The following is a 55472-nucleotide window of genomic DNA, read 5'->3' as shown; positions in this document are numbered from 1 at the left end:
GTAACTTCTTCGGATAGGGCGGCTGACCTGTGAAGCTGGATTCGATGTACCAGGACGTCATCCTGGACCACTACAAGCACCCGCACGGCCGGGGCTTGCGGGACGGCGACGCCGAGGTGCACCACGTCAACCCGACCTGCGGCGACGAGATCACCCTCCGCGTGAAGTACGACGGGGAGCGCATCGCGGACGTGTCGTACGAGGGCCAGGGCTGCTCCATCAGCCAGGCCTCGGCCTCCGTCCTCAACGAGCTGCTCGTCGGCAAGGAGCTGGCCGAGGCGCAGAAGATCCAGGGCACGTTCCTGGAGCTGATGCAGTCCAAGGGCCAGATCGAGCCGGACGACGCGATGGAGGAGATCCTGGAGGACGCGGTCGCGTTCGCCGGTGTCTCGAAGTACCCGGCCCGGGTGAAGTGCGCGCTGCTCAGTTGGATGGCGTGGAAGGACGCGACGGCCCAGGCGCTGGGTTCCGACGCGGAGAGGAAGTCGGCATGACCGAGAACGCCGAGGCCACGATGAAGCCGGCCTCCGAGGAAGAGATCCGCGAGGCGCTGTACGACGTCGTCGACCCCGAGCTGGGCATCGACGTCGTCAACCTCGGCCTGATCTACGGCATCCACATCGACGACTCCAACGTCGTCACGCTGGACATGACCCTGACGTCGGCGGCCTGTCCGCTGACCGACGTGATCGAGGACCAGGCGAAGGCCGCCACCGACGGCATCGCCAGCGAGCTGAAGATCAACTGGGTCTGGATGCCGCCGTGGGGTCCGGACAAGATCACGGACGACGGCCGCGAGCAGCTCCGCGCGCTCGGCTTCAACGTCTGAGTCGATGGCTGACACGAAGAGGCCCCCGGTGATCACCGGGGGCCTCTTCGTGTCAGACTGACGGCCATGGCCGTCCGCATGTACCACCTCGTCGTCGACTCGCACGACCTGCCCGCGCAGGCCCGCTTCTGGGCCGAGGTGCTGGACTGGCGGATCCTCTACGAGGACGAGCACGAGATCGTCATCGGAGCCGACGAGCGCGCGCTGCCGGGCATGTGCTTCCTGCGCGTGCCCGAGAAGAAGACCGGCAAGAACCGTCTGCACATCGACCTGACGCCCGACGACCGGGACGCCGAGGTCGCCCGGATCATCGAGCTCGGGGCGACCCGGGTGGACGTGGGGCAGGGCGAGGACGCGACCTGGGTGGTCCTCGCCGATCCGGAGGGCAACGAGTTCTGCGTGCTCCGGCCCAAGGCCACGCTCATCGACTGAACGGCGGTCCCGCCGCGGCTGCCGTCTCGGCCAGCACCGGGGCCAGGTTCTCCTTGCGGATGCGCTGGTCGACGTAGAGGAGGCCGGAGACGAGCGGCACGAAGGGGGCCGCGACCGCCTGGACGAGGAGCTGGGCGATCGTGAGGACGAAGAACACGCCCCCGAAGGCGGCGACGATCTCGCTCGGCGTGGGGTTCTCGCCGAAGTTCACCGTGGACAGCGGGAACGAGCCCAGCTGGGCGAGGACCTGCTGGAGCACGCCGCTGACGGTGCCCACCATCAGGCCGGCACCGATCGTGCAGCCGAAGACCCGCCACCAGGAGCCCTTCACCAGGGCCGCGGAGCGGCGCAGGGAGGTCACCGGGCCCTGGCCCTCGATGACGGCGACGGTCGGGGCGAGGCTGAACCTGACCACGATCCACAGCGCCAGCGGCAGCAGCGCGAGGGCGCCGAGGAAGAAGATCAGGCCGACGACCGCCAGGCCCGGGCCTTCGTCGGCGGAGCCGCCGTCGGAGGCGGCGATGCCCGTGATGACGCCTGCCATCAGCAGGGCGAAGCCGACGAGGAAGAGCAGCATCGGGACGACGGTGGCCGCCATCGTCAGGAAGACCGAGCCGATCACCGCGCCGAGCCGGGACCAGGCGCGTCGCCAGGCGGCGCCGAAGGTGAGCGGGCGGCCGAGCACCGCTTCCTGGACCACGGCGGGGACCGCAGCGGAGACCAGTCCGCCGCAGACGACGTAGGCGGCCATGACGAGCAGCCAGACGGAGGCGAAGGCCACGATCAGCGGCTGGATGTCGGCGAACTCCGGATCCTGGCCGGAAGGGAGGTCGGCCAGACGCCGGATGTCCTCCCCGACCGCGGCCCAGGCGACGAGGAGTGCCGCGCCGGCGAGCACGGCGACGGCGGTGTAGGCGGCCACGGCGACGCCGATCAAGGGCTTCCAGTAGCGCCCGTACGTGGTGAAGGCGCCGGTCAGGATCTCGCTGAAGCTCAGTGGTGCCAGGGGTATCACGCCGGGTCTCGGCGGAGGTGGCGGGGGAGCGTAGCCGTATCCGTACGGCCCCGAAGGGTATGTCATGTGCATACCGTAACGGCAGGCGTTGCGTACGGGTGTACACATGCATGCGTACACTCGTACACATGGGATACGGACTGCTCGCGGGGGCCATAGCGGCCGAGATCGTCGCCACCACGTCCATGAAGTACAGCGAGGGCTTCTCCAGGCTCGTCCCCTCGCTGATCACCGGCGCCGGCTACGTCCTCGCCTTCGCCCTGCTCGCCCAGGCGCTCAAGACCCTCCAGGTCGGCACCGCCTACGCGATCTGGTCCGGGGTCGGCACCGCCGCCGTCGCGGCCATCGGCGCCCTCTTCCTGGGCGAGTCCATGAACCTCGCCAAGATCGGCGGCATCGTGCTGATCATCGCCGGGGTCGCGGTCCTCAACCTCGGGGGCGCGCACTGATGGCGCGGCCCCGCCGGTACGACCCCGACCGGCGCGAGCGCATCGTCGACGCCGCCCTCCGGGTCGTCGGGCGGGACGGGATCGCCGGGCTCAGCCACCGCACCGTGGCCGCCGAGGCCGACGTACCGCTCGGCTCCACCACGTACCACTTCGGCTCCCTCGACGAACTCCTCGTCGCCGCCCTGCGCCGCGCCAACGCCACCTTCGGGCAGGCGCTGCGCGAGAGCCCCGAGCTCGCCGGCCCGGACGCCGACCTCGCCGCCGCGCTCGCCCGGATCATGGGCCGGTGGCTGGACGAGGACCGCGGCGAGGTGGAGCTGGCGTACGAGCTGTACCTCGCCGCCCTGCGCCGCCCCGCCCTGCGTCCGGTCGCCGAAGAGTGGGCCGGCGAGGTCCGCGCGGCCCTCGCCGGCCGCACCGACCTCGCCACCGCCCGCGGGCTCGTGGCGATGATGGACGGCCTCTGCCTCATGTACCTCCTCGGCGGCCACCGCTACCAGGAGGGATACGCGCGCGCCATGCTCGCGCGGGTCCTCGACGAAGGCTCCGAAGCGCCGGTCGTCCCCTTGTCGGAACCGCCGACGGCGCCGACCGACACCTGAGACCGGTTGGCCCCTGCGGGGGCCCGACCGTTAGGTTTTCCGTCATGACCACTGCTCCTCGCACCACCGGCGCCGTCGCCGCCGGCCTCGCCACCATCGCCGGCGACGGCACCGTTCTCGACACCTGGTTCCCCGCTCCCGAGCTGACCGACGCCCCCGGCCCCGCCGGCACCCAGCGCCTGAGCGTCGACGAGGCCGTCAACGCCCTCGGCGAGGGCGCCGCCAAGGCCCTCGGCGTGGACGCCCGCCGCGGTGTCGAGGTGGTCGCCGTCCGCACCGTCATCGGCTCGCTCTTCGACAAGCCGCTCGACGCCCACGACGCCTACCTGCGGCTGCACCTGCTCAGCCACCGCCTGGTCAAGCCGCACGGCCAGAGCCTGGACGGCGTCTTCGGCCTGCTCGCGAACGTCGCCTGGACCTCGCTCGGCCCGGTCGCCGTCGACGACATCGAGAAGGTGCGCCTCAACGCCCGCGCCGAGGGCCTGCACCTCCAGGTCACCTCGATCGACAAGTTCCCCCGCATGACCGACTACGTCGTGCCCGCCGGCGTCCGCATCGCCGACGCCGACCGCGTCCGCCTCGGCGCCCACCTCGCGGCCGGCACCACCGTCATGCACGAGGGCTTCGTCAACTTCAACGCCGGCACCCTCGGCACCTCGATGGTCGAGGGCCGCATCTCCGCCGGCGTCGTCGTCGGCGACGGCTCCGACATCGGCGGCGGCGCCTCCACCATGGGCACCCTGTCCGGCGGCGGAAACGTGATCATCTCCATCGGCGAGCGCTGCCTGATCGGCGCCGAGGCGGGCGTCGGCATCGCGCTCGGCGACGAGTGCGTCGTCGAGGCCGGCCTCTACGTCACCGCCGGCACCCGGGTCACCATGCCCGACGGCGAGGTCGTCAAGGCCCGAGACCTCTCCGGCGCCTCGAACATCCTCTTCCGCCGCAACTCGGTCACCGGTGCCGTCGAGGCCCGCCCGAACAACGCGGTCTGGGGCGGCCTCAACGAGATCCTGCACAGCCACAACTGATCCGCGTGAGCTGCCGACGGCCCGCCGCCCCGTGACGGGACGGCGGGCCGTCGGGCGTCTCTGGCATGATCACCCCTGCGCGGCAGGAGGTCGTCCAGAAGGAAACAGCACATGAGTGAACAGCGTGTCGCCCTCGTCACCGGCTCCTCCTCCGGCATCGGGGCCGCCGTAGCGCGCCGCCTCGCGGCCGCCGGCTACCGGGTCGTCGTCAACTCCGCCCGCTCCGTCGAGGCCGGCGAGGAGCTCGCCGCGGAACTGCCCGGCGCCCACTACCTCCAGGCCGACGTCTCCGACGAGGCGCAGGCGGCCCGGCTCGTCGAGCGGACCGTCGCCCACTTCGGCCGCCTCGACCTGCTCGTCAACAGCGCGGGCACCACCCGCTTCATCCCGCACGACGACTTCGCGGCCGCCTCGCCCGACGTGTGGCGGCTCCTGTACGACGTCAACGTCATCGGCGTCTGGCAGACCGTCACCGCCGCCGTCCCTCACCTGCGCGAGACCCGCGGCGCCGTCGTGAACATCTCCTCGCAGGCCGGCGTCCGGCCCGGCGGCAGCTCCATCCCGTACGCCGTGACCAAGGCCGCCGTCAACCACATGACCAGGCTGCTCGCCAAGACCCTCGGGCCCGACGTGCGGGTCAACGCGGTCGCCCCCGGACTCATCGACACCCCGTGGTTCGACGGGGTCGAGGGCGCCGACGCCGCCAAGGAGCACGTGGCGTCGGTCGTGCCACTGCGAAGGGTGGGCCGCCCGGAGGACATCGCCGAGGCCGTCCACGACCTGGCGAACGCCGCGTACATCACGGGCGAGGTGCTGCTCGTGGACGGCGGCGGGCACCTGTTGGGCTGAGCGGGGCCGAACGGGAGGCCCCGGGCGAGGGCGCCCCGGGCGACGGGCGGCCGGCGCGGTCAGGGCGACCCGGAGGGCACCCGGGGTCTCAGAGACTCAGCTTGAAGCCGTCGTGGCTCCGGGCGAAGCCCAGGGACGCGTAGAAGCGGTGCGCGTCGGTCCGGCTCTTGTTGCTGGTCAGCTGGACGAGCGCGCAGCCACGGGCGCGGGCCCGCGCCACCGCGCGCTCCATCAGCTCGCGGCCGAGCCCGCCGCCGCGCCGGTCGGCCCTGATCCGGACCGCCTCGATCAGTGCCCGTTCGGCGCCGCCCTTGCCGAGGCCCGGGATGTACGTGGCCTGGAGGCAGCCGATGACCTGCTCGCCGCCGTCCGTGTCGTCGGCGAGCACCAGCACCTCGTTGCGCGCGTCGGCCTCGATGTCCGCGAAGGCCCGCGCGTAGGCGGGGGTCACGGTCACCGAGGCCGGGTCGACCACCCGCTCCTCGTCGGCGAGGAGCGCGAGGACGGCGGGCAGGTCGGCACGGGTGGCGGGACGAAGGATCACGGCCGCAGTCTCGCACACCCGTGCGCGCCCGTGATCACGGGCGGAAGCGCAGCACCTGCGGGTCGTGGTCGCTGTTCTGGTCCGCGAACTCCGCGTTGATGTGCACGCTGTCGTACTCGAAGTGGTGCACGCCGGGGCTGGTCAGGATCTGGTCGAGGACCTGGCTGTTGCCCTGGTAGACGTACGAGTAGCGCTCGCCGAGCGGCAGCGACGTGACCGCCGGGAACAGCGCGCCGCCGTCGGTCAGCGCCTGCGTGGTGCCGGAGAACTCGAAGTCGTTGATGTCGCCGAGGACCAGGACGTCGGCCTGCTTGTCGAGGGCGATGACGTCCTTGACGAAGGCGTTCACGGCCTGGGCCTGGAGCAGGCGCTTGGCCTCGGAGGAACGGTTCGGCGGCTGGTGGTGCGAGACGATCGACTCGTCGCCGCCCTTGGAGCCGAAGTGGTTGGCGACCACGAGGACCGTACGGCCGCGGAAGACGAACTCGCCCGCGAGCGGCTTGCGGCTGTTCTCCCAGGCGGTGTTCGCCGGGTCGATGCGGCCGGGGGAGACCGTCAGGTGGGCGTTGCCCTTGGTGCCGGTGACCGTGGTCGCGGTGGTCGCGTCGCCGCCCGGCCGGTCCACGAAGGAGACCCGCTCGGGGTTGAAGAGGAAGACCTGACGGATGTTGCCGCCGGGCTCGCCGCCGTCCTTGTTGTTCTCCGGGTCGACCGAGCGCCACTCGTACGCCGGGCCGCCGGCCGCGGTGATCGCCGTCGTGAACTTCTTCAGCGTCTCGCCGGCCGTGACGGTGCCGTCGTTCTTGGCGCCGTTGTCGTCCTGGATCTCCTCCAGGGCGACGATGTCGGGCGAGGCCAGGTTCTCGACGACCGCCTTGGCGAGCGCGTCGAACTTCTCCTGCGGGTCGGTCGGGTCGAGGTTCTCCACGTTGTAGGTGGCGACCGCGAGCTCGTTCTTGTGCTGCCGGTCCGTCACCTCGCGCTCCAGGCCGAGGCCGACGTGCCGGCCCAGCGTGCGCGCGACCAGGGTGTAGCCGCCGAACTGGTTGAAGTCCAGCGGGCCCTCGGTGGTGCCGACCAGGTAGTCGCCGACGTCGGCCTTCGGGAAGGGCTGCTGGGCGATCGGCGCCAGCTGCTGGATCTGGAGGCGGCCGGTGTTCTGCGCGTCGTACGACCCGTAGACCGTGCCGCCGCGGGTGTTGTCGTTCTCGAACGGCTTCACCGTCACCCACAGCTCGGAGTACGGGTCGGTCGCGCCGACCACCCGCGAGGAGCCGATGCGGACGTTGGTGCCCTCCAGGGACTCGTAGTAGTCCAGGGCGTAGGTCTCCGGGGCCAGGGTGAGACCGTTGATCGAGCCACCGGCCGCCGGGTCGCCCGCGGGAGCGTACGCGTCCGGGACGGAGCCGGCCCAGACGGTGACCGGGGCCGGGACCGCGTTGCCCTTGGAGACCACGGTGACGACCGGCTTGGAGAGCTGCGTCAGCGACTGGTTGCCGGAGTTCAGACCGCCCGGGACGTACTCGGTGACCGTGCCGTTGACGCTCACCGCGTCGCCGACGGCGACGGTCGGGACGGAGCTGGTGAAGACGAAGATGCCCTCACTGGTGGCCGCGTTGTCATCGGCCTGCGGGTCCTGGATCCAGAAGCCGCGCGAGCCGTAGGTGCGCACGCCGGTGACGATGCCCGTCACACCGGTGACCTGCTTGCCGACCAGCGGCGAGACGCGGGTGGTGCCCTGGATGTCGTGGATCCGGACGGGGGCCGCGGCGGCGGTCGCCTCGTCGGCGGAGGCGGCGGAGCCGCCGAGCAGACCGGCGGCGAGGGCGGCGGTGACGACGGTGGCGACGGCGGCCGATCTCGGTATGGAGGAAGACATCAAGGAGCTCCGTGGGGGCTTGGACGAACGATCGAAGGATCTACGCGCGTCAATTTCGTTGCACAGCGGCGCACTTGTCAAGGGCGGAAGGGGGGTGCCGAACGGTGATTCATCTCCCTGTCGGCTGGGGTTGGCCGAAGTGTCTCCCCCGATGGGGTGAACAACCCCCCGGCGGAACGGTTCACCGCGCCGATCGCTCTGACCGTTCCGCCTCTCAGCGGGACGGGCGTCGCGGCAGCCGTCTCCTGCCGGATCCGGACCGCGCGGGACCTCGACCGCGCCGGGACCGCGGTCGAGGAACCCGGACTTCGCCGAGGCCAGGGCGGTCGGCGGGCGGCGGTCGCCGGCAGACCATGGGCCGGGGCCGGGGCCGGGGCAGGGGCAGCGCAGGGGCTGGGGCCGGGGCCGGGGGCGGACGGCGATTCCGCCGAACCGTGTGCGGGATTCCCACGGCCCGCTTCCGGGAGCGACTGCGCGGCGTGGCCCGCGGCGCGGGCCCGGTCGTCGTCGCCGTGGACCCCGCCTACGCTTCCCCTCCGGCCGGAACCACCGTCACCCGGCATCGCGGTGCCGCGGTGCCGCGGTGGCGATCGGCGGGCACGCCCTCGGGTACCGGGCACGCCGTCGGCCCTGTGCGACCCCCCGCACCAGCGGACGCCCCCGCACCGCACCAGCGGACGGTGGAGCGGAGAGCTGCCGGGGCCCCGGACTTCGCTCGCCCCGAGGTCACGCGGGACCACGGTTCCACCTGGGACGGCGAGCACGCCCGACCCGGGCGGCGGACTCGACCGCGCCGCAGTGACCGGCTCGTGCTGTTCCCCCGCCCTCGAGGCGGGCGGAGGGCCACCGGAACACGAATCCCGTTCGCGGGGGCCGGCCGACCGCGCCCGACCGACGAGAGGAACCGTGTACGAAGGCTGACGCCTCCGTGAACCGCCGGACCGTCCCCCGATTGCGTCTACGCTGAAGGCCTTCGAAGCACACCCGTAGCCCCGTCGAGGAGAACACCCCAGATGGCACCGGACCGTCCGACCCTTCCCCCCGTTCGGCTGCGCGCGGACGCGGAACTGGCGCGGGACGCCCTGGCCGCCCCCCTCCTCACCCGTGCCGTGCGGCTCGCCCGTTGGGCCGGCCCCGAGACGCGGGTGGGCGCCGGCGGCGAACTCGTCGACGAGCAGCTGCCCGCCGCCGCCGAGGCGCTCGGCCTGGCCGCCGACGAGGACGGCGAGGTGTACGCGAGCGAGGCCTGGCGCCTGGCCGTCGACACCGGCCTGGTCGACGTCGAGGACGGCGCGAGCGACGACGAGCCCGGCCGGGCCACGACCGGCGAGAACCTCGCGCTGCTCACCGGCGGCTCGCCCCAGGACGTCCTCGGCATCTGGCTCGACGGCTTCGACGCGGTCTTCTCCGACGCCGCCGCGCCGTACTTCGACGACCTCGACGCGATCGTCGGCGCGGACGGCGAGATCGACTTCGAGGCCCTCGGCTGGGACCCGGAGGGCGAGGCCGAGTTCCTGGAGGGCATCCTCGGCAACCTCTACCTGCTGACCGTCAGCGAGGGCGGCGCCGGCGAAGGGCCCGTGCCGCTGCCCGCGCTCGCCGCGTCCATGGTGGTCCCCGACGACATGAACGAGCCCACCGACGACGTCCTGGAGCAGGTCTCCGACGCGATGATGCGGCTCGACGAGCAGTTCCGGATCCTGGAGTCCATCGGGCTCGTCGCGTACCAGCCGGTCGACGAGGCCCTGATGGCCGAGGAGGGCGAGGAGCCCGCGCCGCCCGTGGACGACGAGGACGTCACCCGTTACGGCATGGTCCGGCTCACCCCCCTCGGCCTGTACGGCGTCCGCGCCCGGATGCTGGAGGCCGGCCTCGTCGTGCCCGCCGTCGGTGAACTCGCCGACAAGGGCGCCGACGTGCTCCTCGACGGCATCGCCGGCTATCCGCAGGACGCGGCCCGGGCCGAGACCACCGGTTGGCTCGCCGGCCGGGACGCCCTCGGCGCCGCCCGCGAGCTCCTCGCCGCCGCGCGGGGCACCGACCCCGGCGCCCCGCTGCGACGGCTGCACGCCCAGCAGGCCCTGTCGCTCGTCGGCGCCGAGGCCGAGCCGGCCGTACGCGAGGTCCTGGACGACGCCGAGCTGGGCGGCCTCGCCCGGGTCTGGCTCGCCGAGCGCGGCGCGGCCGACGTGCCCGCCCCGCCGGAGTCGATGATCTTCTGGTTGGCCGTCGACACGATCGCCGCCCATCTGGACGCCGACGGGGACCTGGCGGAACTCCAGGACCTCATCGAGGGCCTGACAGGTCGCCACGGCGGCTTCTTCGAGGCGGCGTGGCGCGTCGAGCACCCCGCGACGGCGGACGTCCTGGAGGCCATGGGCCGCCTGCACCGCGACAAGCCCTCGGCGAAGGAGGCCCGGAAGGCCGCCTTCAAGGCGAGGTCGCGGCGCGGCTGAGCCGGGTCGGACGAGGGGCGGGAGGCGCCGCCCGGTCGGACGAGGGACAGGAGGCGCCGCCCGGTCGGACGAGGGGCGGGAGGCGTCGGCCGTACGCGGAGGAGGGCAGGGTGGTGAGGCGCCCGCCGTCCCCTCACGTCCGCAGGTACGAGGCTCCGTTCATGTCCAGGACCGTCCCCGAGGCCCACTCGGCCTCGGGCGAGGCCAGCCACAGGACCGCCGCGGCGATCTCCTCGGGGCCGGCCACCCGCCCGAAGGGGCTCTGGGCGCGGATGGCCTCGCCCTCCGGGCCGGTCAGGCGCGGCGCGACACGTTCGGTGGCGAAGAAGCCCGGGGCGACCGAGGCCACCCCGATGCCGTGCGGGGCGAGGGAGACCGCCAGGGACTGGCCGAGCGCGTGCACGGCCGCTTTCGTGGCACCGTAGGCGGGGTGGTCGGGCTCGCCGCGGAAGGCGCCCCGGGAACCGATGTTGACGATCCGGCCGCCGGTACCGGCCCCGATCATCGCGCGGGCCGCCTGGTGGCTCAGGTAGGCCGTGCCCAGCAGGTTCACGGAGACGTGGCGCTGCCACAGCGCCACCCATTCCTCGTACGGCGTGGTGGCCGGCGGATGCGGCAGGTTGACGGCCGCGTTGTTGACCAGCACGTCGATGCCGCCGAGCGCCTCGGCCGCCGCGTCGGCGATCCGCGCCGCGTCCGCGGGATCCGATACGTCGCCGGAGACCAGGGTGTGGCCGGTGCCGTCGAGGGAGGCGAGGGTCTCACGGGCCTCCTCGGCGCGCGAGCCGTAATGGACGGCCACGCGGTCGCCGGCGGCCGCGAAGGCCCGGGCCACCGCGCGGCCCAGACCGCGCGACGCACCGCTGACGAGGACGCGCCGTCCGGGGGTCGGCAGGTTCATGAGGGATCGCCTTTCTGTTCAATCGCCGTTTATACGGGGGCGCGACCGTGTGCCGCGACACCGGGTGACGACAGGGAGAAGACCGTCATGTCCCTCAACCGCAGAGAGTTCACGAAGCAGTCCGCCGCCGCGGGCGCCGCGCTCGCCCTCACGGGCGCCGTCGGCACGCTCGCCACCGCCCCGCAGGCGCTGGCGGCGGAGGACCACGAGGACGCGCACGGGCACGGTCACGGCCACCGCCTCGGCTACGGCGAGCTGGTCGCCGACCCGGACGGCCTCCTCGCGCTGCCGGAGGGCTTCACGTACCGCGTCATCACCCACAGCGGCGTCACCCGCCTGGAGTCGGGCGAGTTCACGCCCTCCCACCACGACGGCACCGCGACCTTCGCCGGCCCGCGTGGCACCACCTACCTGGTGAACAACCACGAGCTCAAGGGCCCCCGCAAGAACTGGCCCCACCCCGTCCCGCTCACCGAGGGCCTGGTCTACGACCCGGCGGCCTCCGGCGGCTGCACGGTCGTCGAGGTGCACCGCGACGGCACCGTCGCCGAGTGGGTCGGCATCGCCGGCACCTCCACCAACTGCGCGGGCGGCCGCACCCCCTGGGGCACCTGGCTCACCTGCGAGGAGACCGAGGACCTGGCCGGCAAGAACGGCATGACCAAGGACCACGGCTACGTCTTCGAGGTCGACCCGCACGACCGGCGTGCCAACCGGGGCCCGAAGCCGGTCAAGGCCTTCGGCCGGTACGCCCACGAGGCCGTCGTCATCGACCCCAAGCGCGGCCACGCCTACCTCACCGAGGACGCCTCCGGCCCCAACGGCCTCTTCTTCCGCTGGGTGCCGCCGATGGGCTTCGAGCACGGCCGCGGCCGGCTGGCCACGCTGGCCGACGACGCCGGTGTGCTCCAGGCCCCCCGGTGCTTCGACTCCGCCGGGCAGTTCGTCGACGACCTCTCCCGCGCGACGAGGATCGGCACCGTCTACGGCGTGGACTGGGTCGACGTGCCCGACCGCGACGCCCGCACGCTGCCCGTCCGCAAGCAGTTCGCCGCGGGCGAGATCACCCGGGCCCGCAAGCTCGAGGGCATGTGGTGGGCCGACGGCGGCGCCTACATCGTCTCCTCGTACGCCCGTGAGGAGAGCCCCGGCACCCCGCACGACGGTCAGGTCTGGTTCTACGACCCGCGTCGCCGGACCCTCACCCTGCAGGTCCTGCTCGGCGTGAACGCCGCGCCGGACCAGGACGGCGCGTACGACGGGCCGGACAACATCACCGTCTCCCCGTACGGCGGGCTCGTCATCGCCGAGGACGGCGAGGGCGTCCAGCACCTCTTCGGTGCGACCGAGAGCGGCCGCACCTACCCGATCGCCCGCAACGACCTGAACGACAGCGAGTTCACCGGTGTGGTCTTCTCGCCGGACGGCGACACCCTGTTCGCCAACATCCAGGACCCGGGCATCATGCTCGCGATCACCGGCCCCTGGCGCCGGCAGCCCCGCCGCTGAACCCTGGTGTCGTCCGTGAACTGACACCGGACATGTCAGTTCACGGACTGCGCGGGCCCTCAGAGGGCCTGGGCGGCGGGCTTCACCATGCCCCGGACGGTCCGGGACTTCACGAACTCGCCCATCGCCGTCATCTCCCACTCGCCGGAGAACTGCTTGATGAGCTTCGCCATCATCACGCCCGTCTGCGGCTCCGCCGTGGTCAGGTCGAAGCGGACCAGCTCCTCTCCGCTGGCCGCGTCGATGAGGCGGCAGTACGCCTTGGCGACCTCGGTGAACTTCTGGCCGGAGAAGGAGTTCACGGTGAAGACCAGGCCGGTGGTGTCGGCGGGCAGCCGGCCCAGGTCGACCACGATGACCTCGTCGTCGCCCGCGCCCTCGCCGGTCAGGTTGTCGCCGGAGTGCTTGATCGCGCCGTTCAGGATGGACAGCTTGCCGAAGTAGCAGCTGTCGATGTGGTTGCGCTGGGGGCCGTAGGCGATGACGGAGGCGTCGAGGTCGATGTCCTTGCCGCGGTAGGCCGGCTCCCAGCCGAGGCCCATCTTGACCTGGGAGAGCAGCGGGCGGCCGCCCTTGACCAGCGAGACGGTCTGGTTCTTCTGGAGGCTGACCCGGCCCTTGTCCAGGTTGATCTTCCCGGTGCCGGCCGGCGGCGCCGCGGGAGCGGCGGGCGGTGCGGGCGGGGCGGACGGCGTGACGGGGGCCGCCACCGGGGCCGGCGGGGCGGCCGCGGCCGGCGTGGGCGCCGCGGTCGGCTCCTCGTCCACGCTCACGCCGAAGTCGGTCGCGATCCCGGCGAGCCCGTTCGCGTACCCTTGGCCGACCGCGCGGGCCTTCCACGCGCCGTTGCGGAGATAGATCTCCATGACCACGAGCGCCGTCTCGGTGCCGAGCTGCGGCGGGGTGAAGGTGGCGAGCACGCTGCCGTCGTCGGCGTTGCGCAGGGTGGCGGTGGGCTCGATGCCCTGGAAGGTCTGGCCCGCGGCGTCCGGGCTCGCGGTCACCACGATCTTGTCGATGCCCGCCGGGACGGCGGTGGTGTCCACCAGGATGGCGTCGGGCGCCGCGCCGCCGCCGGACCGGTAGGTGACACCGGGGCCCGCGGGCTGGTTGTAGAAGATGAAGTCGTCGTCGGAGCGCACCTTGCCGTTGGCGCCGAGCAGCAGGCCCGAGACGTCGAGCCGCACCGGGGCGGCGACGTCCACCGCCACACGCGCGGCGGTGAGAGGGATGTTCGAGCCGGGGGTCATAGCGGTCATGCCCGGGGTAACGAACGGCGCACCTTTGCCGTTCCCTTACCTTCCTCCGGTTCGGCCACTCCGGTTACGCGGGTGGTCGCGGGCGGTCCGCTCGTTGCCGAACCTGTACGCGCCCGTCCAGCGGGCCATGACCAGCTGCGGGTCCCCGGCGGCGACCTCAGCCAGGAACTTCTCCGCGCGGCCGCCGCGCAGGGTGGCGGCGGCGCGGCCGTGGTGGGTGACGACGACGGTGCCGTCCGTGCGCCGTGTGTACAGGAATCCCCGAGGCTGTGGCATGACGGGCATCCTGCCGTTCCCGGTCACGTCCGTCATATGAATATTCTTTCGGATCGTGGGTGGGAGCTCTTTCCGGACGCGGGACGTGGACGAGGCGCGCGAGGAGATCGACGCGCGTTATTACGCCAACTTCATGGACGTGATCGAGAGGGGGGAACGTCCCTTCGCCGCGCGCTTCGACACGGTCGGCCTCGGGCCGCTGATGATCGGCGACCTCAGCTGCGGCGCGGACGTGCGGATGCGCTTCGGCGAGCTGGGCGCGTTCCACATCAACGCGCCCATGAGCGGGACCATGGAGCTGCGCCAGGGCGGCGGGGACCGGCTGCTCGCCACTTCGCGGGAGGCGGTGCTGCTCGACCCGGCCGGGGACACCAGTCTCGACCGCTGGAGCGGGGACTGCCGCGCGCTCTCGGTCAAGATCGACGCGGCGGCGCTCCGGCAGCGCCTGGAGCAGCTGCTCGGCCGCGCGCCGGAGCGCGGGCTCAGCCTCGGCCCCCGTCTGGACATCACCCGCGGTCCGGGCCTGGGCTGGGTGAGCTTCGCCCGGCAGGTGGCGGCCGGGGCGCTCGCGGGGGACGGCTTCGCCACCCACGAGCTGGTGGCGCGCCCGCTCCAGGAGGCGCTGCTCAACGGGCTGCTCCTGGCGGCCGAGCACCCCTGGCGGGACGAGCTGGCGCATCCGCGCGGACCGGTCAGGCCGGCGCCGGTCAAGCGGGCGATGGACGCGGTGCGGGCGCGCCCCGAGCACCCGCACACGAGCAGCGAGCTCGCCGCCCTCGCCCGGGTGAGCGTGCGCCGGCTGCAGGAGTCGTTCCGCGAGCACGTGGGCATGTCCCCGATGGCGTACGTGCGCGAGGTGCGGCTGGAGCGGGTCCACGAGGAGCTGCGGGCGGGCGACCCGGACGGGCTGAGCGTCGGGGACGTGGCCTGGCGCTGGGGGTTCACCCACCCGGGCCGGTTCGCGGCGCAGTACCGGGCCCGCTTCGGCGAGCCGCCGTCGCGCACCCTGCGGGGGTGACCGTGGGGAGCGGGCGGGGCCGTGCCGTCCGGGTGCCTCCGGTGGTGTGGACCCGTCGCGTTTTGCGGACAGGCGTCGCGTTCCGCGGCTCGCGGCGATCTTGACCCAAACGTATGGTCGAGTCGTCCGCGAGCGTCATGCGTCGCACGCGTCGACCCGGGCCCCGGCCGGCTCCCCCGCATTGTCCGGCCGGGCCTGTGCTTTTCCGGTGCCCGCTCCCGGGCCGGAGCGTCCGGGACCGCCGTGCGCGTGCCCGACCGTCCGCGATCAGTGCGGCCAGCGCGGCGGGTCCACGCAGAAGTGCCCGCCCAGGTGGACGTCGTCGGCGCTGCCGGGCGCCGGCAGTCCCTGCTCGGCGATGATCCGCTCGGCGTACGGCTCGGAGTCGTCCTCGGGTTCGTAGCCGAGCGCCCGCGCCGTGGAGAGGTCCCACCACTCGCGGGTGTTGGCGGAGGACCCGTGGACGACGGTGTGGCCGACCTCGGGCGCGGTGAGCGCCGCGTGCAGCAGCCGGGCGCAGTCGGCCGGGCTCAGCCACAGGGCGAGCATCCGCACCGAGGTGGGCTCGGGGAAGCAGGAGCCGATCCGCACGGAGACGGTCTCGACGCCGTGCCGGTCCCAGTAGAACTGCGCCAGGTCCTCGCCGAAGGCCTTGGAGAGGCCGTAGAACGTGTCGGGGCGGTGCGGGGTGTCGACGGGGATCGGGGGCCGGCCGGGGCGGGGGCGGGGGGTGAAGCCGACGGCGTGGTTGCTGGAGGCGAAGACGACGCGGGGCACGCCCTCCTCGCGCACGGCCTCGTAGAGGTGCTGCAGGCCGGTGATGTTGGCGGCCACGATCCGGTCGAACCCGGCCTCCAGGGAGATCCCGGCGAGGTGGATCACGGCGTCGACGCCGCGCACGGCCTCCCGCAGCGCGTCGCGGTCGGCGAGGTCGGCGACGATCGCGTCCGGCGCGCCGGGGACGGGGGCCATGTCGAGCGGGCGGAGCGCGTAGCCGTAGGCGGGCAGCAGCTTGCGCATCAGTGTCCCGACGCCGCCGGCGGCGCCGGTGAGCAGGACGGTGCGGGGTGCGGGATTCAAGGAGGCATCTCCGTCCGTAGACCGGATTCACACACATGGATGCGGCGGCACGCTAGGTACTGCTCCAGTCGGCGTCAAGAACGCGCGCCACAAAGGGACTTCGCTTCTTGACCGGTCCTTCCGTGCTGCCCTAGCGTGATGCTGTTCAAGAATATGGACAGTAGTCAGAATCTTGTACGACAGGGAGCGCCCGTGACCACACCCCCGCTCGCCGACCGGCTCGACGGACTGCTCTTCTTCCCCGTCACCGCCTTCGGCCCGGACGGCGACCTCGACCTCGGCGTCTTCCGCGCCCATGTCCGCGCCGGGATCGACGCCGGCGCGGGCGCGGTCTTCGCCTGCTGCGGCACCGGCGAGTTCCACGCGCTCACTCCCGAGGAGTTCCGCGACTGCGTGGCCGCCGCCGTCGCCGAGAGCGCGGGCCGCGTACCCGTCCTCGCCGGCGCCGGCTACGGCACCGCCCTCGCCGTCCGCTACGCGAAGCTGGCCGAGGAGGCGGGCGCCGACGGGCTGCTCGCCATGCCCCCGTACCTCGTCGTCGCCGACCAGGCGGGCCTGCTGCGCCACTACACCGAACTCGCCGCCGCCACCTCGCTCGACGTCGTCGTCTACCAGCGCGACAACGCCGTCCTCACCCCGGAGACCGCCGTCGCGCTCGCCCGCACCCCCGGTGTCATCGGCCTCAAGGACGGCCTCGGCGACCTCGACCTGATGCAGCGGATCGTCAGCGCCGTCCGCTCCGCCGGGCTCGACCTCCTCTACTTCAACGGGCTGCCCACCGCCGAACTCACCGGCCTCGCCTACCGGGGCATCGGCGTCACCCTCTACTCCTCCGCCGTCTTCTGCTTCGCGCCCGACATCGCCCTCGCCTTCCACCGCGCCCTCGCCACCGGCGACGACCCCACCGCGCACCGCCTCATCGACGCCTTCTACCGCCCGCTGGTCGAACTCCGCTCCCGCGGACGCGGATACGCCGTCTCCCTCGTCAAGGCAGCGGTCCGGATGAACGGCCTGGACGTCGGCGAGGTCCGCCCCCCGCTCAGCGAACCGCTCCCCGAGCACCTGGAAGAACTCGCCGCGATCGTCGAACGCGGCCGGGCGGCGCTCACCGGGGAGGCACGATGAGGGCAGGTGCCTTCCTCTACCCCTGGGACGTCGACGGCGACCCGGCCGCCCCGGCCCGGCTCGCGGACCTCGGCCTCGCCCAGGTCACCCTCGCCTCCGCCTACCATGCGACCCGCGCCCTGACGCCCCGCCACCCCCGGCACCGGATCGTCACGGCCACGCACGCGGCCACGCTCTACCCTCCGGACCCGGCGCGCTGGCGGGACCGCCCCCTCGCCCCGTACCCGGCGGGCGACTGGGCGCCCGGCGACGCCTACGCCCGGGCGTCGGAGGCCCTCGCGGACACCGGCCTCGCCGTGCACAGCTGGGTCGTCCTGGCCCACAACTCCCGGCTGGGCGCGGAACACCCCGAGACCTCGGTCGTGAACGCCTACGGCGACCGCTGCCCCTGGGCGCCCTGCGTCGGCCAGGACGCCGTCCGGGCCCTGCTGGTGGACCTCGCGGCCGAGGCCGCGGTCCGGCCGGGGACGGCCGGCACCGAGCTGGAGTCCTGCGGCTGGTACGGCCTCGCGCACCTGCACGCCCACGACAAGACGGCCGGAGTCCCGCTCGACGACCCGGCCCAGTACCTGATGTCGCTGTGCTTCTGCCCCTCCTGCCGCACGGGCTACGGCGCGCACGGCGCGGACCCCGACGAGCTCGCCGCCGCGGTCCGCGCCGCCCTGGAACCGGTCTGGCGCGGTGCCCCCGGGCCCGTCCCCGCCCTGAGGCCCCGGCTCGCGGACGCGGCACTCGCCTGGCGCCTGGCCGCCGCCCGCGCCCTCCAGGAGGGGGCCGTCACGGCCGTACGGGCCGCCGCCCCGTCCGGTTTCCGCGTCCTGCTGCACGCCGACCCGGTCCCGTACCGCTGCGGGGCGAACGCGGGCACCGACCCGGGGCACGTCCTGTCCGTCGCCGACGGCGTGGTGACCCCGGCCGCGACCGTGGCCCCCTTCGCCGCCCACGCGCACGAGCACACGGTCCTGGCCGCCGGCCTCCCCGTCGTCACCGGCCTGGGCGGCGCCCCGCACGCCCTGGCCGAGGACGCGGAACGGGCCGCGGCCGAGGGTGCCACGGAACTCCGGCTCTACCACGCGGGGCTGGCCTCGGACGCCGACCTGACCGCCGTACGTAAGGGCCTCACGTCACTGCGCTGAGCCGTGGGCGCACGGTGGCCAGCGCCGTCGCGCCGACCGCCCCGGCCACGCCGAGCACCGGCAGCAGCACCCGCACGTCCACCACGGCCATCAGGCCGGCCCCCAGGGCGAGGGCCACCGCGTTCGGCGCGAAGACCAGGGTGTGCGCGGTGCCGGCCGCCCGCCCCACCGCCTCCGACGGCACCTGTCGCTGCACCGCCGTCATCGTGGCGATCAGCACCCACGGCAGCCCGAGTCCGACGATCGCGCTCGCCCCCAGGGCCACCGTGTCGTTCGGCAGCGCCCGGGCCGCGGCCCCCACCGCGAACAGACCGAGCCCGGCCGCCGCGAGCCCCCGCTCCGGCACCCGCCGCAGCAGCGGCCCGGCGGCCAGGCCGGCCACCACGGACCCCGCGCCCTGCGCCGCGTACAGCACACCGGCGTACGCGGCGGAGTGCCCGAGGCCCCGGTCCACCACCGCGTAGACCGCGGCCCCGTTGAGCCCCGCCAGCAGCATCGTGAAGCCGCCCGCGAGCACCAGCGGCCGCAGCACCGGCGACTCCCACAGCAGCCGGGCGCCGTCGGCCACCCGGGGGCGCCGGCCCGGCACCGGCCGCTCCTCCCGCACCCGGAGCAGCGTGAACACCCCGGCCGCCACGGCGAAGGTGGCCGCGTCGAGCAGCGCCACCGGACCGCCGCCGTACCGGGCGAAGAGCCCCGCCGCCACGAGCGGGGCGACCAGCTTCATGGCCTCGTTGACCGTCATCCGCAGCCCGTTGAGGTCACCCAGCCGCTCCTGGTCGAGCGCCCCGGCCGCGAGCGCGGACTCCGCGGCCTCGTGCACCGCGCCCTGCGCCCCGTACACGACGAGGACGCCGAACAGCAGCCACACCCGGTCCGCCCGGTCCACCCACAGGAGCAGCGGCAGCAGACCCGCCATCGCGAGGTTCGCCGCCACGAGCAGCGGGCGCCGGCGCACCCGGTCGACCAGGGCGCCGAGCACCGGCCCCAGCAGGGCGGGCGCCCACAGGGCGAAGGCGGTCAGGGCGGCCAGGCTGTCGGAGCCGGTGAGGGACTTGACCCAGATCCCGGAGACGAGCCACATCGCCGTGGTACCGAAGCCGGACACGAGCGCTGCGGTCAGATGGAGAGGTACGCGCATGACCGCAGACTCGCGTCTGAGGTGGCCTCTCCGGATCGGTCAACCGCCCTACACCGCCGTGGTGTTCCGCTCCCCGGCGGGCCGGGCCGCGTACGCCACCCGCCGGTGCGCCCGCCACAGCATCAGCCGGGCCATGTACGGGTGGAAGGGGCGCGCCACCGCGAAATGGAGCCGGCCGAGCGCGTTGTGGAGGCGTACGGCGCTGACCAGGGTCACGGAGTCGTCGTCGAGCAGGACGGAGGCGCGCCAGTCCATGTGGGAGGCGTCCTCGCCGAACAGGAGCTCGTGCTCCGCGGCGCCGTGGACCGGGGCGGGCAGGACGTGCCGCCAGGCCGCGGGGTCGCGGTCCATGCCGGGCTTCAGCGGCATGCGCCAGGCATCGGTGAAGTCCGGCCGCGCGACCGCGTCGTGCAGCAGACGGGCGTCGTCGGAGACGGGGACGGCGGTCGGCCGCGCCCAGAAGAGGCGGTTGAGCAGTCGTGCGCGGGGCGTCCGGCGGGTCGGCGGGTGGGGCAGGCGGCCGAGCGCGGCCCGCTCCACGTTGTCGAAGATCTCCTCGACCATCGTGTCGTGCACCAGCTGGATCGCCAGCTTCCACACGACGAACGCCCGGGTGTCCATGGACAGTTCGAGCAGGTGGGAGACCCGGCAGCGGTCCGGGCCGAGGGGCTCGACGTCGAATCGGTGGTAGCCCTCGCCGATGCCGGGATCGGTGGTGTCGAACCGCACCGACCGGCCCGGCTCGTAGGCGGTGACCCGGTAGCGGACCCGGCCGTGGCCGCCGGCGGCGCCGACGGCGAGCGGACGGTCGAGGACCATCTCGGGCCAGACTGGGGTGGGGAACAAGGGGTCTTCCGGTGTGGCGAGCCGGTCGACGAGGGCGCCGACGGCCTCGGCCGGGGCCCGGACGATTCTCTGGTGGACGTTGCGAACCTTGCGCGTGCGTCGCACGACCGCACCTCCATACGGGAGCGTATGTTCCAACCGTACGGTACCGTACGGAGCCATGCGCGAGACCCCGGACCCCAAGGAACGGCGCACCCGCAAGCGCCTCACCGCCGACGACTGGGCGGACGCGGCCCTCGCCGCGCTCGCCGAACGCGGCCTCGCCGGGGTCGCGGTGGAGCCCCTCGCGACCCGCCTGGGCACGACCAAGGGCAGCTTCTACTGGCACTTCGCCAACCGGGACGCGCTCGTCGCGGCGGCCCTGGCCCGCTGGGAGGAGCTGTCCACCGAGCGGATCATCACCGCCATGGAGGCGGCCGAGCCCGACCCCGGGGCCCGCCTCGGCGCACTCCTGCGCGGCGCGACCGCATCCTCCGCCGAGGACCCCCTGGAGGTGCGGCTGCTCGCCGCGAGCGACCACCCCGACGTCGCAGCGGCCCTCGCCCGCGTCACCGAGCGCCGGGTCGGCTATCTCGCCCACCTCTTCGCACTGCTCGGCTTCCCGCCGCCCGAGGCCCGCCGCCGCGGTGTCCTCGCCTACACCAGCTACGTGGGCCACGCCCAGCTGGCGCACGCCGTCCCCGGCTCGGTGCCGACCGACCCCGCCTACCTGGCCACGGTGACGGCCGCGCTGCTCACGCGCTGACCCGGGCCACCCGCCGCGACTCGTACCGCAGCGCCGCAGCCGTCACCAGGGCACCCGAGCCCTCCCACAGGCCCACGCCGAGGAAGCCGGAGGGGGCGCGGCCGGTGACGACGGCGAGCGTGAAGACGGTGCAGGTGAGGAGGCGGAAGGGGACCGTCCAGCGGAAGAAGGACTTCCAGTCGGCGAGGGCGGCCAGGACGTAGTAGACGCCCATGTTGAGGGCCGCCATCGAGGAGGCCGTCAGGAAGAGCAGGGTGTGGTCGTCGTTCGCGCGGCTCGCCGCGGACAGGGGCGTCAGCCCCATGAGGCGGATCGTCGTATCGGGGGACAGGAGGCCCACCACGCCCAGGCCGGCGGCGAGGACGCCGAAGACGGCCATGGTCCAGCCGGACGGGGAGCGGGGCAGACGCGCGTTCGAGAGCATGCCCCCTGCATACCGTGCAGCGGGGGCCGTCTTCCCACCGGCCCCCGCTTCCCGTCACTTCGGTCCGCCCGAGCTCACTTCAGGGCGGCCTTCATCATCTTCTGCGCCACCGGCGCCGCGAGCCCGTTGCCACTGACCTCCGAGCGCGCCGCGCCCGAGTCCTCGATCATCACCGCGACGGCGACCTCCTTGCCGGTGCCGGGGTCCTTCGCGTACGAGGTGAACCAGGCGTACGGCGTCTTGCTGTTGTTCTCGCCGTGCTGGGCGGTGCCGGTCTTGCCGCCGACCTCCACGCCGTCGATCGCCGCGTTGGTTCCCGTCCCCTCGTCGACCACGGTCCGCATGGCGCTGCGCAACTGCTGCGCCGTGGAGGAGGAGACGATCCGCCGGGTGTCCCCGTCCTCGTACGTCTGCAGGGGGTCGCCGTCGGAGTCGACGACCTGGGAGACCATATGGGGGCTCGCCATGAGACCGTCGTTGGCAAGGGCCGCCGACACCATCGCCATCTGGAGGGGGGTGGCCGTCACATCGAACTGGCCGATGCCGGTCAGCGCCGTCTGCGCCTTGTCCATGTCGGACGGATACACACTCGCGTAGGCGCGGACGGGGACGTCCAGCTCCTTGTCGTTGAAGCCGAACTTCTCCGCCGTCGCCTTCACCTTGTCCTGGCCGAGGTCCACGGCCATCTTCGCGAAGACGTTGTTGCAGGAGTAGCGGAGCGCGGTGCGGATGGTCGCGTTCTCACAGGGTGCGGAGGAGTTCTCGTTCTTCAGCACGGTCCGCGTGCCGGGCAGCGTGTACGGGTTCGGGCTGTCCGTCGGCGTGTCCACGGAGCCGTAGAGCCCGTCCTCCAGGGCCGCCGCCGCGACCACGAGCTTGAACGTCGAGCCCGGCGGCAGCGGCTGCCGCAGCGCCCGGTTCACCAGCGGCTTGTCCTCGTCCTCGGTGAGCCGCTGCCACTCCTTCCCGTCCGTCAGACCGGCGATCTTCGACGGGTCGTAGGAGGGCGTCGACACCATCCCGAGGATCCGGCCGGTCTCGGGGTCGATGGCGACGGCCGCGCCCTTCTTGTTCCCCAGCGCCTCGTAGCCGGCCTTCTGCACGGCCGGGTCGATCGTCGTCAGCACCGTGCCCGGCTGCGCCCGCTTGCCGGTGACCGCGTCCAGCGGGTTCTTCAGCCGGCTGTCGGTGCCGTCGAGGACGTCGGCGTAGATGCCCTCCAGCTGGGTCGCCCCGTAGGCCTGCGAGCTGTAGCCGGTGACGGCCGCGTACAGCGCGCCGTCGGTGTAGTGGCGCGCGTAGGCGAGGTCGCCGCCCTTCGTCTCCTTCGATCCGGTGACCGGCGAACCGGCCACGACGATGTTCCCGAGCGGCTGCGCGTACTGCGCGATGGTCTTCCGCCGGTTGTTCTTCTCGTTCGCGAGGGCCTTGCCTTCGTACGCCTGCACCCAGGTGGCCCGGCCGAGCAGGGCGAGCACCAGGAGAAGCGAGAAGACCGAGGCACGCCTGATCGTCTTGTTCATCCCATATGCGGGACGAGCGGACCGGCGGGCGGCGTTCCGGATGTGTCCGGTTTCTCAGGGAACCTTCATGTGGGAGCCCGTCAGAGGTTCGGCCGGATGAAGCCCGACTCGTACGCCGCGATCACCGCCTGCGTGCGGTCCCGGGCACCCGTCTTCGCGAGCACCGAGGCCACGTGGGTCTTCACCGTCGCGGGGCCGACCCCCATGCCCTCGGCGATCTCCGCGTTCGTCAGGCCCTTCGCCATCCGTCGCAGCACCTCCGCCTCGCGGTCGGTGAGCCGGTCCGCCCATGCGGGGGCGGTCGGCGGATTCCGGCGGGCGTGCTCGGCGGCCAGGCCGCGGACCGCCGCCGGGTAGAGCAGCGAGTCGCTGGAGGCGACCAGGCGGACCGCGCTCACCAGCTCCTCCGGGGCGGCCCGCTTGAGCAGGAAGCCGGCCGCGCCGACCCGCAGCGCGTCGTACACGTAGGCGTCGTTCTCGAAGGTGGTGACGACCACGATCCGGGGCCCCTCGGGACCGGACAGGATCTGCCGGGTCGCCTGGATCCCGTCGATCTCCGGCATCCGCACGTCCATCAGGACCACGTCGGGCCGCGACTCCCGCACCACCGACACGGCCTCGGCGCCGGTGGCCGCCTCCCCGACGACCTCCAGGTCCGGCTCCGCGTCGAGGATCACGCGCAGGGCCGTCCGGACCATCCGCTCGTCGTCCGCCAGCACGATCCTGATCACCGCGCACCCCCCACCGGCAGCCGCGCGGCGAGCCGCCACACGCCGTCCACCGGACCCGCCTGGGCCGTACCGCCGAGCAGCCGGGCCCGCTCGGCGACGCCGCGCAGACCGCGCCCGCCGTCCGGGCGGGTCACCGGCGCCGTGCCGGGCAGCGGATTCTCCATCGTGATCTCCAGTTCGTCCCCCGACAGCGCGATCCGCGCCGTCACCGTCTCGTCCCGCGCGTACCGCACGGCGTTGGTGAGCCCCTCCTGCACGATCCGGTAGGCCTCGCGCGACACCCGCTCCGGCAGCCCCGCCAGATCCCCGCGCACCGTGAGGGCCACCCGCGGTCCGGCGCCCCTCACCAGCGCGTCGAGCGCGTCCAGACCCGGCGCCCCGAACTGGCCGTCGTCCTCGCCGCTGCGCAACAGGCCGAGCACGGCGTCGAGTTCGCCGACCGTGCGGCGGGTGGTCAGCTCGATGGCGGTGAGCGCCTCCCGTACGAAGTCGAGGTCGGCACCCTCGTCCCGACGGGGGCTCGTGCCGAGGACCCGGCGGGCCGCGCCGGCCTGCAGGGTGACGGCGCTCAGCGCGTGCCCGACCGAGTCGTGCAGTTCGCGGGCGAGCCGGTTGCGCACGGCCAGCTCGGCGGCGCGCCGCTCGGCCGCGGCGATCCGGTCGGCCGGGCTGGGCCCGAGCAGCCGGGGCGCGGCCCCGGCGAGCAGCGCACCGGCCGCCGCCGCGGCGGCGGCGAGCCCGAGGAGCAGGAGGATCCCGAGCGGCAGCCCGGCCCACGCGAGCCACGGCCGGTCCAGGCCCCAGAAGCGGCCGACCTCGGAGGCCCGCAGCTCCGCCGAGAACGGCAGCGCCGCCACGGCGAGCGCGAACGGGGGCAGGGCCAGCGACGCCCCGCTGATCAGCGCGCCGACGCCGAGGTGCAGCGCGAACCAGCCGGCCGTACGGGCCTTCGCCCCGCGTCCCCGGGCCGGTCCGTCCGCGAAGCGCTCGGCCGGCACTGCGCACAGCGCCCGGGCCGCCGCCACCGACATCGGCCGGGTCAGCGGGAAGAGCGCCGTGATCGCGGCCAGCGGCAACCCGACGGCGTACGCGGCGAGCTGGGCGGTGAGGCTGCCCCCGAAGGTTGCCCCGCCGCTGGTGAACGGGCCGACGGCCACGGTGCCCACCAGCCAGTACGGCATGAACACGGCGCCGCCGAGGATGAGATGGAGCCAGCGCCGCCTGGCCCGCTGCCCGAACAGGACGCCGCCGAGCCGTCTCATGCGGTCCGGCTCCGCCGGCTCAGGACCACGGCCAGGCAGCCCGCCAGCAGGAATCCGATGATCATTTCGCCAGCGTAGGTGCTGACCATCGCCACCGTCGGCTCTTTTCCGCCATCGGTCTGCGGCATCGACGCGACCAGCGTCATGTACGCGCCCCAGCACCCGGCCGCACCGGAGGCCACCCACGCCGCACCCATCACGGCGCGCACGCGCAGACCCGCCGGGCGGCGCAGGGCGAGGGCGAGGCCGGCGAGGCAGGCGACGACGAGGAAGCAGGCGCGCATGGCGTCGACGACCGCCTTGTCGGCGTCGTAACCGTCGGCGTAGTCGGGGGCGAGACCCCAGGTCATGCCGCCGGCCCACAGCAGGTGCAGGGTGGCGGGCGCGAGGGCGAGCACCGCGGCCGCGACCGCGCAGGCGCGCAGGACGGGGCCGCTCGCGGTGGCGGGCAGCTCGCCGAGGCGTCCGGCCCAGACGTGACCCCAGCGGTCCCGGGCGTACAGGACGAAGAGGACGCCGAGGTTCAGACCCTGGACGATGAAGCCGCCGTAGACGACGGGGAACACCCACGTGTCGAGGAAGTCCGCCACGGGAGCGGCGGCGGGGCTGGTGTCGGACGTGGCGAAGAGGGACACGACGAGCTGGGCCGGGTAGCCCACCATGATCGGGGCGATGAGCCCGATCGCCGCCCACACCGGGAGCAGCAGCAGCCAGGCCCGTACGCGCAGGCCCCACGGCCGGGTGAGGAGCGTCGCGAGGAGGACGACGATCGCGTCGGCGATCACGGAGACGCCGTTGGCGACGATCATCATCGTCGGGTGGTCGAGCAGCACGCTCCCCTCGGGGATGCCCACCGTGCTGCCGGCCACCCAGGCGACCTTGAGGACGATGTAGGGCAGGCAGCCGAGCACGGCCAGGACGCGGAGGGTCTGGCGCAGCCGGCTCGCGGGAGCGGTGGGCGCGGCGGGGGCGCCGGCGGTGGGAAGGGTCGGTGTCGTCATGTCCCCCACCCTCGCGTCGGGCCCCGCCCCGGCACCTCCTGCGCGACGACGAACCGCCTCCGCCGCACGGGGGAGGCGGCTGCCGGACAGGACGAGGAGCTGTCTCGCGGAACCAGGGGGTTGCTTGCCGACCGCGCCGGGCTCGCGGCGTCCGGTGCCCCTGATCCGGCCCGGTCGAGGTGAACCCCCTACAGCCTGCGGGTCGCCAGGGTGAGCCGGTCGCGGGCGTCGAACAGGGCGTCCTTGATGAGCTGTTCGTGTCCCGGGGTCAGCCGGGCCACCGGCACCGAGCAGCTGATGGCGTCGCGCGCCGGGGTCCGGTACGGGATCGCGATGCCGAAGCAGCGCAGGCCCAGCGTGTTCTCCTCACGGTCGACCGCGTACCCCTGCTCGCGGACGACGTGCAGTTCCTCGATCAGCTGCTCGCGGTCGGTGACCGTGTGCTCGGTGAGCGCGGGCAGCGTCTCCGGGAGCAGCTTGCGGACCTGCTCGTCGCTGTGGGTGGCGAGCAGCGCCTTGCCGAGGGAGGTGGAGTGGGCGGGCAGCCGGCGTCCGACCCGGGTGAACGGGCGCAGGTAGTGCTGGGACTGGCGGGTCGCCAGGTAGACGACGTTGGTGCCGTCCAGCCGCGCCAGGTGGATGGTCTCGGTCGTGTCGTCGGAGAGCCGGTCGAGGGTGGGTCGGGCAGCGGCCACCACCTCGTCGCCGTCGATGTAGGAGGTGCCGACGAGGAGTGCCCGCACCCCGATGCCGTACCGGGTGCCGGTCGCGTCGGTCTCCACCCAGCCGAGCTCGACGAGGGTGCGAAGGAGCATGTAGAGGCTGGACTTGGGGTAGCCGACGGCCTCCTGGACGGCGGCGAGCGAGTGCATGCCGGGTCGTCCGGCGAAGTACTCCAGCAACTCCACGGTCCGCACCGCGGACTTGACCTGGGCCCCGCCCGCGTCGTTGGTCGCCATCGCCCTCGCCCCTCTCCGGGGGCCCCGGTCCGGAAGCCCCATGAAGCCTCTTGTGGAGACGGCTCGGCCGTCCCTAGAGTCCCGATGTCGGATTCACCTACAGGGACCGCGTTCAGAATAGCGAACAACGTGGACGAGGGGCGTGCCGTGGCAGCAGAACCAGTGTGGAGTGTGGACCCCCGGACGGGGAAGCCGCGGGAGCAGGTCGCGGTGGAGGCCACGGGTGAGGAGGTCGACCGGGCCGTACGGGCCGCGCACGCCGCCCGGGCCGCGCTCGCCGACCGCACCGCCCGCGCCGCGCTGCTGCGCACCGCGGCCGACCTCCTCGACGAGGCGCGCGACCACGTCGTCGAGGCCGCCGACGCCGAGACCGCGCTCGGACCGGTCCGGCTCACCGGCGAACTCGCCCGTACCACCGCCCAGTTGCGCTTCTTCGCCGGCATCGTCGACGAAGGTGACTTCCTCGACGTACGGATCTCCCGGGCCGACCCCACCACCACGCCGCCCACCCCCGACCTGCGACGCATGAAGATCCCCCTCGGGGTCGTCGCGGTCTACGCCGCGAGCAACTTCCCGCTCGCCTTCTCCGTCCCCGGCGGGGACACCGCGAGCGCGCTGGCCGCCGGCTGCCCCGTCGTCGTCAAGGCGCACCCCGACCACCCGGCCACCTCCGAACTCTGCGCGGCCCTGCTGCGCCGGGCCGCCGTCAAGGCGGGCCTCCCCGAGGACGTCGTCGCCCTCGTGCACGGCTTCGAGGCCGGGGTCGGGCTCGTCCGCCACCCGCTGGTCGCCGCCGCGGGCTTCACCGGCTCCGTACGCGGCGGCCGGGCGCTCTTCGACGCCGCCGCGGCCCGCCCCGTACCCATCCCCTTCCACGGCGAACTCGGGTCGCTCAACCCGGTGGTGATCACCGAGGCGGCGGCCGAGGAGCGGGCCGAGGAGATCGGTGCCGGGCTCGCCGCCTCCATGACCCTCGGACAGGGGCAGTTCTGCACGAAGCCCGGCCTCGTCCTCGCCCCGGCCGGGGACGCGGGCGACCGGTTCGTGACCGCCCTCACCGCCGCGGTGAGCGAGACGGAGCCCGGGGTGATGCTCGACCGGCGGATGCGCGGCGCCTTCCTCGACGGCGTACGCGAGCGGGCCGGACTGCCCGGCGTGACCGCGCCCGTCACGCCCGGAGCCGGGGGCGAGCACACCGTCAGCGCCGGTGTGCTCACCGTCGACGCGGCCCTGCTCACCGAAGGCGGGCACGAGCCGCTCCTGGAGGAGTGCTTCGGCCCGCTGACGGTCGTCGCCCGCTACGGCTCGCGCGAACAGCTCACCGCCGTCCTCGGCCCGCTGCCCGGCAACCTCACCGCCACCCTCCAGATGGCCGACGAGGACCCCGAGGCCGCCTCGCTGCTCGCCGAACTCACCCCGCTCGCCGGGCGCGTGCTCGTCAACGGCTGGCCGACCGGCGTGGCCGTGGCAGAGGCCCAGCACCACGGCGGCCCGTACCCGGCCACCACCTCGCCCTTCACGTCGGTCGGCGCGACCGCGATCGAGCGCTGGCTGCGGCCGGTGGCGTACCAGTCGACCCCGCAGCACCTGCTCCCGCCGGAACTCCGGGACGACGACCCGCAGGGCGTGCCCCGGCGCTGACCCCGCCCGGCATGGGCGGCGAGACACCGCTGGGCCGCCGCTACCAGGCCCTGTCGTCGAGCTCCCGTCGTCGCCCGAAGGGCAGGCGGAGGTTCGACGACGGGGCCTGGGAACGGCGGTGCGGCAGCCGCAGCGAGGCCGGCGTGGTGAGGGCGAGCGGACCTGCGCTGATCAGCAGTGCCGTCTTTGTGCCCGTGCCCGTGCCTGTCTCCGTGCCCGTGCCCGTCTCCGCGCCCGCGTCCGCGCCTCGGCCCGGAACCGTGGCCGTGACCTCCGCGTCCTGAGAGTTCATGATCGGATCACCGCTTCGCATCCACCCCGCGACCCCCGCCGACCTCGACGCCGTCGCCGACCTGCACGCCGAGGCCCGCGCCACGTACTACCGCGGCCACATCCCGGACGCCGACTTCGAGGGACCCGAGGAGCTCGCCCGCACGCGCGCGGGCTGGGCGGGGGCCATCGACGCCGGGCGGGTCCTGGGCGCGTGGGACGCGGACGGCGAGCTCGCGGGGATCGCCGCCTACGGAGTGCGCGACGGTGTCATGCACCTCACCCAGCTCCATGTGCGCCCGGCGCGCTGGCGCGGCGGCGTCGGCACCGCCCTGCACGAGGCCTGCGCGGAGGCCTGGCGCGCGGCGGGCGAGCGCACCGCCCGCCTGGAGGTGTTCGACCGGAACGAGCGTGCCCAGGCCTTCTACGCGGCCCGCGGTTGGACGCCCGACCCCGACACCCCGCGCGACGGGAACCACCTCGTGCTCCGCCTCACACTGGCGCCCGCGTCGGAATGATTCCGGCGGGTCGGGGCGTTCCCGCCACGGAACACCCCGCCCACCACCCCCGTCCAGGAGAGAAGCCACACCATGCGCGTCGAGATCTGGAGCGACATCGCCTGCCCCTGGTGCTACATCGGCAAGGCCCGCTTCGAGAAGGGGCTCGCGGCCTTCGCCCACCGCGACGACATCGAGGTCGTGCACCGCTCCTTCGAGCTCGACCCGAACCGCCCGAAGGGCGACACCGGCCCTGTGCTGCAGATGCTCGCCACGAAGTACGGGCGCACCCTCGACGAGGCCCGCGCCATGGAGGCCCACGTCGCCTCCAACGCCCACTCGGAGGGCCTGGACTACCGCACGGAGGGCCGTGACCACGGCAACACCTTCGACATCCACCGCCTGCTGCACCTGGCGAAGGACCACGGCCGGCAGAACGAGCTCCTGGACCTCGCCTACCGGGCCAACTTCGCCGAGGAGCGCTCGGTCTTCGACGCCGAAACCCTGGTGACCCTCGCCGTGGAGGCCGGTCTCGACGAGGCCGAGGTCCGTACGGTGCTCGCCGACGAGACCGCGTACGCCGACGCCGTGCGGGCCGACGAGCGCGAGGCGGCCGAACTGGGCGCCAACGGCGTGCCGTTCTTCGTCCTCGACCGCAAGTACGGCGTCTCCGGCGGTCAGCCCGCCGAGGTCTTCACCCAGGCCCTGGAGCAGGCGTGGGCCGGCCGTACCCTGCAGCCGGTCGGCGGTGACGCCGCCGCCTGCGACATCGACGGCGGCAACTGCTGAGCCGACCGGCCCACCGGGCGGCACGGACGGCCGGACCCTGACGGCCGGCCACGAAACGGCCGGCCACGAAGCGCCCGTATGCGGGGCGGACCGGGGGATTCCCCATGATCAATCACCGTTGACGGAAGATCGTGGGGAACCCAGGCTGGACCCATGGATTCCCTGGACCCCTTGGGCGGAGCCGAGTTCGCCCCGACGTCGACGTACCTGAACACCTCCGCCTGCGCGCTGCTGCCCCGCCGCACGATCGAGGCGGTCGTCCTCCTCGCCGAGGAGACCGCGGCCGGCCGGCCCGACGGGGCCGGCAGCTTCGACGTCGTCGACGAGGCCCGGGCCGCCTTCGCCCGCCTCGCCCACGTCACCCCCGACCGGGTCGCGGTCGGCAGCTCGGTCTCCGTCCACGTCGGCATGGTGGCGCAGTCCATGCCGGCCGGCGCGGAGATCCTCTTCCCGGAGGGCGACTTCTCCTCCGTCATCACGCCGTTCAGCCTCCGAGGCGACCTGAAGATCCGCTTCGTGCCGCTGGAGCGGCTCGCCGAATCCGTACGGCCCGGGACCGCGCTCGTGGCCTTCTCCGCCGTGCAGTCGGCCGACGGCCGGACCGCCGACCTCGCCGCGATCCGCGCCGCCGCGACCGCGCACGGCGCCCGCACCCTGCTCGACGCCACCCAGTCGGCGGGCTGGCTGCCGCTGCACGCGGGGGAGTGGGACTTCACCGTCTCCGGCGGATACAAGTACCTGCTCTGCCCGCGCGGCGCGTCCTTCCTGACGGTCACGGAGGAGGCCCAGGACGCGCTGCTGCCCATCCACGCCGGCTGGGTCACGGGCGAGGAGCTGTGGGTCAACAGCTACGGCCCGGTGCGTGAACTGGCCCGCTCGGCGCGGCGGTTCGACGAGCCTCCGGCCTTCCTGTCGTACCACGGCGCGGCCCGCTCGCTCGCGCTCCTGGAGGAGGTGGGCATCGAGCGCATCGAGGCCCACAACAAGGCCCTCGCCGCCCGCTTCCGGGCCGGTCTCACCGCGCTCGGCCACGCCCCGGTCGCGGACGACTCGACGGTGGTCGGCGTCCCGGGCCTCGGCGACCGCCGCGACGCGCTCCGCGAGGCGGGCGTCCTGCTCTCGGCCCGCGCCGGCAATCTGCGGGCCTCGTTCCACCTCTACAACTCCTCGGCGGACGTGGACCGGGCCCTGGAGGTCCTGGCGGGCTGATCCGCGGGGCGACCCCGGCTCACCGCCTCACGGGGCCTGCCCTTCGGGCGGTGCCGGGCTCGCGGCCGCTCAGCACCCGCCCGCCTCGCGGTAGAGGTTCTCCTCCAGGCGGGCGAGCAGCCGGGTCAGCTGCGTGCGCTCGTCGGCGTCGAGCCCGGCGAGCGTGCGCTCCTCCAGGGTCGCCCAGGCCGCCTCGACCCTGGCCCGGAGGGCCTCGCCCTCCTCCGTCGGCTCGACGAGGACGGCCCGCCGGTCGTCCGGGTCAGGGCGACGGCGGACATGACCGCACTGCTCCAGGCGCTGCAGCATTTTGGTGACCGTCGACGGGTCCAGCCCCAGTGACTGGATCAGTGCCGACTGGCGCACCGGCCCGCAGTCCCAGAGGGCCATCATCAGGAACTCCTGGCCCGGATAGAGCTCCGCCTCCTTGAGCAGGCGCGCCGCCGCGACCCGGTGCAGCCGGGCCACCCGGGACAGCGCGTGGCTGGCCGGTCCGCCGCGGGCCGCCGACGGGAGGCCCTCGGTGGCGGGGTAGGTACAGAAGGGTTCGGTTCCGGACATCGCGCGCTCCTCCAGGGTTCTGGGTTCCAGATTAACTTGGTCGGCCAAGAGATGGGTTACAGTGGGGCCCGTACGGAGATGGTTGGCCGACCATATATTTATGGTTGGCCGACCACATAAATACTTGGCCGACCATATATGCCCTTGGGAGGGCCGCCATGACCACCGCCTTCGACCCCATCGACCTCGCCGGCACGCGCCTCGCCAACCGCATCGCCATGGCCCCCATGACCCGCAGCCGGGCCGACGCCGAGCTCCGCGTCCCGACCCCGCTCACCGCCGAGTACTACGCGCAGCGCGCCTCCGCCGGACTGATCATCACCGAGGGCGTCCAGCCGACGGCCGTGGGCCAGGGCTACCCCAACACCCCCGGCCTGCACAGCGCCGAGCAGGTCGCCGCCTGGCGCGAGGTCACCGACGCCGTCCACGAGCGTGGTGGGAAGATCTTCGCCCAGCTCATGCACGCCGGCCGGATCAGCCACCCGGTGGTCCTCGGTGAGGGGCTGCACCCCGTCGGGCCGTCCGCCGTGACCCCGGCCGGACAGCTCTTCACCGGCACGGGGCTCACCGACTTCGTCGCCCCGCGCGAGCTCACCGCCGACGAGATCCGTGAGACCGTCGAGGGCTTCGCCACCGCCGCCCGCAACGCGGTCGAGGCCGGCTTCGACGGCGTCGAGATCCACGGCGCCAACGGCTACCTCGTCCACCAGTTCCTCGCCACCGGCTCCAACCACCGGACGGACGAGTGGGGCGGCCCGGTCGAGAACCGCATCCGCTTCGCCGTCGAGGTCGTCAGGGCCGTCGCCGACGCCATCGGCCCCGAGCGCACCGGCCTGCGCATCTCCCCGGCCAACGTCTACAACGACATCGCCGAGGCCGACACCGAGGAGCTCTACCCCGCCCTCGTCGAGGCGATCGACTCGATCGGCATCGCCTACCTGCACGTCATGGAGCCGGGGGTCGAGCTCCGCGAGCTGACCCACACCCTGCGCAAGCGGTTCTCCGGCACCCTCGTGCTCAACCCTGCCACCGACGGGCCGACCGGCCCCGAGGCGCTGGCCCTGATCGAGGACGGCACCGCGGACATCCTCGCCTACGGCGCCCTCTTCCTCGCCAACCCCGACCTGCCGGCCCGGCTGAAGGCCGAGGGCCCGTACAACACCCCGGACCCGGCCAGCTTCTTCGGCGGCGACCACCGCGGCTACACCGACTACCCGTCGCTGTAGCAGCCACCGGGGCGGTCGCGCGGGCTACCAGGCCTCCGTGACCGCCCGGCTCGCGCCCTCCAGGTCCACCGCCCGGCCGGTCTCCGCCAGCGCCGCGCCCAGCGCCGCCAGCGAGGAGCGCACCGCACCGGGGGCCGCGTCCACGCCGTAGTGGTTCACCCGGATCATCTCCTTGGCCAGCGCCCCGCCGCCCGCGATCAGCGGCAGCGACGGGTCCGCGGCCAGCGCCTTCGCCACCAGCTCCGAGGCGTCCACCCCGACCGGGGCGCGCAGCGTCGTCGCGACCGGCGCCGCGTCCCTCGCCTCGTACACGTACGGCTCCAGGCCGCCGCCCAGTGCCAGCGCACCCGCGCGGGTCGCCGCCGCGGCCGAGGCGTGCCGGGCCGTCAGCGCGTCCAGGCCCTCCGCCTCGATCCGCTCCAGGCAGGCCTCGAGGGCCAGCATCTCCAGCTGCGCCGGGGCGTGCAGGAGCGCCTTGCGGCCGCCGTCGATCCAGCGCTCCTTCCAGTCCAGGAGGGAGAGGTACGAGCGGCGCGGCGCGTCAGGGTTGGCGGCGAAGCGCTCCCACGCCCGCTCGCTCACGGACACCGCCGAGACGCCCGCCGGACCGCCCATCGCCTTCTGCGCGCCGATGATGCACATGTCGACGCCCCACGCGTCCGGCAGCACCGGCTCGGCGCCGATCGACGCCACCGCGTCCAGGTAGAACAGCGCGTCGTGCGCCCGCACCACCTCGCCGATCTCCGCGACCGGGTTGGTGTTGCCTGTGGCCGCCTCCGCGTGCACCAGGGAGACGAAATCGATCTCCGGGTGCTCCGCGAAGGCCCGCGCCACCTGATCGGCCGTCACTGCCGTGTGGAACGGCACCTCCAGGTCCACGACGGTGGCACCGCAGTCCCGCAGCCAGTTGCCGAAGGTCTGCCCGTACGGACCGGTCACCACGTTCAGCGCCGTCGACCCCGCCCGGGCACCGCTGCGGATGCAGCCCTCCAGCGGCAGCAGCGCCTCGCCCTGGGTGATCACCACGTCCTGCTGGGTCGCGAGGAGTGCGGCGACCCGGCGCTCGATCGACGCGAACTGCGCTGCGGTCAGCGGGGCCAGGTCCAGAAGCGGGTGTGTCACGGTCACGGCGGTGCCTTCTTCGGGTCGAATGCGTGTCGCATACATCGGGATCGAGCTCCCGCCAGCGTAAGCGCTGGGCCCACCGCCGGGCCGGACGGACGGGTGCGGCGGACCGCGCGCCTCCCGTGACGGCCGTGACGGCGCTGTACGGAACGTGTCACAGGGCTCGTACGGCCGGGTGCGGCCGCTTCCCCCGGGGCCGCGCCGGTGGGATGTTGCGGGCCGGAGCGGCCCCGCGGGGGCCCCGGGAGGAACGGGGTGGACACCATGGACCGGAGCACCGAGAGAACCGAGGGAGCAGGCAGAACCGGCAGAGTCGGCGGGACCGGAAGGACCGGCGGGACCGGGGGGACCGGCAGGACCGGCGGGACCGGGGGGACCGGCAGGACCGGCGCCGACGGCAGGGCGCGGCTGCGCCGGGCCGCGGTCGCCGCGGCGGCGTTGGCCGTCGCCGCGCCGCTGGCTCTCGGCGCCGCGGGAGCGGCGGATGCCACGGGGGCGACGGGAGCGATGGGGGCGACGGGGGCGACGGGAGCGGCGGGAGCGGCGGGAGCGGCGGGAGCCACGCGAACGGCGGGACCGGTGCGGCCGGTCGTCGTGCCCGATGTCGTGCGGGTGGCGGCGGACCGCCCCATCGTCTTCGCCCGTTACAGTGCGGCGGCGTCCATCGAGGACCTGTACGCGATCTCCCCGACCGGCGGTGCGCCCGTCAAGCTCACCCACACCCCGACCGTCAGCGACGTGATGCCCAGCTGGTCGCCGGACGGCAAGCGGGTGGCGTTCCTCCGCTACGGCGACGGCGGCGCGATCGACGGCATCTGGACGATGAAGAGCACGGGCGGCGACCTGAAGCCCGTGCCCGGCACCGAGGGCGCCTCCGACCCGGCCTGGTCCCCGGACGGCAAGCGGATCGCCTACTCCAAGCCGGTCGGCACCCAGCGCGAGCTGTACGTGGTCGACCTCGACGGCACCCCGTCCACCCGGCTCACCCACACCGCGGCGGACGAGTTCCACCCGACGTGGTCCCCGGGCGGGGGGTACCTCGCGTACAACCGCGCGGACGCCTCCGGGAACAGCCGCCTGATGCGGATCCGGCTGTCCACCCTGGCGCAGACGCCGATCACCCCGGCCGGTTCCCACGACTGGACGCCCGACTGGTCGCGCGGCAACCGGATCGCCTTCAGCAGGGTGGACGCCACCGGCTTCGCCCACCTCTACGTCGTCCGCCCCGACGGCTCGGGAGGGCACCGCATCACCTCGGCCCGCGCCAACGACAAGAACCCCTCCTGGTCGCCGGACGGCAGGCGGCTGGTCTTCACCCGGGGCGGCACGGACGACGCGGACCCCGAGCACCTGTTCCTGGTCCGGGCCGACGGCACCGCGCTCAGCCAGCTCACCAAGGCCGACTCGCACGACATCGAGGCCGACTGGCGCCCGTGAGGGGCCGGACGGTCGCACCCCGATCGTGACGAACACCGCCGCCCGGGTCCCGGGCGGCGACTCGTAGAGTGCGGGTATGAGCGATCACGTGGTGCTGCATGTGAAGGGGCGGGTGCTCGTCGGCCCGGAGGAGGTCCGGGACGAACTGTGGTGCGTCGACGGACGCGTCACGTTCGAGCGGCCCGCCGGCCCGGCCCGGGACGTCCTGACCGTCGAGGGCTGGGCGCTGCCCGGTCTCGTCGACGCCCACTGCCACGTCGGGCTCGACCGGCACGGCCCCGTCGACGAGGCCACCGCGGAGAAGCAGGCCCTCACCGACCGGGACGCCGGAACCCTGCTCATCCGCGACGCGGGATCGCCCTCCGACACCCGCTGGATCGACGAGCGCGAGGACCTGCCGAAGATCATCCGAGCGGGTCGGCACATCGCCCGCACGCGCCGCTACATCCGCAACTACGCCCACGAGATCGAGCCCGACGAGCTCGTCTGCTACGTCGGACGCGAGGCGCGGCGCGGCGACGGCTGGGTCAAGCTCGTCGGCGACTGGATCGACCGCGACCTCGGCGACCTGGCGCCGTCCTGGCCGCGCGCCGAGGTCGAGGCGGCCATCGCCGAGGCGCACCGGCTCGGCGCCCGGGTCACCGCGCACTGCTTCGCCGAGGACTCACTGCGGGACCTGGTCGAGGCGGGCATCGACTGCATCGAGCACGCGACGGGCCTCACCGAGGAGACCATTCCGCTGTTCGCCGAGCGCGGGGTCGCCATCGTGCCCACCCTGGTCAACATCGCGACCTTCCCGCACCTCGCGGACGGCGGCCAGGAGAAGTTCCCGCGCTGGTCGGCGCACATGCGCCGGCTCCACGAGCGCCGCTACGACACGGTCCGCGCCGCCTGGGACGCCGGCATCCCGGTCTTCGTCGGCACCGACGCGGGCGGCTCCCTCGCGCACGGCCTGGTCGCCGCCGAGGTCGAGGAGCTGACCAACGCGGGCATCCCCGCCCTGGACGCCCTCTCGGCCACCGCCTGGCGCGCCCGCGCCTGGCTGGGCCGCCCCGGCCTGGAGGAGGGCGCCCCGGCCGACCTCGTCGTCTACGGCGAGGACCCCCGCGCCGACGTGCGGGTCCTCGCGGCACCGCGGCGGGTGGTGGTGAACGGCCGGGTGCTCGGCTGAGTCCCCCGGCCCGCCCCCGCAGCGGGGCGGGCGCCCGTCAGGGCGTCCGCCGCCCCGTTCAGGCCCTGCTGTAGAAGGCCAGACGCGCCTTCTTCTCCGGGATGAAAACCTCCGGCAGGTCCACCTCCGGCAGCACGACCTCGGGGCCCAGCTCGAACCCGGCCCGCGCGAGCCGGGCGATCGCCTTCTCGTTGGCGGCGTCCGGCTCGCCCACGATCCGGGTGCGTCCCGTCAGCGCGAAGTCGATCAGGGCGGTGAGCACCCCCTCGGTGAAGCCCGCCTCGGGCGCGGCCGAGGGCGCGATGAACAGGTGCACGCCGATGTCGCCCGGCCGTACCTCGTAGCACTCGGAGACCCGGTCGGCCTCGGGGTCGTACGTCTGGAAGATGCCGATCGGCACGTCGTCCCGGTGCACCAGGAAGCCGTGGTGGGTGGTGAGCGAGTCGAGGTGCGCGTAGATCTCCCGCACCTGCTCGACGGTCGTGCCGTTCATGCCCCAGAAGCGGGCACGCTCCTCGTTCACCCAGCGGTGGATGAGGTCGGCGTGCCGCTCGGGGTCGATGCGGTCGACCCGTACGGTGCCGAAGCCCTCGACGGCCTGGACGTGCTCAGTTCTGCTCATGCTCTTCCTTCACGAGGTCGTTCCAGTCGGTGACGACGGGGGCGAGTTCGCCGCGCAGCCACAGGGGGAGCTGGTCGCGGTGGTGCGGGTCGCCGGGCACCCCGGAGGCGCCGAACGGCACGACCCACAGGCTCTGTTCGCGGTCCGCCAGGTCCCACACGTAGCGGGCGGCGGACGCGCGGGCGCTGCGGTCGGTGAAGCCGGGGACGCTGGACGTCGACAGGACGCAGTCGTGGTCGCCGCCGAGGCCCGGCCACCGGGAGTCGGCAGCGTCGTCCTCGTCCGGCAGGGCCTGCCAGGGCGCGAGCCGGTGCGTCACGCCCCATGCCGGCGGGGCGTCTGCGGCCCCGACCTCCGTCAGCGCCTCCCGCACGATCCGGCGTACGTCCCCGGCCGGCACGGGCCCGGCGACGAGCAGCGTCTCCAGGGCGAACGCGACCCGCGCGCCGAGCGCGAGCCAGGGCCGGAACAGCTCCGGGTACGGCTCCGGTTCGCGCAGCGCGGCGAACGCCTCGTGCGCGGCGAGCCGGCGGACGACCGCCCCGCGCACCGCGGCGTAGAGGCCGGCGTCCGCGCTGTCGGCCGACATCCGCCGGTCCCAGGCGAGCAGCGCGTCGCGCACGGCCCGGGCCCCGGCGGGCAGGCCGTCCTCGGGGACCTCCTCGACCGCCCGGAGCAGGCGGCGGGCGGACGGGTTGTCGGTGTCGGTGTGGACGGCGGCCGTGGCGGCCGGTGTCCAGGAGGCGGACGCGTCGAGCAGCGCGGCGATCCGCTCGGCCCGGTGCGGCGGGGCGAACTCGACGCCCAGCGGCGCGGCCAGCCCCCGCGCGTTGGCCATCACGGCGTACCCGTCGACGACGTCGGCCCGGGGGGCGGGCGCGGGCCCGGGCTCCCAGTCGTGCCCCGGCTCCCAGGCGGGCACGACCCGCAGGGAGTTGACCCGGTCGCGCACGGGCACCCAGCCGGCGACCCGGTGCAGCAGCCCCCCGTCGACATCGGCGGCCTGCACGACGTTCACCGGCTCGACCCACCGCTCCAGCGCCCGGTCCACGTCCGCCACGCTCCGCGTCGTGAGCAGCGCGGGCAGCACCGAGAACCCCAGCTCGCCGGTGACGCGGGGCGGGTGGCGCAGACTGACGGCCTCCCACTCGTGCTCCCCGGCCCCGCCGTCCGGGCCGCCGCCCGTCGCCGGGGTGCCGCCCTGCGCACCGATGATCACCGGGCCGCGCGCCGTCTCGATCACCTCGATGACGACCGGCTCCTCGGCGTCCTTCACGCGCACCGACTCCGTGTGCGCGGTGGCCGGCTCCCAGCCCGCCGGGCCCAGGGCCTCCACCCGGCCGTCGGACCGGCGGCGGAGGCGTTCGCGGTAGAGGTCCTGGTAATCGGCCATCGCGTTGGTGATGGCCCACGCGACCCGGCCGGTGTGGCCGAAGTGGGCGAGGCCGGGGACACCGGGGACGGCCAGGCCGAGGACGTCGTACTCGGGGCAGGCGAGGCGGATCTGCTGGTAGACGCCCGGCGCCTCGATGAAGCGGTGCGGGTCGCCGGCGACGAGCGGCGCGCCGCTCGCCGTACGGGCGCCGGAGACGACCCAGCCGTTGGAGCCCGCCGTGCCCGGGCCGTCCGTGGCGAAGAGCTCCGTCCACTCCTCGCCGAGCCGCCGCGCCACCTGCTCCCGCCACAGCTTGGTGGGGAACCCGGCGAAGAGGATGTGCGTGGACAGCCACACCGCGAGCGGCGTCCAGGGCTCCCAACGGCCGGGCTCCAGACCGGTGCGGGCGAACTCGGGCGCGCGGGCGGCGCCCGCCGCCAGGCCCTCGTTGACGCCGTCCACGTACGCCCGTACCCATGCCGCCGTGTCCGGATCCAGCCGGTCGTGACAGCGGCGCGCGGTGTCGGCCAGCCGGGCCTGGCGCACGAACGTGTCCCAGCCGGTCTCCGCCGCGCCGAGGAACTCCGCCGTCGTGCCCTGCGCCCGGTGCCGCTCGACCTCCAGCTGCCAGGCCCGGTCCCGGGCGGTCACCAGACCCTGGGCGCGGGCGAGTTCACGGGGATCGGCGGCGCGCAGATGCGGGACGCCCCAGGCGTCCCGGTGGACCTCGATGCTCACTGCGTACCGCCCCGATCGACTCATCGTTTCTTAGGTTAGGCTGACCTAAATTAATCTACAGGACCTCCGGGGGAGGGGATCGTGGTGGGTCGTACCGGTCACGGCTGGGAGGGCGTCGTCCTCAAGCTGTTCCGCGGCAAGGACTTCACGTTCACGGTGACGGGCGCGGAGCAGGTCACCGAGCACTACCGCCGGGTGCGGCTCACCGACGGCGGCCTGCTCGCCGCCGCGGGCGTGCACCCGACCATGTGGGTGCGGCTCTGGTTCGACGACGGGGGCAAGCCGCACCAGCGGGCGTACACCCTTGTCGACCCGGACCCCGGGACCGGCACCTTCGGTCTGGAGTTCGCGCTCCACGACGGCCCCGCGAGTGACTGGGCCCGCTCCTGCGCCCCCGGCGACACCGTCGAGGCCACCCTTCAGGGCACCGGTTTCACCGCGCCCGAGCCGGCGCCCGGCCGGCTCCTCCTGGTCGGCGACGCCGCCTCGCTGCCCGCGGTCAACTCCCTGCTCGAAGCCTTCCCCGGCACCCCCGCCACCCTCTGGTTCGAGACCGTCCACGACGATGCGGAGGAGCTGCCGCTGCGGCTGGCCCCCGGCCTCCACGAGGTGCGGCGCGTGCCCCGCGCGGACGCCGGTGCCGCCCTCGTCGCCCGGGTCAGGCAGGAGCTCCCCGGGCTCCTGGCGGGCACCGCCGACCCGTACGTCTGGATCGCCTGCGACACCGTCACCACCCGCACCCTCGCCGGGTACGTCCGCAAGGAGCTCGCCCTGCCCAAGGAGCGGGTGCACGCCCTCGGGTACTGGCGGCCCGCCCGTGAGGGCGCCGTGCAGCACGCGACGGGTTGACGATCCGTTACCCCCGCCCGGTGCACGTCGTTTCCCACCTTCACGGATGAGCGCCCTGGCTCCCGCGGACGCCGCTACGCACGGGGCGCGCGAGAACGTCTGTGCCGAAAGATTCGAAAATGCACGCGGAAACCACCCTTTGGAATGAACTCACGCCAGGTGTCTGCCAGTTCACCCACAGTGCGTAAAGATTCCGGTGTCTCAAGTCGCCGGTGCCGCAGTGACCCGCAGTCCCCGTGGTGAGCGGTCGGCGACGCCATGTCTCCTGTGGGGGTTCCACCGCCTTGAACAGCAACACCTTCCGCCTGCCCGCGCGCCGTACCGCCGCCGCGGCCGCCGTCGCCGCCCTCGCCGTCGGCCCCCTGGTCCTCGCGGCCCCGGCCGCCCACGCCACGGGCGGCACCGGCGGCAAGGGCGGCGAAGGCCACGCCACCGCCGTCGTCCTGCGCACCACCCTCGACGTCGACCTGCTCAACAAGACGGTGAACGTCCCGCTGCGCGCCTCCCTCAACGAGATCGAGGCCCCGGCCAGCGCCGAGAAGACCGCGCTCAGCGTGAAGGTGCAGGGGGCGGAGGGCGGGCAGCCCGTCGATGTCCTCAAGGCGGACGTCGCCACCTCTGAGGCGACCGTGGAGGGGAACACCGCCAAGGGCCACGTCAACCTCGCCAAGGCCCGCGTGCACGTCCCCGGACTCCCGCTGCTCTCCCTGGTCGAGCTGGAGAAGGTCACCTCCAAGGCCGTCTGCGAGGCCGGCAAGCAGCCGGTCGCCGAGTCCAACCTGCTCGGTCACGTCACGGTCCTCGGCAAGAAGACCACCCTCTCGACCGGCGGCCGGACCAAGGTGGCCGTACCCGGTGTCGGAGAGGTCGTCCTCGACCTCTCCCGTACCTCCACCACCTCCCGCACCGCGGCCGCCACCGCCCTCGAACTGTCGGTGGAGGTCAACCCGCTCAAGCTCAACGTCGCCGAGGTCAAGGGCAAGATCACTCTCGCCGAGGCGACCTGTGAGACCCCGGCCGGCGACCGGCCGACCGAGCAGCCCTCGCAGCAGCCCTCCGAGCAGCCGACGGAGCAGCCGACGGCCCGGCCCAGCCACGCCACCGGCGTGACCACGAACAACGGCGGCACCACCCCCACCGAGAACCTCGCCGCGACCGGCGGCAGCTCCATGACCCCGTACCTGGCCGGCGGCGCGATCGTGCTGCTCGGAGCGGGCGGCGGCGCCCTCGCCCTGGCCCGCGGCCGGGCCCGCGCCCGCGGCTGACCGGCCCGAGGGGACAGGGGGAGCAAGGGGGGCGAGGGGAACGGGCGAGGGGCGGTGCCGCACGGCACCGCCCCTCGCTCCGGCCGGACGACCCCGGTCAGCCCAGCGCCAACAGCGCCTGGTCCAAGGCCTGCAGGAAGCGGTTGGTCGTCACCCGGTCCCGCACCGCGAGCCGCAGCCAGTTCCGGTCGAGCCCCGGGAAGGTGTCCCCGCGCCGCGCCGCGAAGCCCAGCGACCTCAGCCGCTCCCGCACCGCGTCCGCGCCCTCGATGCGGACCAGCACGAACGGCGCCTCGGCCGCCGCCACCACCCGCACCTCGTCGAACTCCGCGAGCCCCGCGAGCAGGTGCGCCCGCTCCACCCCGATCCGGTGCGCCGCCTCCTCCGCCTCCATGAGCGCCAGCGGCGCCATGCAGGCCTCGGCCGCGACCAGCGCCGGCGTCGACACCGGCCACAGCGGCTGTACGCGCTCCAGCGCGGCGATCGTCTCCGGCTCGGCCAGCACGTAGCCGATCCGCAACCCCGCGAGACCCCAGGTCTTCGTCAGGCTGCGCAGCACCACCAGACCCGGCACGTCAGTCCGCGGGGCCAGCGACTCCCGCTCGCCCGGCACCGCGTCCATGAACGCCTCGTCGACGACCAGCCACCGCCCGGGCCGGGCGAGCGACGCGATCGCCGCCGCCGGGTGCAGCACGGACGTCGGGTTGGTCGGATTGCCGATCACCACCAGGTCCGCGTCCTCCGGCACCGCCGCAGGATCCAGCCGGAATCCGTCCTCCTCGCGCAGCAGCACCCGCTCCACCTGGTGCCCGGCGTCCCGCAGCGCGGCCTCCGGCTCGGTGAACTGCGGATGCACCACGACCGGCCGCCGCACCGGCAGCGCCCGCGCGAGCAGCACGAAGGCCTCCGCCGCACCCGCCGTGAGCAGCACCCGCCGGGCCGGCAGGTCGTGCCGTTCGGCCACCGCGGCCCGCGCCGCCCGGCCGTCCGGATAGGCCGCGAGACCCGTGAGCGAATCGGCGATCCGCTCCCGCAGCCACTCCGGCGGCGTGTTCGTCCGCACGTTGACCGCGAGGTCGATCAGCTTCTCGTCCCGAACCTCGGCATCGCCGTGGTGTCTGAGATCGTGCGCGTCAGCAGAAGTGTGGATGTCCATGGCCGCCGTCGTGTGGGGGGTGGGGATGGGGGTGGGGATGGGGGTGGGGATGGCGCGTGTGGGGGATGTCTGGGGCTCGCCAGCGATGTACCCGCGAGTATCGGGCAACAACCGTGCGCTTGTGGAGACTTCGTTCGGACGAAGTGGTGCGGAACGGGCAATGGCGCAGGTCACACTGCTGCTCTTCCGTTTCGGGACCAGCAGCGCCGCACCCGGCCCGGCCCCGCGCAGCGCCGCGGCCTCCGCCACCGACGCCGTGCCCGTCGCGGTCAGCACCCGCTCGGAGGGACGCGGCACGGCCACCGCCGCCAGCTCCTCGCTCGCGAACGCCCGCACCGGCACCCCGAGCCGCGCCGCCGCCCCGGCGATCCCCGGCTCCGCCGCCCGCGCGTCGAGCGTCGCGAGCGCCAGCACCTCCCCGCCGGTCAGCCCCGCCTCCCGCAGCACGGCCGCCACGAGATCGAGCACCTCGTCCGCCGTGACCCCCGACCGGGCCCCGACACCGACCACGACCGCCGGGCCGAGGTGCGCGGGGGAGCCGCCATCCGATAGCAAAGGCCCATGGCTGTAGTCGTCGCGCTCGGCGCGTTCCTCATGACGCTGTTCGGCGGCTGGACGGCCCAGCGCGTCACCGACCGCCGCCACCTCGTCCTCGGCCTCGCCGGCGGACTCATGCTCGGCGTCGTCGGACTCGACCTGCTCCCCGAGGCACTGGAGGCCGCCGGGGAGAAGGTCTTCGGCGTCCCCGAGGCCCTGCTGCTCTTCGTCGGCGGCTTCCTCTTCGCCCACGTGGTGGAACGTCTCCTCGCCGTCCGCCGCGCCGCCCACGGCGTCGATGCGGGGGACCGCGCCCCCCAGGTCGGCCTCACGGCCGCCGCCGCCATGGTCCTCCACAGCCTGATGGACGGCGTCGCGCTCGGCGCCGCCTTCCAGGTCGGCGGCGGCATGGGAGCCACCGTGGCGCTCGCCGTCATCACCCACGACTTCGCCGACGGCTTCAACACGTACACGATCACGACGCTCTACGGGAACGCCCGCCGCAAGGCCGTCGCGATGCTCGTCGCCGACGCCGTCGCCCCGCTCGTCGGCGCAGGCCTCGCGACCCTGTTCACCCTTCCGGAGGAACTTCTCGGCGCCTATCTCGGCTTCTTCGGCGGCGCCCTGCTCTACCTCGCCGCCGCCGAGATCCTCCCCGAGGCCCACCACGAACACCCCGCCCGCACCACCCTGCTGTGCACGGTCGCGGGCGTGGCCTTCATCTGGCTCGTGGTGGGCCTGTCCGGCGGGTGAACTCACCCGCAGCGCTCCACGAAACGCGCGGCGGCGGCCGGCGCTCCCGCCCAATGGGTGTGGACATAACTGGCGTGCACGCCGCCCTGGACGAAGCCCTCGACCCTCGGCTCCGGCTGCCGCAGCCCCCAGGCCGCCTGCGCCCCGGCGCCCGGCTCGATCACGGTCCGGTGGAACTCGTGCCCCCGCATCCGCGTGCCGGCCGCCGCGAGCACGCTGTCGCTCACGGCCACCGCGTCCCGGTACCCGAGCGTCAGACGCGACGACATCCGGGCGTCCGCGTCGAGCACCCCGCACATCGGACGCCCGTCCAGCGTCCGCGCGAGGTAGAGCAGCCCGGCGCACTCGGCGGCGACGGGCGCGCCGGAGGCGGCGAGCTCGGCGACGGCCTTGCGCAGCGCCTCGTTGGCGGACAGCTGCTCGCCGTACATCTCCGGGAAGCCGCCGCCGATGACGAGGCCGCGCGTCCCCTCCGGGAGGGCCTCGTCACGGAGCGGGTCGAACGTGACGACCTCCGCGCCCGCGGCGGTGAGCAGCTCCGTGTGCTCGGCGTACGAGAACGTGAAGGCGGCCCCGCCGGCGACGGCGACGACGGGCCGAGCTGTGGGCACCCGTTTCGCAGGGGCGATGGGGGTCCCCCCGGACGGAGTCCGGGGGAGGGCGGGCACGGCGGAACCACCCGCGTGCAGCGGCCCCCCGACCTCAGCCGACCACGGCGCCGCGCTCAGCTCGGGCGCCGACCGCGCCAGCGCCAGCAGCGCCTCCAGGTCGCACCCGGCCCGCACCTGCTCCGCCTGGGCGGCCACCGCCTCCACCGCCTGCGCCTGCCGCTCCGCGACCGGCACCAAGCCCAGGTGCCGCGACGGCGTCTCGACGGCCGGCGCACGCCGCAGCACGCCGAGCACCGGCACCCCCGACTCCTCCAGCGCCTCCCGCAGCAGCGCCTCGTGCCGGTCCGTGGCGACCTTGTTGAGGATCACCCCGCCGAGCCGCACCTCCGGGTCCCAGGAAGCGAAGCCGTGCACGAGCGCGGCCACCGACCGGGACTGCGAGGAGGCGTCCACGACGAGCACCACCGGCGCCCGCAGCAGCTTCGCCACCTGCGCGGTGGAGGCCAGTTCGCCCTGGCCCGCGGCCCCGTCGTACAGGCCCATCACGCCCTCGACGACCGCCAGGTCGCAGCCCCGCGCGCCGTGCGCGAAGAGCGGCGCGATCAGCTCCGTACCGCACATGTACGCGTCGAGGTTGCGGCCCGGCCGGCCGGTGGCGAGCGCGTGGTAGCCCGGGTCGATGTAGTCGGGGCCGACCTTGTGCGGGGAGACCGCCAGACCACGGCCGGCGAACGCGGCCATCAGGCCGGTCGCGACCGTGGTCTTGCCCGCGCCCGAGGACGGGGCGGCGATGACGAGACGTGCTACCACTCGATGCCCCGCTGGCCCTTCTGACCCGCGTCCATCGGGTGCTTCACCTTCGACATGTCCGTCACGAGGTCCGCGAAGTCCATGAGCTCCTGCGGGGCGTTGCGGCCGGTGATGACGACGTGCTGCTGACCCGGGCGGTCCCGCAGCACCTCGATCACCTCCTGGGTGTCGATCCAGCCCCAGTGCAGCAGGTACGCGAACTCGTCGAGGACGTAGAACGTGTACTTCTCCTCGGCCAGGTCCCGCTTGACCTGCTCCCAGCCCTCGCGTGCCTTCTCCTCGTGCGACTGCTCGCCCTCGGCGACCTCGCGCTGGATCCAGGACCAGCCCTCGCCCATCTTGTTCCAGACGACCGTGCCGCCCTTGCCGGTCTCGCCGAGGGCCTTGAGCGCGTTCTCCTCGCCGACCCGCCACTTGGCGGACTTGACGAACTGGAACACCCCGATCGGCCAGCCCTGGTTCCAGGCGCGCAGCGCCATGCCGAAGGCGGCGGTCGACTTCCCCTTGCCGACGCCCGTGTGCACCATCACCAGCGCACGGTTGCGACGCTGACGGGTGGTCAGTCCGTCGTCCGGAACGACGGTCGGCTGTCCCTTAGGCATTACGCGGCCCTCCTGGCGCCAGAGTGGTTGCCTTGTACGTCCCTGACGAGCCCGGCGATCGAGTCGGCGCGCAGTTCGTCCAGGGTGACGGCGGTGCCGTCCAGTTCACGGGCGAGGTTTCCGGCGAGGCCGAGCCGCACCGGTCCCGTCTCGCAGTCCACGACCACCGCGGCCGTACCGTCGGCGGCGTGCAGGCGGGCCGCGCGCGCGGCCAGCGCCACCGGGTCGGCACCGCCGCCGGTCGCCCGGCCGTCGGTCACGACCACGAGCAGCGGGCGGCGCGAGGGGTCGCGCAGGCGCTCCACGCGCAGCACGTCGTGCGCCTTGAGCAGGCCGGCGGACAGCGGCGTACGGCCCCCGGTGGGGAGCTGCTCGAGGCGGGCCGCGGCCGCGTCCACGGACGAGGTCGGCGGCAGCGCGACCTCGGCGGCCCTGCCCCGGAAGGTGACCAGGCCGACCTTGTCGCGCCGCTGGTAGGCGTCGAGCAGCAGCGAAAGGACGGCGCCCTTGACGGCGCTCATCCGCTGCCGCGCCGCCATCGAGCCGGAGGCGTCGACGACGAACAGGACCAGATTGCCCTCGCGGCCCTCCCGGGTCGCCTGCCGCAGGTCGTCCCGGCGCACCACCAGGCCCGGGCCCGAGCGGCCGCGCGCCTTCTGGTGCGGGGCGGCGGCCTGCACGGTCGCGGCCAGGTGCAGCTTGGTCAGCGTGCCGCGGGGGCGGGTCGCGCCGGTGGTCCGGCCGTGCTCGGTACGGGCCCGGGACCGGCGCCCGGCCGCGCCCTCGCCGAGTCCGGGCACGCTGAGCATCTTCGTACGGAAGGGCTCGGCGGCCTTGACGGCGGCGCGCTCGCCGGAGTCGGCGCCGGCACCGCCGTTCCGGGGCGCGGGTGCGCCGTCGGGGACGTCGGACGGGCCGGACGGGTCGGACGCCTCGGGCGCGGGACCGTCGCCCTGCGGGGGAATGCCACCACCACCCCCACCGCCGGGGCCGTCGCCGCCCGGGCCCTGCGGGTCAGGGTCGTCGTCGGGCTCGTCGTCGCCCTTGAACTGCTCCAGCGTCTCGTCGAGCTTGTCCTGGTCGAGGCCGGGCGCGTCGAACGGGTTGCGCCGACGCCGGTGGGGGAGGGCGAGCAGGGCGGCCTGCCGGACGTCCTCGGAGGTGACCTCCGTGCGCCCGGCCCAGGCCGCGAGCGCGGTCGCCGTCCGGGCCATCACGATGTCCGCGCGCATGCCGTCCACCTCGAACGCGGCGCAGGTCGCCGCGATCTGCAGCAGCACCGCGTCCCCGAGCGTCACCTGCGGCAGCAGCGCCCGCGCGGCGACGATCCGCCCGCGCAGCGCCGCCTCCTCCTCGGCCCAGCGCGCGGCGAACGCCGCCGGGTCGTCCTCGAAGGCGAGCCGCCGCCGCACGACCTCCACCCGCTGCTCGGGCTCCCGGGAGGCCGCGACCTCCACGGTCAGGCCGAACCGGTCCAGCAACTGCGGGCGCAGCTCGCCCTCTTCGGGGTTCATGGTGCCGACCAGCAGGAAGCGGGCCGCGTGCCGCACGGACACGCCTTCGCGCTCGACGTACGAGGAGCCCATGGCTGCGGCGTCGAGCAGCAGGTCGATGAGGTGGTCGTGCAGCAGGTTGACCTCGTCGACGTACAGGATGCCCCGGTGCGCGTCGGCGAGGAGCCCCGGCTCGAAGGCCTTCACGCCCTCCGCGAGCGCCCGCTCGATGTCCAGCGCGCCGACCAGCCGGTCCTCGGACGCGCCGACCGGGAGCTCCACCATCCGCGCGGGCCGCGCCTCCTGCGCCCCCTCGCCGTGCGGGCCGTCCGGGCAGCCCGGGTCGGGCGCGGCCGGGTCGCAGCTGAAGCGGCAGCCGGCGACCACCGCGACCTCCGGCAGCAGCTCGGCGAGCGCGCGGACCGCCGTGGACTTGGCGGTCCCCTTCTCGCCCCGGACCAGCACGCCGCCCACCGCCGGGCTGACGGCGTTCAGCAGCAGCGCGAGCCGCAGGTCGTCCATGCCGACGACGGCGGTGAACGGGTAGCGGGTACTCATCGGGCGGTCACTCCTTCGGGTCGTACGGAGGTCGGGGCGGGCGTCGCGAGCGGGGCGGTCACGGCGCACCCGGCGGCACGAACGGCAGCCCCTCCGGCGCGCCCTTCTCGATCAGGCGGAGCAGCGCGTCCGTGTCGGCGTGCTCCTCGATCAGGTCGCCGAGGCGGTCGAGCTGTTCCTCCCGGAGGGCGCCGAAGGAGGTGTCGGGGGCCGGGACGAAGCGGCGCCCGGCGGCCGCCGCGACCTCGCGGAGGAAGGCGCGGCGGAAGGCGTCGCTCTCCAGGGAGCCGTGCCAGTGGGTGCCCCAGACCGCGCCGACGCGGCAGCCGTCCAGGAAGGGGGCGCCGCCGAGGACCTCCGCGACGCCGTGGTGGATCTCGTAGCCCTCGACCCGCTCGCCGAGCGCCTCGCCGACCGGCCGGGCCAGCGTCTTCTCGGGCGCGAACCGGACCCGTACGGGCAGCAGGCCGAGGCCGTCGACGGTGCCGGCCTTCGACTCGACCTCGTCGTCGATGCGCTCGCCCAGGGCCTGGAATCCGCCGCAGATGCCGAGCACCGGGCGGCCCTCGGCGGCCCGCCGGGCCAGCGCGTCGGCGAGGCCGCGCTCGCGCAGCCAGGCGAGCGCCCTGACGGTGCCGCGGGTCCCCGGCACGACGACCAGGTCGGCGTCGACGAGTTCCTCGGGCCGGTCCACGAAGCGGACGACGACGCCCGGTTCGGCGGCGAGCGCGTCCACGTCGGTGAAGTTGGACATCAGGGGCACGGCACAGACGGCGACGCGCAGCACGTCCGCGCCCAGCGGCGGCGCCACGACCGACTCGCGCACGGCGCCGCGCAGCGAGACCCGCAGGCCGTCCTCCTCGTCGATGCCGAGGCCGTGCGCGTACGGCAGGACGCCGAAGGTGCGGCGCCCGGTGAGGCCGTGCAGCATGTCCAGTCCGGGTTCCAGCAGGGTCACGTCACCGCGGAACTTGTTCACGAGATAGCCCGCGACGAGCGCCTGGTCCTCGGGCGCCAGCAGTGCCGTCGTCCCGAAGAACTGGGCGAACACCCCGCCCCGGTCGATGTCGCCGACCACGACGACGGGCAGCCGCGCGGCCCGTGCGACGCCCATGTTCACGATGTCCGTGCGCCGCAGGTTGATCTCGGCCGGACTGCCCGCCCCTTCGCAGATCACGGCGTCGTACGTGCCCCGCAGTTCCTCCAGGCACGCCAGAACCGGCTCGAAGAGCTCCTTCTGCCGGCCGCCGTGGTAGCCGCGCGCGCTGAGCTCGCCGACCGGCTTGCCCATGAGCACGACCTGGCTGGAGCGGTCGCTGCCGGGCTTGAGCAGCACCGGGTTCATCAGCGCGCTCGGCTCGACCCGGGCCGCCTGCGCCTGCATGGCCTGCGCGCGCCCGATCTCCGCGCCGTCCCGCGTCACGAAGGAGTTGAGGGACATGTTCTGTCCCTTGAAGGGTGCGACCTTCAGCCCCTGCCGGACCAGCCACCGGCAGATGCCGGCCGTGACGACGCTCTTGCCCGCGTCGGACGTGGTCCCGGCGACGAGCAGCCCCCCGCCTCTCATACGTTCCTCCGCTTCCTCAGCGCGCACGCGATGGTCCGGCCGCCCACACAGGCGGCCAGGGTCAGCCAGGTCACCCGGCGGGACAGCCGGACCGCCCGGTCGATGTCGGTCACCTCGACGGCCCGCCCCGTCCCGTTGAGCACGGGCCGGTGCTCGATCCGCCCGCCGTACGACAGGGTCCCGCCGAGCCGTACGCCGAGGGCTCCGGCGAACGAGGCCTCCACCGGTCCCGCGTTGGGGCTGGGGTGCCGCCCGGCGTCCTCGCGCCAGGCCTTCGCCGCCCCGCGCGGGTTCCCGCCGGCGACGGTGGTGAGGACGGCGGTGAGCCGGGCGCCCGGCCAGCCGGCGAGGTCGTCGAGCCGGGCCGAGGCCCAGCCGAAGCGACGGTAGCGGGGGGACCGGTGGCCGACCATGGCGTCCAGGGTGTTCACCGCCCGGAAGCCGAGCAGGCCGGGCACGCCGGCCACCGCGCCCCAGAAGAGGGCGCCCACGACGGCGTCGGAGGTGTTCTCGGCGACGGACTCAACGACCGCGCGGGCCATCGCGGGCCCGTCGAGGGCCTGCGGGTCGCGGCCGACGAGGTGCGGCATCCGTTCCCGGGCCACCTCCAGGTCGCCGGCGGCGAGCGCCCCGCCGATCGCACGGGCCTCGCGCCCCAGGGTCGTACCGCCGACGACGGCCCACACGGAGGCGGCGGTCAGGGCGACGGATGCGGCGCGGCTGCCCCGCAGGGTCCGGGCGGCGAGGGCGCCGAGCGCGACGGTTCCGCCCGCGCAGACGGCGGTGTGCAGGGCGCCCCGGCCGCGGTCGTCGCGCCACAGGACCCGTTCGACCGCACCGGCCGCGCGGCCGAACGCGGCGACGGGATGGCCGCGGCGCGGATCGCCCACGAGCAGGTCGACGGCGAGGCCGGCGGCGGCTCCGTACGCGAACACGCGGGAGGGACGGGGGGTGCGGGCACGGGAAGGTCGGGGGCCGCGGCCGGGCATGGCACTGTGTCCTCACTCAGGGTCCGCGCCCTGGCTCGACGTGACCGGCGGCGAGAGTTCCTGACTCCCGGCCCGTCGGGGCCGGTCACAGTGGCGGGACCGTGCCGGATTCGCACCGGACTTCCTCTGCTTGCCGCCGTAATGGCTTCGGCAGTCCACCACGCTCCGCGAACACCCGTCAACTCACCCTTGACCTGCGTCGCGTCACTGTGCGAAGCACCACAAACACGGCGGCCGGGCGGCCCCGCACCCGTGGTGGGGGGCCGCCCGGCCGGATGGTCCGTCGAGCGTCAGGCGACGATCAGATAGATGCCGTACGCGACGGCCGCCGCGCACAGGGCGAAGCAGAGGTAGGCGCCGGTGCGGGCCAGGGTGGCGGAGCCGCCGTTCGCCGCGGCCTCCTCCTGCTTGCCGAGGCCGACGACACCGAGGGTGAAGAGGGCCACGAGGGCGACGGTGGCCACGAGGCTGACTCCGAAGACGGAGCCGAGAGCTGCCCAGTCGATCTTCATGCTTGGTTCCAGTTCCTTAGACCGCGGCGGCGGGGGCCGGGGGAGCGGCCGGGTCGGTCGGGCCCGGGGCGGGGATGGTGGCCTTCAGGTCCTCGTCCGCGACGGCGGCGACGGAGCCGGCCGGCGGCGGGGTGACGGCCGCGATGGCGGTGGTGACGACACCCGCGGGCTCGGTCCCGGTCTCGACGTCGTTGACGTTGTTGTGGTCGACGACGTGACGACGGGAGAGGAGCCAGATGCCGAGGCAGGAGGCGACCAGGAAGGCCGCGACCGTGTAGACGCCCCAGTCGCCCTGACGGGCGACGTACTCGGCTCCCGCTCCGACCAGGCCGGCGGCCGGCAGGGTCAGGCCCCAGGCGACGAACATGCGGGTGGCGGTCGACCAGCGGACCACACCGCCCTTGCGGCCCAGGCCCGCGCCCATGACGGCGCCGGAGACGGAGTGCGTGGTCGAGAGGGAGAAGCCGAGGTGGGAGGAGGCCAGGATGACCGTGGCCGCGCTGGTCTGGGCGGCGAAGCCCTGCTGCGGCTGGAGGTCCGTGAGGCCCTTGCCCATGGTGCGGATGATGCGCCAGCCGCCGAGGTAGGTGCCGAGCGCGATCGCCGTGCCGGCGGAGACGATGACCCAGACGGGCGGGTTGGAGCCGGGGGCGAGGGTGCCGCCGGCGACCAGGGCCAGGGTGATGATGCCCATGGTCTTCTGCGCGTCGTTGGTGCCGTGGGCGAGGGAGACGAGACCGGCGGAGGCGATCTGGCCGGCCCGGTAGCCCTTCGCCGTCGCCTTCTCGGGCGCGTTCTTGCCGAGGCGGTACGTCAGGCGGGAGGCGAGCATCGCGGCCACGCCGGCGACCACCGGGGCGGCGATCGCGGGGATGAGCACCTTCGTCACGACGACCTCGCCGTTGACGCCGCTGATGCCGATCGAGGCCACGGTCGCGCCGATGAGGCCACCCATCAGGGCGTGGGAGGAGCTGGACGGCAGTCCGACCAGCCAGGTCACCAGGTTCCAGAGGATCGCGCCGACGAGCGCGGCGAGGATGACTTCGGGCTGGATCCCCTCCTCGTTGACCAGTCCCTTGGAGATCGTGTTGGCGACCTCCACCGACAGGAACGCGCCGACGAGGTTCAGCACGGCGGACATGGCCACCGCCGTCTTGGGCTTGAGGGCACCGGTCGAGATGGTCGTCGCCATCGCGTTGGCGGTGTCGTGGAAACCGTTCGTGAAATCGAACACGAGAGCTGTCACGACCACAATCGCGAGCAGCAGCGTGATGTGTTCCATTTACCCAGGCAATCGTTTGACGTCAGTGGCAGGTTGAACGTAGGCAACCTGGGTGAACGGAAGGTGAACTGGGTCGGGCGACGTGGTGTCCCGAATCGAGGTCCGGAGATTCCGCTTCCGGGTCGGACGGACGGGCTGTCCACGATGCGGTCACCGTGCGACCCCGGGTAAACCGTGCCGTTCCGGGCCGGACGCAACGCGCGTAGCTTCCTCCACTCTCGTCCCGTATCGCCCCGTGGACCGCTTCAGTCGCACGGAGGACCCCGAGAACGAGACCCACGTCACTCGAAGGAGCCGCCCGGTGGCAGGTCGCGGGCAGGCTGCCGACACTGGGAGCGTGCGCCCGGCTACAGCGACGGCAGCGGCCGTCACCACAGTGATCGGTCTCGGCGCGGCCGCGGTGGCGGCCGGCCGGTACGCCAGCGACGTCGCCCTCAAGGTGCCCTCCGGGCGCCCCTTCCCCGGCGATCCCAAGCTCACCGTGCACGCCACGGGACCGGGCCGGATCACCCTCACCCGCAGCCTCGCCTCGCTGCGCCCCGGCACGTACGGGATCGAGGCCGACGCCCTGCACGCGGTCGTCGGCCCGGTCCTCGACCGGGTCCCGCACACCGCCGACACCGTCGTGCGCCGCCTCGAACGCGTCGAGCTCGGCACCCTCGGCCCCGGCGTCCGGGTCCGCTTCACCCCGCAGCTGCACATCGGCACCCCCGAGACCGCCCTCGGCCTCTCCTACGAGGACGTCGAGATCCCCGGCGAACTCGGCAACCTGCCCGCCTGGCTGATCCCCGGCGCCCGCTCCACCTGGGTGATCGCCCTGCACGGCCTCGGCACCACCCGTGAGCAGCCGCTCAACCTGGTCCCCTTCCTCCAGCGCCGGCAGATCCCGGTCCTCCTCCCCGCCTACCGGGGCGACGCCGGAGCGCCCGCCGCCCCCGACGGGCTCGGCCACCTCGGCGACACCGAGTGGCGCGACGTCGACGCCGCCATCCGCTACGCCGTCCGGCGCGGCGCCACCCAGGTCGTCCTGCACGGCTGGGGCACCGGCGCCGCCATGGCCCTGCACGCCGCCGCGAGCTCCGGGGTGCGCGACCGGATCCGCGGCCTCGTCCTCGACTCCCCGGTCCTCGACTGGGAGGCCACCCTGCGCAACCTGGCCGCCGCCCACCGGGTGCCGGGCCCGCTGCTGCCGCTCGCGGTCCGCGCCGCCCAGGGCAGGACCGGGCTCCATCCCGACCGCCTCCAGGAGGCCGCCGCCCCCGGCGCGCTGCGCGTCCCCACCCTGCTTTTCCACGGTCCCGACGACACCATCGCCCCCTGGGGCCCCTCGCGGCGCCTCGCCGAGCTCCGCCCGGACCTCGTCACCCTCACCACGGTCAGCGGCGCCCCTCACGCGGCCCTGTGGAACGCGGACCCCCTCCGCTACGAAGAGGCCCTCCGCCGCTTCCTGACCCCGCTCGTCTAGGGCCCGGGAAGGACCCCGCAACGTACCCGGAAAAGACCCGCAAGGGGCCGGAAGGCGCTGCGGCGGGCGCTGCGGACGGGGCGGCGGACGCGGGGTCGCGAACGGGCCCATGAACGGGCCCGTGATGGGCCGCGGAGGCGCCCGGGAGGGCTCCGTTCCACCCGTCCCCGGGCCGGCGCCGGGGGCGAATACCCCTCGGCGCGGCGGCGTTACGGATTCCGATTGGGCTTTCGGGCCGTCAGCGGGAAGACTGCCCCCGTGACGTCTCGAAAGCCCGATGAACCATTGGCGCGCAACTCCAGACTCCGACTCGTCCGTCCGCGGGCCCTCGCCACCGCGCGAAAGGCCGTGACGAACCGGCGCACCCGCCCGGCGCCCCGGCCGCCCGAGGGGACGCCGCCCCGCGCGGAACTGGCCCTCCAGGCCAGGGCCGTGCTCGCCGACGCGGTCCGGATCGCCCGCTGGGCGGCCGTCGACCGGCAGGCCGAGACGGCACCCCCGGACGGCGAACGGGCCGCCGCCGCACTGGATCTGACGCCCGGGCAGGTCAGGGCCGGCTGGGACCGGGCCCGGCTCGCCGGACTCGTCGAGCTGCACGGCGACACCGCCCGCCCCGGTTGGCGGCTGCAGGCCTGGGACCGGGACGACTCCGCCGTGCTGCGCGGCTGGGTCGCCCTCTTCGACGCCTGGTCGCTGGTCCACCCGGCACCGGAGGACGTCGCGCCCGGCGCCGTCGCCGAGGTCGTCGAGGCGGTCCCCCAGGTCCTCTCCCTGCTCCAGCTCTCGGCCGGGCCCGTCGCGGTGCCGAGCCTGCTCGACCTGCTCCGGCAGCGCGTCGACGAGCTGCGCGAGGAGCGCTGCGAGGTCCCGGTCCCCGACGCCGCCGTCGAGCCGGTCCCCGCCGCCGAGGGCCTGCCCCCGCTGCTCGACTGGGCCCTGGAAGGCCTCGCCGCCGTCGGCGCCCTGACCCTCGGGACGACCGCGGAGGGCGGCCAGGCCACCCTCACCCCGCTCGGCAACTGGGCGGTCTGGGTCAAGCTGGAGCAGATCTGCGTCGCCGCCCAGAGCCCGGCCGGCAACATCGAGCAGTCCGCCGAGGACATGCTCCGCGGTTGCGCCCGGCTCACCCCCGGCCCGGCCCGCGACGAGTACCGCGCCTGGCTCGCCGCCCGCACCCTCTCCAGCGCGGTCGCCGAGCTGCTCGCCGTCGCCCGCGGCGAGGACGCCCTGCTGCGAGGTCTCGCCTTCGAGGCCCTGCGGGTCGTCGGCGCCCCGGCCGAGCCCGAGGTGCGCGCCGCCCTCGCGGAACCGTCCCTCCGCCCGTACGCGCTGCTGTGGCTCGC

General features: G+C 74.1%; 54 protein-coding genes and 1 riboswitch (2 of these 55 running past the window's edge). Of the genes, 26 read left to right on the top strand and 28 right to left on the bottom strand.

Features of this window, described 5'->3' with window-relative positions; genetic code table 11:
- From AB0M16_RS11835 to AB0M16_RS11820, 4 genes are all read left to right on the top strand, one after another.
- A protein-coding gene (locus AB0M16_RS11835) for a cysteine desulfurase (RefSeq protein ID WP_365341518.1) crosses the window boundary here: on the top strand, positions 1-17 show its 3' portion. 1252 nt of this gene lie to the left of the window's left edge; the window shows 17 of its 1269 coding nt (coding positions 1253-1269); its start codon lies off the left edge, out of view; the stop codon is at positions 15-17.
- Between the two features lie 12 nt (positions 18-29).
- Positions 30-494 carry a Fe-S cluster assembly sulfur transfer protein SufU gene (gene sufU, locus AB0M16_RS11830; RefSeq protein ID WP_365341516.1) on the top strand — a complete coding sequence of 155 codons (465 nt, stop codon included), beginning with the start codon at positions 30-32 and terminating at the stop codon, positions 492-494.
- Positions 491-829, top strand: a complete 339-nt coding sequence (locus tag AB0M16_RS11825; protein WP_352186260.1) for a metal-sulfur cluster assembly factor — start codon at positions 491-493, stop codon at positions 827-829. The genes sufU and AB0M16_RS11825 overlap by 4 nt, the downstream gene beginning before the upstream one ends.
- 66 nt (positions 830-895) lie before the next feature.
- The gene (locus AB0M16_RS11820; RefSeq protein WP_365341514.1) at positions 896-1261 is read left to right on the top strand and encodes a VOC family protein; all 366 of its coding nucleotides are present in this window, start codon (positions 896-898) and stop codon (positions 1259-1261) included.
- Here AB0M16_RS11820 and AB0M16_RS11815 read toward each other — a convergent pair.
- The gene (locus AB0M16_RS11815) at positions 1251-2342 is read right to left on the bottom strand and encodes an oxidoreductase (protein ID WP_365341512.1); all 1092 of its coding nucleotides are present in this window, start codon (positions 2340-2342) and stop codon (positions 1251-1253) included. The two genes, AB0M16_RS11820 and AB0M16_RS11815, sit on opposite strands and share 11 nt — an antisense overlap.
- A 62-nt stretch (positions 2343-2404) precedes the next feature.
- Here AB0M16_RS11815 and AB0M16_RS11810 point away from each other — a divergent pair, with 62 nt between their 5' ends.
- The 4 genes from AB0M16_RS11810 to AB0M16_RS11795 all read left to right on the top strand — a co-directional run bounded on the left by AB0M16_RS11810 (position 2405) and on the right by AB0M16_RS11795 (position 5204).
- A complete protein-coding gene (locus AB0M16_RS11810; protein ID WP_365341510.1) occupies positions 2405-2725 on the top strand; it encodes a multidrug efflux SMR transporter in 321 nt (106 codons plus the stop codon).
- Positions 2725-3327, top strand: a complete 603-nt coding sequence (locus AB0M16_RS11805; protein ID WP_365341508.1) for a TetR family transcriptional regulator — start codon at positions 2725-2727, stop codon at positions 3325-3327. Before AB0M16_RS11810 ends, AB0M16_RS11805 begins: the two co-directional genes overlap by 1 nt.
- A gap of 44 nt (positions 3328-3371) precedes the next feature.
- The gene (gene dapD / locus AB0M16_RS11800) at positions 3372-4355 is read left to right on the top strand and encodes a 2,3,4,5-tetrahydropyridine-2,6-dicarboxylate N-succinyltransferase (RefSeq protein WP_365341506.1); all 984 of its coding nucleotides are present in this window, start codon (positions 3372-3374) and stop codon (positions 4353-4355) included.
- Positions 4356-4466: 111 nt separating this feature from the next.
- Positions 4467-5204: an SDR family NAD(P)-dependent oxidoreductase gene (locus tag AB0M16_RS11795; protein ID WP_365341504.1), complete on the top strand. Its 738-nt coding sequence runs from the start codon at positions 4467-4469 to the stop codon at positions 5202-5204.
- 88 nt (positions 5205-5292) lie between these two features.
- On the opposite strand, the gene AB0M16_RS11790 is transcribed toward AB0M16_RS11795, so the two are convergent.
- The gene (locus AB0M16_RS11790) at positions 5293-5748 is read right to left on the bottom strand and encodes a GNAT family N-acetyltransferase (RefSeq protein WP_365341503.1); all 456 of its coding nucleotides are present in this window, start codon (positions 5746-5748) and stop codon (positions 5293-5295) included.
- A 34-nt stretch (positions 5749-5782) separates the two neighbouring features.
- A complete protein-coding gene (locus tag AB0M16_RS11785) occupies positions 5783-7627 on the bottom strand; it encodes an endonuclease/exonuclease/phosphatase family protein (protein ID WP_365341502.1) in 1845 nt (614 codons plus the stop codon).
- Positions 7628-8640: 1013 nt separating this feature from the next.
- On the opposite strand from AB0M16_RS11785, the gene AB0M16_RS11780 reads away from it, so the two are divergent.
- Entirely contained in the window at positions 8641-10083 is a 1443-nt protein-coding gene (locus AB0M16_RS11780) for a hypothetical protein (protein ID WP_365341501.1), read from the top strand.
- A 133-nt stretch (positions 10084-10216) separates the two neighbouring features.
- Here AB0M16_RS11780 and AB0M16_RS11775 read toward each other — a convergent pair whose 3' ends face one another.
- Complete coding sequence (locus AB0M16_RS11775) at positions 10217-10984, bottom strand: SDR family oxidoreductase (protein WP_365341499.1); 768 nt, start codon at positions 10982-10984, stop codon at positions 10217-10219.
- An 87-nt stretch (positions 10985-11071) separates the two neighbouring features.
- Between AB0M16_RS11775 and AB0M16_RS11770 the strand changes: the two genes are divergently transcribed.
- Positions 11072-12493, top strand: coding sequence for an alkaline phosphatase PhoX (locus AB0M16_RS11770; protein WP_365341497.1), 1422 nt, complete (start codon positions 11072-11074; stop codon positions 12491-12493).
- A gap of 59 nt (positions 12494-12552) precedes the next feature.
- On the opposite strand, the gene AB0M16_RS11765 is transcribed toward AB0M16_RS11770, so the two are convergent.
- Positions 12553-13752: a TerD family protein gene (locus AB0M16_RS11765; RefSeq protein ID WP_365341496.1), complete on the bottom strand. Its 1200-nt coding sequence runs from the start codon at positions 13750-13752 to the stop codon at positions 12553-12555.
- A gap of 36 nt (positions 13753-13788) precedes the next feature.
- Entirely contained in the window at positions 13789-14028 is a 240-nt protein-coding gene (locus AB0M16_RS11760; protein ID WP_365341494.1) for a hypothetical protein, read from the bottom strand.
- Positions 14029-14083: 55 nt separating this feature from the next.
- Between AB0M16_RS11760 and AB0M16_RS11755 the strand changes: the two genes are divergently transcribed.
- Positions 14084-15046, top strand: coding sequence for an AraC family transcriptional regulator (locus AB0M16_RS11755; RefSeq protein ID WP_365341492.1), 963 nt, complete (start codon positions 14084-14086; stop codon positions 15044-15046).
- A gap of 267 nt (positions 15047-15313) precedes the next feature.
- Here AB0M16_RS11755 and AB0M16_RS11750 read toward each other — a convergent pair whose 3' ends face one another.
- The gene (locus AB0M16_RS11750) at positions 15314-16126 is read right to left on the bottom strand and encodes an NAD(P)-dependent oxidoreductase (protein WP_365341490.1); all 813 of its coding nucleotides are present in this window, start codon (positions 16124-16126) and stop codon (positions 15314-15316) included.
- 192 nt (positions 16127-16318) lie between these two features.
- On the opposite strand from AB0M16_RS11750, the gene AB0M16_RS11745 reads away from it, so the two are divergent.
- Both AB0M16_RS11745 and AB0M16_RS11740 read left to right on the top strand, forming a co-directional pair.
- Complete coding sequence (locus tag AB0M16_RS11745; protein WP_365341488.1) at positions 16319-17251, top strand: 5-dehydro-4-deoxyglucarate dehydratase; 933 nt, start codon at positions 16319-16321, stop codon at positions 17249-17251.
- A complete protein-coding gene (locus AB0M16_RS11740) occupies positions 17248-18387 on the top strand; it encodes a hypothetical protein (protein ID WP_365341486.1) in 1140 nt (379 codons plus the stop codon). Before AB0M16_RS11745 ends, AB0M16_RS11740 begins: the two co-directional genes overlap by 4 nt.
- Here the strand turns inward: AB0M16_RS11740 and AB0M16_RS11735 are convergent.
- Positions 18371-19528 carry an MFS transporter gene (locus AB0M16_RS11735; protein WP_365341484.1) on the bottom strand — a complete coding sequence of 386 codons (1158 nt, stop codon included), beginning with the start codon at positions 19526-19528 and terminating at the stop codon, positions 18371-18373. The genes AB0M16_RS11740 and AB0M16_RS11735 overlap by 17 nt on opposite strands.
- A gap of 48 nt (positions 19529-19576) precedes the next feature.
- The gene (locus AB0M16_RS11730; protein WP_365341483.1) at positions 19577-20479 is read right to left on the bottom strand and encodes a DUF2867 domain-containing protein; all 903 of its coding nucleotides are present in this window, start codon (positions 20477-20479) and stop codon (positions 19577-19579) included.
- A gap of 55 nt (positions 20480-20534) precedes the next feature.
- Here AB0M16_RS11730 and AB0M16_RS11725 point away from each other — a divergent pair, with 55 nt between their 5' ends.
- The gene (locus AB0M16_RS11725) at positions 20535-21119 is read left to right on the top strand and encodes a TetR/AcrR family transcriptional regulator (protein WP_365341481.1); all 585 of its coding nucleotides are present in this window, start codon (positions 20535-20537) and stop codon (positions 21117-21119) included.
- Here the strand turns inward: AB0M16_RS11725 and AB0M16_RS11720 are convergent.
- The 6 genes from AB0M16_RS11720 to AB0M16_RS11695 form a co-directional block, all read right to left on the bottom strand.
- A complete protein-coding gene (locus AB0M16_RS11720; RefSeq protein ID WP_365341479.1) occupies positions 21109-21543 on the bottom strand; it encodes a hypothetical protein in 435 nt (144 codons plus the stop codon). The genes AB0M16_RS11725 and AB0M16_RS11720 overlap by 11 nt on opposite strands.
- A 74-nt stretch (positions 21544-21617) precedes the next feature.
- The gene (locus AB0M16_RS11715) at positions 21618-23066 is read right to left on the bottom strand and encodes a penicillin-binding transpeptidase domain-containing protein (RefSeq protein WP_365341477.1); all 1449 of its coding nucleotides are present in this window, start codon (positions 23064-23066) and stop codon (positions 21618-21620) included.
- A gap of 80 nt (positions 23067-23146) precedes the next feature.
- A complete protein-coding gene (locus tag AB0M16_RS11710) occupies positions 23147-23764 on the bottom strand; it encodes a response regulator transcription factor (protein ID WP_365341816.1) in 618 nt (205 codons plus the stop codon).
- Positions 23765-23793: 29 nt separating this feature from the next.
- On the bottom strand, positions 23794-25059 hold the full coding sequence (locus tag AB0M16_RS11705) for a histidine kinase (RefSeq protein ID WP_365341474.1): 1266 nt from the start codon (positions 25057-25059) through the stop codon (positions 23794-23796).
- A complete protein-coding gene (locus AB0M16_RS11700) occupies positions 25056-26060 on the bottom strand; it encodes a hypothetical protein (protein ID WP_365341472.1) in 1005 nt (334 codons plus the stop codon). Before AB0M16_RS11700 ends, AB0M16_RS11705 begins: the two co-directional genes overlap by 4 nt.
- 188 nt (positions 26061-26248) lie before the next feature.
- Entirely contained in the window at positions 26249-27019 is a 771-nt protein-coding gene (locus AB0M16_RS11695; protein WP_365341470.1) for an IclR family transcriptional regulator, read from the bottom strand.
- A gap of 147 nt (positions 27020-27166) precedes the next feature.
- Here AB0M16_RS11695 and AB0M16_RS11690 point away from each other — a divergent pair, with 147 nt between their 5' ends.
- Positions 27167-28660 (top strand): aldehyde dehydrogenase (NADP(+)), encoded by a 1494-nt coding sequence (locus AB0M16_RS11690; protein WP_365341468.1) that lies wholly within the window; start codon positions 27167-27169, stop codon positions 28658-28660.
- 40 nt (positions 28661-28700) lie between these two features.
- Here AB0M16_RS11690 and AB0M16_RS11685 read toward each other — a convergent pair whose 3' ends face one another.
- Positions 28701-28952, bottom strand: coding sequence for a hypothetical protein (locus AB0M16_RS11685; protein ID WP_365341466.1), 252 nt, complete (start codon positions 28950-28952; stop codon positions 28701-28703).
- Between AB0M16_RS11685 and AB0M16_RS11680 the strand changes: the two genes are divergently transcribed.
- From AB0M16_RS11680 to AB0M16_RS11670, 3 genes are all read left to right on the top strand, one after another.
- Positions 28951-29448 (top strand): GNAT family N-acetyltransferase, encoded by a 498-nt coding sequence (locus AB0M16_RS11680; protein WP_365341464.1) that lies wholly within the window; start codon positions 28951-28953, stop codon positions 29446-29448. The genes AB0M16_RS11685 and AB0M16_RS11680 overlap by 2 nt on opposite strands.
- A 72-nt stretch (positions 29449-29520) precedes the next feature.
- The gene (locus AB0M16_RS11675) at positions 29521-30216 is read left to right on the top strand and encodes a DsbA family oxidoreductase (RefSeq protein WP_365341462.1); all 696 of its coding nucleotides are present in this window, start codon (positions 29521-29523) and stop codon (positions 30214-30216) included.
- Positions 30217-30369: 153 nt separating this feature from the next.
- On the top strand, positions 30370-31425 hold the full coding sequence (locus AB0M16_RS11670) for an aminotransferase class V-fold PLP-dependent enzyme (protein WP_365341460.1): 1056 nt from the start codon (positions 30370-30372) through the stop codon (positions 31423-31425).
- A 69-nt stretch (positions 31426-31494) separates the two neighbouring features.
- On the opposite strand, the gene AB0M16_RS11665 is transcribed toward AB0M16_RS11670, so the two are convergent.
- The gene (locus tag AB0M16_RS11665) at positions 31495-31986 is read right to left on the bottom strand and encodes a MarR family winged helix-turn-helix transcriptional regulator (RefSeq protein WP_365341457.1); all 492 of its coding nucleotides are present in this window, start codon (positions 31984-31986) and stop codon (positions 31495-31497) included.
- Positions 31987-32144: 158 nt separating this feature from the next.
- On the opposite strand from AB0M16_RS11665, the gene AB0M16_RS11660 reads away from it, so the two are divergent.
- Positions 32145-33212: an alkene reductase gene (locus AB0M16_RS11660; RefSeq protein WP_365341455.1), complete on the top strand. Its 1068-nt coding sequence runs from the start codon at positions 32145-32147 to the stop codon at positions 33210-33212.
- 24 nt (positions 33213-33236) lie between these two features.
- On the opposite strand, the gene AB0M16_RS11655 is transcribed toward AB0M16_RS11660, so the two are convergent.
- Positions 33237-34334: an aminotransferase class V-fold PLP-dependent enzyme gene (locus tag AB0M16_RS11655; protein ID WP_365341814.1), complete on the bottom strand. Its 1098-nt coding sequence runs from the start codon at positions 34332-34334 to the stop codon at positions 33237-33239.
- Between the two features lie 597 nt (positions 34335-34931).
- On the opposite strand from AB0M16_RS11655, the gene AB0M16_RS11650 reads away from it, so the two are divergent.
- Together AB0M16_RS11650 and AB0M16_RS11645 are read left to right on the top strand one after the other, a co-directional pair.
- Entirely contained in the window at positions 34932-35774 is an 843-nt protein-coding gene (locus tag AB0M16_RS11650; RefSeq protein ID WP_365341453.1) for a hypothetical protein, read from the top strand.
- Positions 35775-35850: 76 nt separating this feature from the next.
- Positions 35851-36945: an amidohydrolase family protein gene (locus tag AB0M16_RS11645; protein WP_365341451.1), complete on the top strand. Its 1095-nt coding sequence runs from the start codon at positions 35851-35853 to the stop codon at positions 36943-36945.
- Positions 36946-37003: 58 nt separating this feature from the next.
- Here AB0M16_RS11645 and AB0M16_RS11640 read toward each other — a convergent pair whose 3' ends face one another.
- Positions 37004-37567, bottom strand: a complete 564-nt coding sequence (locus AB0M16_RS11640) for a GNAT family N-acetyltransferase (RefSeq protein ID WP_365341449.1) — start codon at positions 37565-37567, stop codon at positions 37004-37006.
- The gene (locus AB0M16_RS11635; RefSeq protein ID WP_365341447.1) at positions 37554-39704 is read right to left on the bottom strand and encodes a penicillin acylase family protein; all 2151 of its coding nucleotides are present in this window, start codon (positions 39702-39704) and stop codon (positions 37554-37556) included. Before AB0M16_RS11635 ends, AB0M16_RS11640 begins: the two co-directional genes overlap by 14 nt.
- A gap of 60 nt (positions 39705-39764) precedes the next feature.
- Here AB0M16_RS11635 and AB0M16_RS11630 point away from each other — a divergent pair, with 60 nt between their 5' ends.
- Both AB0M16_RS11630 and AB0M16_RS11625 read left to right on the top strand, forming a co-directional pair.
- Entirely contained in the window at positions 39765-40529 is a 765-nt protein-coding gene (locus AB0M16_RS11630; protein WP_365341812.1) for a siderophore-interacting protein, read from the top strand.
- Positions 40530-40813: 284 nt separating this feature from the next.
- A complete protein-coding gene (locus AB0M16_RS11625; protein ID WP_365341445.1) occupies positions 40814-41794 on the top strand; it encodes an SCO1860 family LAETG-anchored protein in 981 nt (326 codons plus the stop codon).
- Between the two features lie 97 nt (positions 41795-41891).
- Here the strand turns inward: AB0M16_RS11625 and cobC are convergent, their stop codons facing one another.
- The gene (gene cobC, locus AB0M16_RS11620) at positions 41892-43460 is read right to left on the bottom strand and encodes an Rv2231c family pyridoxal phosphate-dependent protein CobC (RefSeq protein WP_365341810.1); all 1569 of its coding nucleotides are present in this window, start codon (positions 43458-43460) and stop codon (positions 41892-41894) included.
- A 51-nt stretch (positions 43461-43511) separates the two neighbouring features.
- Between cobC and AB0M16_RS11615 the strand changes: the two genes are divergently transcribed.
- Positions 43512-44240: a ZIP family metal transporter gene (locus AB0M16_RS11615; RefSeq protein ID WP_365341443.1), complete on the top strand. Its 729-nt coding sequence runs from the start codon at positions 43512-43514 to the stop codon at positions 44238-44240.
- 2 nt (positions 44241-44242) lie between these two features.
- On the opposite strand, the gene AB0M16_RS11610 is transcribed toward AB0M16_RS11615, so the two are convergent.
- From AB0M16_RS11610 to AB0M16_RS11580, 7 genes are all read right to left on the bottom strand, one after another.
- Positions 44243-45661: a cobyrinate a,c-diamide synthase gene (locus AB0M16_RS11610; protein ID WP_365341441.1), complete on the bottom strand. Its 1419-nt coding sequence runs from the start codon at positions 45659-45661 to the stop codon at positions 44243-44245.
- Positions 45655-46263: a cob(I)yrinic acid a,c-diamide adenosyltransferase gene (gene cobO, locus AB0M16_RS11605; protein WP_365341439.1), complete on the bottom strand. Its 609-nt coding sequence runs from the start codon at positions 46261-46263 to the stop codon at positions 45655-45657. The genes AB0M16_RS11610 and cobO overlap by 7 nt, the downstream gene beginning before the upstream one ends.
- Complete coding sequence (locus tag AB0M16_RS11600) at positions 46263-48314, bottom strand: putative cobaltochelatase (RefSeq protein ID WP_365341437.1); 2052 nt, start codon at positions 48312-48314, stop codon at positions 46263-46265. Before AB0M16_RS11600 ends, cobO begins: the two co-directional genes overlap by 1 nt.
- Before the next feature lie 58 nt (positions 48315-48372).
- Positions 48373-49881: a cobyric acid synthase gene (locus tag AB0M16_RS11595; protein ID WP_365341435.1), complete on the bottom strand. Its 1509-nt coding sequence runs from the start codon at positions 49879-49881 to the stop codon at positions 48373-48375.
- Positions 49878-50870, bottom strand: a complete 993-nt coding sequence (locus tag AB0M16_RS11590) for a cobalamin biosynthesis protein (RefSeq protein ID WP_365341433.1) — start codon at positions 50868-50870, stop codon at positions 49878-49880. Before AB0M16_RS11590 ends, AB0M16_RS11595 begins: the two co-directional genes overlap by 4 nt.
- A gap of 33 nt (positions 50871-50903) precedes the next feature.
- Positions 50904-51038, bottom strand: a riboswitch (cobalamin riboswitch).
- 122 nt (positions 51039-51160) lie between these two features.
- Positions 51161-51382 (bottom strand): hypothetical protein, encoded by a 222-nt coding sequence (locus AB0M16_RS11585; RefSeq protein WP_365341431.1) that lies wholly within the window; start codon positions 51380-51382, stop codon positions 51161-51163.
- Positions 51383-51398: 16 nt separating this feature from the next.
- Positions 51399-52664, bottom strand: a complete 1266-nt coding sequence (locus AB0M16_RS11580; protein WP_365341429.1) for an inorganic phosphate transporter — start codon at positions 52662-52664, stop codon at positions 51399-51401.
- Between the two features lie 337 nt (positions 52665-53001).
- Between AB0M16_RS11580 and AB0M16_RS11575 the strand changes: the two genes are divergently transcribed.
- Together AB0M16_RS11575 and AB0M16_RS11570 are read left to right on the top strand one after the other, a co-directional pair.
- Positions 53002-54129 carry an alpha/beta fold hydrolase gene (locus tag AB0M16_RS11575; RefSeq protein ID WP_365341427.1) on the top strand — a complete coding sequence of 376 codons (1128 nt, stop codon included), beginning with the start codon at positions 53002-53004 and terminating at the stop codon, positions 54127-54129.
- Between the two features lie 348 nt (positions 54130-54477).
- Positions 54478-55472: the 5' portion of a hypothetical protein gene (locus AB0M16_RS11570; RefSeq protein ID WP_365341425.1), read on the top strand. The gene runs 298 nt beyond the window's last position; only the first 995 of its 1293 coding nucleotides appear in the window; its start codon is at positions 54478-54480; its stop codon lies off the right edge, out of view.

This window comes from Streptomyces sp. NPDC051921, assembly GCF_040680975.1.
GTDB lineage: Bacteria > Actinomycetota > Actinomycetes > Streptomycetales > Streptomycetaceae > Streptomyces.
The sequence above is the reverse complement of the archived record's forward strand: the minus strand, read 5'-3'. Positions and strand labels throughout refer to the sequence as shown.

Bases quoted from the DNA above. Each gene is read 5' to 3' on its own strand.
- AB0M16_RS11775 (WP_365341499.1), bottom strand. From the start codon at position 10,984: ATGAACCTGCCGACCCCCGGACGGCGCGTCCTCGTCAGCGGTGCGTCG.
- cobO (WP_365341439.1), bottom strand. From the start codon at position 46,263: ATGCCTAAGGGACAGCCGACCGTCGTTCCGGACGACGGACTGACCACC.
- AB0M16_RS11670 (WP_365341460.1), top strand. From the start codon at position 30,370: ATGGATTCCCTGGACCCCTTGGGCGGAGCCGAGTTCGCCCCGACGTCG.
- AB0M16_RS11820 (WP_365341514.1), top strand. From the start codon at position 896: ATGGCCGTCCGCATGTACCACCTCGTCGTCGACTCGCACGACCTGCCC.
- AB0M16_RS11675 (WP_365341462.1), top strand. From the start codon at position 29,521: ATGCGCGTCGAGATCTGGAGCGACATCGCCTGCCCCTGGTGCTACATC.
- AB0M16_RS11640 (WP_365341449.1), bottom strand. From the start codon at position 37,567: ATGAGCAGAACTGAGCACGTCCAGGCCGTCGAGGGCTTCGGCACCGTA.
- AB0M16_RS11680 (WP_365341464.1), top strand. From the start codon at position 28,951: ATGATCGGATCACCGCTTCGCATCCACCCCGCGACCCCCGCCGACCTC.
- AB0M16_RS11725 (WP_365341481.1), top strand. From the start codon at position 20,535: ATGCGCGAGACCCCGGACCCCAAGGAACGGCGCACCCGCAAGCGCCTC.
- AB0M16_RS11740 (WP_365341486.1), top strand. From the start codon at position 17,248: ATGAGGGCAGGTGCCTTCCTCTACCCCTGGGACGTCGACGGCGACCCG.
- AB0M16_RS11760 (WP_365341494.1), bottom strand. From the start codon at position 14,028: ATGCCACAGCCTCGGGGATTCCTGTACACACGGCGCACGGACGGCACC.
- AB0M16_RS11600 (WP_365341437.1), bottom strand. From the start codon at position 48,314: ATGAGTACCCGCTACCCGTTCACCGCCGTCGTCGGCATGGACGACCTG.
- AB0M16_RS11615 (WP_365341443.1), top strand. From the start codon at position 43,512: ATGGCTGTAGTCGTCGCGCTCGGCGCGTTCCTCATGACGCTGTTCGGC.
- AB0M16_RS11805 (WP_365341508.1), top strand. From the start codon at position 2,725: ATGGCGCGGCCCCGCCGGTACGACCCCGACCGGCGCGAGCGCATCGTC.
- AB0M16_RS11825 (WP_352186260.1), top strand. From the start codon at position 491: ATGACCGAGAACGCCGAGGCCACGATGAAGCCGGCCTCCGAGGAAGAG.
- AB0M16_RS11635 (WP_365341447.1), bottom strand. From the start codon at position 39,704: ATGAGTCGATCGGGGCGGTACGCAGTGAGCATCGAGGTCCACCGGGAC.
- AB0M16_RS11580 (WP_365341429.1), bottom strand. From the start codon at position 52,664: ATGGAACACATCACGCTGCTGCTCGCGATTGTGGTCGTGACAGCTCTC.
- AB0M16_RS11780 (WP_365341501.1), top strand. From the start codon at position 8,641: ATGGCACCGGACCGTCCGACCCTTCCCCCCGTTCGGCTGCGCGCGGAC.
- AB0M16_RS11810 (WP_365341510.1), top strand. From the start codon at position 2,405: ATGGGATACGGACTGCTCGCGGGGGCCATAGCGGCCGAGATCGTCGCC.
- AB0M16_RS11715 (WP_365341477.1), bottom strand. From the start codon at position 23,066: ATGAACAAGACGATCAGGCGTGCCTCGGTCTTCTCGCTTCTCCTGGTG.
- AB0M16_RS11695 (WP_365341470.1), bottom strand. From the start codon at position 27,019: ATGGCGACCAACGACGCGGGCGGGGCCCAGGTCAAGTCCGCGGTGCGG.
- AB0M16_RS11710 (WP_365341816.1), bottom strand. From the start codon at position 23,764: ATGGTCCGGACGGCCCTGCGCGTGATCCTCGACGCGGAGCCGGACCTG.
- AB0M16_RS11720 (WP_365341479.1), bottom strand. From the start codon at position 21,543: ATGCTCTCGAACGCGCGTCTGCCCCGCTCCCCGTCCGGCTGGACCATG.
- AB0M16_RS11705 (WP_365341474.1), bottom strand. From the start codon at position 25,059: ATGAGACGGCTCGGCGGCGTCCTGTTCGGGCAGCGGGCCAGGCGGCGC.
- AB0M16_RS11685 (WP_365341466.1), bottom strand. From the start codon at position 28,952: ATGAACTCTCAGGACGCGGAGGTCACGGCCACGGTTCCGGGCCGAGGC.
- AB0M16_RS11665 (WP_365341457.1), bottom strand. From the start codon at position 31,986: ATGTCCGGAACCGAACCCTTCTGTACCTACCCCGCCACCGAGGGCCTC.
- AB0M16_RS11765 (WP_365341496.1), bottom strand. From the start codon at position 13,752: ATGACCGCTATGACCCCCGGCTCGAACATCCCTCTCACCGCCGCGCGT.
- AB0M16_RS11815 (WP_365341512.1), bottom strand. From the start codon at position 2,342: ATGACATACCCTTCGGGGCCGTACGGATACGGCTACGCTCCCCCGCCA.
- AB0M16_RS11735 (WP_365341484.1), bottom strand. From the start codon at position 19,528: ATGCGCGTACCTCTCCATCTGACCGCAGCGCTCGTGTCCGGCTTCGGT.
- AB0M16_RS11785 (WP_365341502.1), bottom strand. From the start codon at position 7,627: ATGTCTTCCTCCATACCGAGATCGGCCGCCGTCGCCACCGTCGTCACC.
- AB0M16_RS11585 (WP_365341431.1), bottom strand. From the start codon at position 51,382: ATGAAGATCGACTGGGCAGCTCTCGGCTCCGTCTTCGGAGTCAGCCTC.
- dapD (WP_365341506.1), top strand. From the start codon at position 3,372: ATGACCACTGCTCCTCGCACCACCGGCGCCGTCGCCGCCGGCCTCGCC.
- AB0M16_RS11795 (WP_365341504.1), top strand. From the start codon at position 4,467: ATGAGTGAACAGCGTGTCGCCCTCGTCACCGGCTCCTCCTCCGGCATC.
- AB0M16_RS11590 (WP_365341433.1), bottom strand. From the start codon at position 50,870: ATGCCCGGCCGCGGCCCCCGACCTTCCCGTGCCCGCACCCCCCGTCCC.
- AB0M16_RS11700 (WP_365341472.1), bottom strand. From the start codon at position 26,060: ATGACGACACCGACCCTTCCCACCGCCGGCGCCCCCGCCGCGCCCACC.
- AB0M16_RS11770 (WP_365341497.1), top strand. From the start codon at position 11,072: ATGTCCCTCAACCGCAGAGAGTTCACGAAGCAGTCCGCCGCCGCGGGC.
- AB0M16_RS11595 (WP_365341435.1), bottom strand. From the start codon at position 49,881: ATGAGAGGCGGGGGGCTGCTCGTCGCCGGGACCACGTCCGACGCGGGC.
- AB0M16_RS11645 (WP_365341451.1), top strand. From the start codon at position 35,851: ATGAGCGATCACGTGGTGCTGCATGTGAAGGGGCGGGTGCTCGTCGGC.
- AB0M16_RS11660 (WP_365341455.1), top strand. From the start codon at position 32,145: ATGACCACCGCCTTCGACCCCATCGACCTCGCCGGCACGCGCCTCGCC.